This is a genomic window from Duganella phyllosphaerae, assembly GCF_001758785.1.
In the GTDB taxonomy this organism is placed as follows: Bacteria; Pseudomonadota; Gammaproteobacteria; order Burkholderiales; family Burkholderiaceae_D; genus Rugamonas; species Rugamonas phyllosphaerae.
The window spans coordinates 1-56,532 of record NZ_LROM01000090.1; the positions used below are offsets into that span (position 1 = coordinate 1).

A 56,532-nucleotide genomic window follows, 5' to 3' on the forward strand; every position below is an offset into this window, starting at 1 on the left:
GTCGTCGAGCGCGCCGCCGATGGCCGGCCCCTGCGCGCCATGGGCACCTTCGCCGACATTACCGAGCGGGCCAACGACGAAGAGGCGCGTCTGTGCGCCGTGATCGACGCCACGCCCGGCGCCATGCTGATCGCCGACCGGGACGGACGCGTGCGCTACGCCAACCCGGCCTGCGCGCGCAGCTTCGGCGCCGAGGACAACCTGGCCGGGCGCAGCATGGAGCAGCTGGCGCCCGACACCATGCGCAGCACCGGCCGCGCGCGCGAGCTGTTCGCCCGCCCCGGCCTGCCGGGCCGGGTGATGAACGCCCACCGCGCCGACGGCAGCACCTTCCCGGCCATGGTGCACCTGGCGCCGCTGGACCTGGGCGGCCAGCAGCTGGTAATGGTGACCCTGCGCGACATGACCCAGCGCCAGCGCGCCGAAGAAGCCATGCACGCCAGCTCCGAGCGCTACCGCCTGATCGTGCAGACCGCCGCCGAAGGCATCTGGATGACCGACGCCGACGACCGCACCACGTTCGTCAATCCCACCATGGCCGCCATGCTGGGCGTGGAAGTGGACCAGGTGATGGGCCGCAGCATGACCGAATTCATGGACGACGCCGGCCGCCTGCTGCTCAAACAGCACTTGCAGCGCCACCTGGCGGGCGAGGCGATCCAGGGCGACATCCACCTGCGCCGTCCCGACGGCGGAGAATTATGGTGCCTGCTCTCGACCACCGTGATCAGCTCCGACGCCGGCCACTACGCCGGCACGCTGGCCATGCTCACCGATATCACGGCCCGCCGCGCCGCCGAGGATGCGCTGCGCCTGACCGGTCAGCGGCTGGCGTCGATCTTTAACGCGGTGACCAACGGCCTGGTGATGGTCGATGGCCGTGGCGTGATCCTGGAGAGCAACGCTGCCGCCGCGCGCATGCTGGCGCACGCCATGGAACTGGACCAGCGCGGCGAGTGCGACGGCCTGTGGTGCGGCGTGCGCGAGGACGGCAGCACCTTCGATCGCGTCAGCCACCCGGTGCGACTGGCCACCGTCACCGGCCTGCCGGTGCGCGACGTGGTGATGGGCATCACGCAACCCGACGGCGCCATGCGCTGGCTGTCGATCAACGCCGAGCCGATTGCGGACGCCAGCGGCGCGGTGCCGCTGGTGGTAGTCAGCCTGACCGACATCAGCGACCGCAAGCGCGGCGCCGACGCGCTGCGCGAATGGAACGAGCACCTCGAGGAGCGCGTCTTGATGCGCACCCGCGAACTGGAACAGGCGCGCCACCAGGCCGAGGAAGCGAGCCAGTACAAGGGCCAGTTCCTGGCCCACATGAGCCACGAGATCCGCACCCCGATGAACGGCGTGATCGGCATGGCCTACCTGGCGCTCAAGACCGACCTCGATCCGCGCCAGCGCGACTACCTGGAAAAGATCCGCTTCGCCGGCGAACACCTGCTGGGCATCATCGACGACATACTCGACATCTCGAAGATCGAAGCCGGCAAGCTCGATATCGAGCAGGTCGATTTTGCGCTCGACCACGTGATCCAGACCCTCACCACGCTGGTGGCGCCCAGGGCCGCCAGCCGCGAACTGGAACTGGTGTTCGACCTCGACCCGCAACTGCCGCGCGTGCTGCGCGGCGACCCGCTGCGCCTGGGGCAGGTGCTGATCAACTACACCAACAACGCCATCAAGTTCAGCGCCAAGGGCCGCATCGACGTGCGGGTGCGCCAGGTGGTGGCGGACGCCAGCAGCTGCCTGCTGCGCTTCGAGGTGAGCGACTGCGGCATCGGCCTCTCGGAAGCGGAAATCGAGCGCCTGTTCCAGTCGTTCCAGCAGGCCGACACCTCCACCACGCGCGAGCATGGCGGCACCGGCCTCGGCCTGGCCATTTGCAAGCAGCTGGCGCAGCTGATGGGCGGCGAGGTGGGCGTGCGCAGCGAACCGGGCGTGGGCAGCACCTTCTGGTTCACCGCGCGCCTTGGCATTTCCGACGCCAGCGTGCCGCAGATGATCGAGCGGGTGCAGGACGCCGCCGCCGAACTGCAGGCCGCCACGCTGGGGGCGGCCGTGATGACCACGCTCAAGGGCGCGCGCATCCTGCTGGTGGAGGACAACACCTTCAACCAGCAGATCGCGCTGGAAATGCTGGAAGACGTGGGCGCGTCGGTCTGCCTGGCGGCCAACGGCCAGGAGGCGCTCGACCTGCTGCGGCAAGCCGCCTTCGACTGCGTGCTGATGGACGTGCAGATGCCGCTGATGGACGGCCTGGAAGCGACCCGTCACATCCGCGCCGACCCGCGCCTGGCCGGCCTGCGGGTGCTGGCCATGACCGCCACGGCGACCAGCGACGACCGCGCCCGCTGCAGCGCCGCCGGCATGGACGACTTCATCTCCAAGCCGATCCAGCCGGCCGTGATGTATCGCACCATCGCCAACTGGCTGCCGGCCGAGCGCACCGAACCGGCGCCAGAGCGCGAGCGGCCAGCCGTGCGTCCCGCCTTCAAGCCCACCCTGGCGGGCGACCCGGCCGTGATCGATTTGTCGATCCTGGCCAAGCTGCTCGGCTACCACCCGGAAAAGGTGCGCAAATTCGCCTTCAAGTTCCTGCACAACGCCCAGGAGGGGTTGTCGGCGATGGAAGTGGCGTTAAAACGCGGCGACCTGGCGCAGGTGCGCGAGCTGTGCCACCGGCTCAAGTCGCCGGCGCGCACGGTGGGCGCGCTGGGCATGGGCGACATGCTGGCCAGCCTGGAACTGCTGCCCGACGGCGCCAGCGACGCCGCCAACCTGGCCACCGCCCGCGCCGGCCTGGCCCGGCTGTGGCCGCTGCTGGAACAGATCACCGAGCAGATTATGAATAACACCACGTTTGCCGACGAAAATTGACGTCAAAACTCAATCTCCGCACATTTATAAAAAATGGGTTATGATTTGATCCATTCCCGCCTGCCGACCTTTGTTGCCTTCCCTATCCCAGACATTGAATTCGCGCATTTCGTCGCCAAGTATTCTCTGTAACTGGCTTAACGGCAACACTGGCATCATCCCCAGGCGTTATTGATCCCACACCTCGATTGAGGAAAATATGAGCGAAAATATCAAACACATCACCGATACTTCTTTTGATGCCGACGTGCTGAAATCCGACCGCCCCGTGCTGGTCGACTTCTGGGCCGAATGGTGCGGTCCTTGCAAGAGCATCGCCCCGATCCTGGAAGAAGTGGCCAAGGAATACGGCGGCAAGATCACCATCGCCAAGATGGACGTCGATTCGAACCAGGCAGTGCCTGCCAAGTTCGGCATCCGTGGTATCCCTACCCTGATCCTGTTCAAGAACGGTGTACCAGCAGCACAAAAAGTCGGCGCCATGGCCAAGGGCCAGTTGACTAGTTTCATCGACAGCAATATCTAAGTAAGATAGTATTGCGGACAGACGGCTGCTTCTGCGCCCGCAGAAGCAGCCGCCTCAGATCCGGAAAACAGCGTACGGCCCGACCGCAACGCGTTTTATATAAATAAACAGACAACACCACGCAGTTCCCTCCCCTACCTTTACTTTCCCGTCACGGGACACTCAACACATATGCATCTATCTGAATTAAAGGCCTTACACGTCTCGGCGTTGCTGGAGATGGCCATCGGTCTTGATATCGACAACGCGGCCCGCTTGCGCAAGCAAGAGCTGATGTTCGCGATCCTGAAAAAGCGCGCCAAGTCCGGCGAGCAGATTTTCGGCGACGGCGCCCTCGAAGTGCTGCCGGACGGCTTCGGCTTCCTGCGCTCGCCCGACGCCAGCTACATGGCGTCCACCGACGACATCTATATCTCGCCATCGCAAATCCGCCGCTTCAACCTGCACACCGGCGATTCGATCGAAGGCGAAGTGCGCACCCCGAAAGACGGCGAACGCTATTTCGCACTGGTCAAGGTAGACAAGGTCAACGGCGAATCGCCGGAAGCCTCGAAACACCGCATACTGTTTGAGAACCTGACGCCGCTGCACCCGAACGAGCCGCTGCGCCTCGAACGTGACATCAACGGCACCGAGAACATCACCGGCCGTATCGTCGACCTGATCGCACCGATCGGCAAGGGCCAGCGCGGCCTGCTCGTCGCCTCGCCAAAGTCCGGTAAATCGGTGCTGCTGCAGCATATCGCCCACGCGATTACCGCCAACCACCCCGACGTCACCCTGATCGTGCTGCTGATCGACGAACGTCCTGAGGAAGTGACCGAGATGCAACGCTCGGTGCGCGGCGAAGTGGTCGCCTCCACCTTCGACGAACCGGCCACCCGCCACGTGCAGGTTGCCGAGATGGTGCTGGAAAAAGCCAAGCGCCTGGTCGAAATGAAAAAAGACGTGGTGATTTTGCTCGACTCGATCACCCGCCTGGCGCGCGCCTACAACACCGTGATCCCGGCTTCGGGCAAGGTGCTGACCGGTGGTGTGGACGCCAACGCGCTGCAACGCCCGAAACGCTTCTTCGGCGCCGCCCGTAACATCGAAGAAGGCGGTTCGCTGACCATCATCGCCACCGCGCTGATTGAAACCGGCTCGCGCATGGACGACGTGATCTACGAAGAATTCAAGGGTACCGGCAACATGGAGGTGCACCTGGAGCGCCGCCTGGCCGAGAAACGCGTGTACCCGGCGATCAACCTGAACAAATCGGGCACCCGCCGCGAAGAACTGTTGATCAAGCCGGACCAGCTGCAAAAAATCTGGATCCTGCGCAAGCTGCTGTACTCGATGGACGAGATCGAAGCGATGGAGTTCATCATGGACAAGATGCGCGCCACCAAGACGAACACCGAGTTCTTCGACATGATGCGCCGGGGTGGTTAACCCCATCGGCTAAGCTTCACGGCTTGAGCTGACCCGACAGGCAACCCTTGTGGTTGCCTGTGTTGGTTTACCGCTGTATAATCGGCGGTTGCACTATTTTTAATCACTGGCAAGTGATCAGCAATCGGGTCGAGAAGCAGTACAGACCGACGAAGTGCTGTTTGGCTACCAAACTCACCGAGGCTTCAAAATGAAAGCAAATACCCATCCAGAATACCGCGACGTTGTTTTCCACGACCTGTCGTGCGATTTCAAATTCGTTACCCGTTCGACCATCAACACCCGCGAAACGATCAACCACGAAGGTAAAGACTACCCGTTGATCAAGATCGAGGTGTCGGCTGAATCGCACCCGTTCTACACCGGCAAGCACAAGATCGTCGACACCGCTGGCCGCGTCGAGAAGTTCCGTCAGAAATTCGGTACCGTCGGTTCGAAAACCGCCGTTGCAGCCGGTTAATTCCTGCCGCTTCAATGAAAAAAGCAGCCTCTGGCTGCTTTTTTTGTTTATGGCTCCCTGCCGGGGCCGCTGTTTTCCTTCATACTCCCGTCTACCTCAATTTGCACACTGATCGATGAAGCCAGTCCGTCTTCCTGCCGCCGCCACGCTGGCCCTGCCGCGCCTGGCCCTGTTTGCCCTGGGCCTGCTCTACATCCTGCCCGGACTGATCGGCCGCGAGCCGTGGAAGAACGACGACGCCGCCAGCTTCGGCATCATGTGGACCATGGCGCACGGCACCTGGCAAGACTGGCTGGTACCGAATATCGCCGGCCTGGCCATACCCGACGACGGCCCGCTGGCATTCTGGATCGGCGCGCTCGGCATCAAGCTGTTCGGCTGGCTGCTCGGCGACGTGCTCGCCGCCCGCGTGGGTACGGTCGCCATCTTCCTGTTCGGCGTGCTGTCGCTGTGGTTCGCCACCTTCAATCTCGGCCGACGCCAGGATGCGCAGCCGCTGCGCCTCGCCTTTGGCGGCCAGCCCGAGCCCGACGATTTCGGCCGCACCCTGGCCGACGCCGCCGTCCTGATCTACCTCGGCTGCCTCGGTTTGCTGGTGCACAGCCACGAAACCACGGCCGACGCGCTGCGCGTCTCGCTCACCGCCTTCATGTTGTACCGCACCGTGCGCTACGTGGAAGCGCCGTCGCTGCGCAACGCGGCCCTGAGCGGCCTGGCCATCGGCCTGCTCACGCTCACCCATGGCTGGGTGACGCCGGTGTGCTTCATGCTGGCCGTGTTTGCCTGTACGCGCCTGCTGGCCCAGCCCGTGGGCCGCGCGCTGCGCGACCTGGGCCTGGCCTTCCTGGTGGCCGCTGCCGTCACTGCGATCTGGGTCGTGCCGGCGCACGTGCTGCAACCATACAACCGGCACCCGGTGCAGGACTGGAGCGCGCTGCACCTGGCGCAATTCGGCCTGCCGACGGTGGTGGCCTATAAATTCTTCTTCCGCGTCGGCGTGTGGTTCTTCTGGCCGGCATGGCCGTTCGCCGGCTGGGCCATCTGGGCCTGGCGCCGCCAGCGCCTGGCGCTGCACATCGTGGTGCCGCTGGCATTCGTCACCATGGGCGCCATCATGGCGCTGTGCGCCAGCGTGCCCGAACAGGGACAGTTATTGATCCTGCTGCCGCCGCTGGCGGTGATGGCGGCGTTTGGCCTGCTGACCATGAAGCGCGGCGCCATCAATGCCATCGACTGGTTCTCGGTGATGGCGTTGACCCTGTGCGCGGCCGTGATCTGGATTTTCTGGTTCGCCAAGCTGACCGGCTGGCCGGCGCAGGCCGCCAAAAATGCCCTCAAGCTGGTGCCGGGCTTTACCCCGGAAGTGGGCGCGGTGGCGTTGCCGGTGGCGGCGCTGGCCACTGCCGGCTGGTTTGCGCTGGTGCACTGGCGCGTGGCGCGCCGCCCGGCCGTGCTGTGGCGCGCCGTGGTGCTGTCGTCCGGCGGCCTGATCCTGATCTGGATCCTGCTGATGACCTTGTTCCTGCCCGACCTCAATTACAGCAAGAGTTACGCCGGCGTGGCGCGCCAGATCGCCCAGAAGCTGCCGCCGAACGCGGGCTGCATCGAAACCAACGTGGGACCGGCGCAGCGCGCCTCGTTCGCGTTCTATGCGCAACTGCCGTTTACCGGCGTCGAGGGTGGCCGTTGCGACTTGCTGCTGCTACAGGAAAGCACGCGCGCGCGCGACAACCGCGACGTCGCGCCGCACCATCGTGGCAAGCAGTGGATTTTGCTGTGGGAAGGCCGGCGTCCAGCGGACAAGGATGAGCGCTTCCGCCTGTATCGGCGCGCTGACTGATTCAGTTCAGGATCGGCGCGACCGCCGATCCTGCGCACCGCATCAACGGCGTGCCACCACCATGGTGTTGGCCGGCAAAATCTGCGCCATCGGCAGTTTCTCGAAATTGCTGACACCGACTTCATCGCCGTACTGGCTGAACACGATGCGGGCGCCTTGTTCGCTGACGAATTCGTTATTGGCGACCGGCATGATCCGCACGCGGCGACTATTGTCGACCTGGGTGTAGAAGTGGTTGCCGCTCTGGGTGAAACGCAGCAGCTGGCCGTTGCTCAGCCGGTAAGCGTTGGCGTACTCGGCAAGCTGGCTGGGCGCGACATACAAGCCGCCACTCACTTTGATCTGCTGCATGGTTTCCTGCGCGTGGGCGGCAGGCAGGGCGGAAAAAGAGAGGGCGGCGGCGAGGGCGATCAGGGCGGTTTTCATGGTGTGGTCCTTGTGTGATGGTTGCAGTTTGGTTGCAGTAAGGTTGCAGCTAAGGTGCTCTGGCATCACCGCTGTGCTTCTGTTTTGCAGCGGCTGATGTAAGCACGATAGCAACTGCGCTGCCGAAAATCCGGCGTTTGCGACGAGCGGCAAATCGGCCGGTATCAACTGCGTCATCGCACGACGAATGGAATTTGCAGGCAATGTCGACAAGTTGATAACGCCTTGCGCGCACCACACCCCGAAATACTTGCAAGCCCTGCCACGAAAGGCGCCGTTGCTGTGGCGAATGTCAAATTTTTTCGCCGCAGTGCGATACAAACGCCGCCAAGCCAGCTATAGTGCTGAACAGGACGAGTTGCCGTAGGGCATATAACTTTCACAATATCCGTCCAGAAACACCAATCCGGCAGCGCCACATCGCGCGCCGGCCTTTGGCGGCCTCGGCTGCTGCGCCCTGCTCCCGCGCCCAGACCGACACCAGCTGCCCACACTGGATAGCGCCCACATGTTTACACTGCACAAACTTCAAACTGCCTTACGCAACAACTACGTCCGTGCCATCTTGCTGCTGATCGCGGTCGGCATCGCTGTCATCGTCGGCTGGCGCAAGGAAGTGCCGCAGGACACCAGCCCGTTGCTGCGCACCCAGGACATCTCGCTGATCACGGCGCTGGCCGGCCAGCGCGACAAGCTCGAGTACCTGCTGATTGCCGCGCCGCTGTCGGAAGCGCCGCGCTACATCTTCAAGCTCAAGGGCGACCCGTTGCTGCGCGTGGTCAAAGTACCGAGCACCTCGCACCTGAGCCTGGAGCGCGAAGTCCTGCTGCGCAATAACATTCCTTATGCCATCGCGCGCGAAGACTACCTGGCCTCGCACAAGGCGGTGCTGGTCGACGAGGACAACAGCGCCACGGCGCGCGCTGGCGCTTTCCTCAAGCGCCATGCCATCGACATCCTGCTGGTGTGCGTGGTGCTGTTCCTGCTGCGCCACGGCCTGCCCGGCAGCGGCATCAACGCCACCGTGCTCAACCCGGATCAACTGACCGGCAGCATGGACGACCTGATCGGCATGGAAGACATCAAGCAGGAAGTGCTGCACCTGGAAGACATGATCCGCAACCGCGCCGTGTACCGCGAGCACGACATCGACAAGCCGTTCAATGTCATGCTGACCGGCCCGGCCGGCACCGGCAAGACCAAGCTGGCCGGCTACCTGGCCAAGCGGCTCGACATCCCGCTGATCCAGGCCTCGGGCTCGGCGCTGGAATCGGGTTACATCGGCGGCGGCTCCAAGGCGCTGCACGCGCTGCACCGCAAGGCTTGCGCGCGCGGCAGCTGCATCATCTTCCTCGACGAAGCGCAGGGCCTGTTCATGCCGCGCGGCCGTGGTGAAAAGAAATGGGAAGACGACACCGCCAACACCCTGCTGGGCCTGCTCGACGGCGTGCGCAGCGACAAGGGCGCCGGCGTGATCTGGGTGGTGGCGTCCAACTTCGACGACGCCTCGACCAAGATGGACGAAGCGATGCTGCGCCGCTTCTCGGTCAAGATCAATTTCCGCCTGCCCAACAAGAACGAACGCAGCGAACTGCTGCGCTCGTTCCTGGCGCGCAAGGCCGACGGCTGCGTCGACTGGGACAATCTCAAGCTCGACCACGTGGCCGAGATCACCGCCAACCTCAGCCCTGCGCTGTTGCAGACGGTGGTGGAGCGCGCCAGCATGATCGCCATCCAGGAAAACAAGGTCATCAATACCGACCTGATGTTCCGCGCCTTCGAACGCGCCACCATCGGCCTCACCGACCGCGCCACCACGGCCGAGAAGACACGCCAGCGCGAGCGCGTGGCGCTGCACGAGCTCGGCCACTTCTTCATGCAGATCGACCCGTGGCTGCGCGAAGGCATGACCCTGGCCGAAGTGAAGGAGCGCTCGCCGTTCCTCAAGATCAGCACCGAGTCGGTCTCCAAGCTGGGCGCGCTCGGCTACGTGCTGTCGGCCTCGGACGACGTGGCGCTGCGCACGCTGGAAGAACTCGAGCGCGACGTGATCCAGTTGTACGGCGGCGTGGCGGCGGAAGAATTGTTCTACGGCGCGCGCGGTATCTCGGTGGGCAGCCAGAACGACATTCAAAAGGCCACGTCGATGCTCGACATGATGGTCAACCAGCTGTCGATGTACTCGCGGTCCAAGCTCGACTACACCCAGTTCAAGCACAAGGACACCGACCTCGACCAGGTCCAGGCCAAGTCCGACGAGCTGTACACGTACACCTTGCAGGCAATCGCCGACTACCGCGAGCAGATCCTGGAACTGAAGGACGTGCTGATGGACCAGTACGTGCTATCGAAGGACGCCATCTTCGGCCTGCTGGAAGAACAGCAGCAGCGCCAGGCGCGCCCCCCGGTCCTGGTGGCGCTTGCCTGAATACCAAATTTTCCGGCCGGGAGCCTTGCGGCTGGGGAGCAAATCAGTGATAATACGGGTCGCATTGCATGCAGACCTGCCTCGGTGGTGGAACTGGTAGACGCAGCGGACTCAAAATCCGCCGCCGAAAGGCGTGCCGGTTCGATTCCGGCCCGAGGCACCAAGTATTTGAAGTAGTGGTTATACACACATAGAAACCCGCTTGCCGTCAGGTATTGCGGGTTTTTTGTTGTGTGTGCATCCGCCAGAACCTTGCCAATTTGCAATGATGCAGTTGTTGACGCCCCCGTACCAACTGCCTAGCATGGATTGCAAGTGCGGCAACCCGCCCGCCTGTAACCGGACCCCTCCATGCGCCCCTTCCACCTCCTCCGCCCGCTCGCGCCGATCGCTGCGGCCTGCCTGCTGACGTTTGCCTCCGCAGTTGCACACAGCGCCACTGTTCCGACTGCCGCCGCTGCTACCACTGCAGCCGCAGAGGACACCGTCCCGCCCAACACGCCGCCAACGTCGCAGGCCGATGTCGATCGGCTCATTGCATACGGCAAAAAGCACGGCGTGCAAACGCCGGCTGGCTGGATGCCCCTGATTTTGCCAAGCATCAGGGGCCATATCCAGTCGCCCGAGACCGACGATGTGGTCCAGTTGATGTACAACGACGAGCAGAAGCTTGCCGGTGCGGTGATGGTGACCTTTACGCCTGGCGGCGGAGGCTATGCCAGCATCCTGAAAACCTTTGAATACGGCGATGCCGACGGCAACCCGGCGCGCCTGTCGATGATCGAACCCGGCGACTACCTGCCCGCCTGCCATCCAGGCAATGCTTGCCAGAAGGTCCATATCGCCAACCAGGCAGTGGGCCTGTGCTTCGGCGAGGCGTCGTGCCGGATTCTCTACTACGAAGGCAAGGAAATGCGCGATGTCGTCATGACCGACTGAGCGCCAGCAAGCGGGTGCTGCCATGGCAGGGCCATGGTGCGCCTGCGAACAGACCTCCTCCGTGCGCCCGGACTATGCTGCAATTTTTGCCTCCGGGAGCAGTCATGGGATTCGATCTGGGAAGTTTATTGCAACAACATGCTGGCCATGTCACCGCCGCCGATCCTGACGGCGTGGCGCAAGCCTTCAAGCATATCGTGGGGGAACAGCCGCAGTCGTCGGTCGCCCAGGGCATCGCCCGGGCCTTCCTGTCCGACCAGACACCACCCTTCGCGCAACTGGTGAGCCAGCTGTTTTTCCGCAGCGACTCCGGCCTGCGCACCGAACTGCTCAACCTGCTGCTGGACAATGTCAGTCCGACCATGCTGTCCGCCCTGGCCGGCAGCGTTGGGACACTGTTTACCGAGAACGGCCACCAACACCTTTCCACAGAGCAAATAGCCGACATTACCCCGCCGCAGGTAGCGGAGATTGCCGTGGTAGCGCAACAACATAATGCGGGGATCGTGGAGCGGGTGGCGACGCTGTTTGCACAACATGCGAACGTGTTCAACGGGCTCGACAGCGACACCCTTAAAGTTGCGCTCGGCACTATGGCCCAGCACCCCGAATCACGCCAGGCAACCTGATCAAGCTGGTCAATCGAGCTCCAGTGTAAGGTGCGCCAAGGTAGTTTGTTTCTGCAATATAATAATTCTGATACAAAAGTTGCTTTAACTTTCATCGTATTTCAAGCAGTATACGAACCTTGACTACTGGCATTTGCCGGGTGAAAAATTACATTGGATGGAGGTTTCAGATGGCTGTTTCTTTTAAATCCACAATGCTGCCAATGGCACTGGCCGTGGCCCTGTCGTTCAGTGCAGTGGGTACCGCGTCGGCCGATGCGCTGACCGAAAACTTCGACAACGGCGTACCGTTCGACTGGACTGTCGTCAACAACAGCGAGCCGGTCGGCGGCACCAGCTGGTTTACCGGCTCGCCGGTGTCGCTCAACGCCCACGAAGGCGCGGCCGACTCCTATGTCGCGGCCAACTACAACGCGGTCGCCAATGCGGGCCCCATCAGCGACTGGCTGATCTTGCCGACGTCCACCTATCGCAACGGCGATACGCTGTCGTTCTTTACCAGCACCGCCTCGCCGTCGTTCTACGCCGACAACCTGGAAGTGCGCTTCAGCAATGTTGGCGGCACCGATGTCGGCACCACCGCCAGCAGCGTGGGCACCTTCGGTACCCTGCTGCTGAGCATCAATCCGGCCGAAAACGTGGGCGCGTATCCGGAAAGCTGGACTCAGTACAGCGTGTCCCTGAGCGGCCTGACCGGGGACACCACCGGCGCGTTCGCCCTGCGTTACGTCCTGAGCAATGGCGGTCTCAACGGTAACGCCAGCAACTATGTCGGCGTGGACAGCCTCAGCATTACCCCGGCGGCGGTCACCGCGGTGCCGGAAATGGAAACCTACCTGATGATGGCTGCCGGCCTGGGCCTGGTCGGCTGGATGCGCAAGCGCAAGTCGCGCGCTGCGCAGGTGTCAAAAGCAGCTTAACAAGCAGCGTAAGTCACCGCTCCGGGTGCCAGTCGAGCACCCGTACCGGCTGGGCCGCCACTGCGGCCTGGCCTTCCCCATCGACCTGCCGTACGTCTTGCACGAACAGGCTCAGCACGCCGCTGCGGCGCCACAGCTCGGTATCGAAGCTCGGTTCCCACGAACCCACCGATGCCTTGGTCAAGTCGCTGACCTGCCACTTGCCGTCCGCGACATTCGAGGTGCGCGCCACCGAGACCTTGCTGCCGCGCTCCTCGTCGCGAAACACCAGTACTGCCCCGGGCCGCTCGGCCTCCAGGCTGACCATGATCTGCGGGCGGGCGATCGGTATGCGCTTGGTGCCCTGTCCGCTCAGGGAAAACGCCGTCTGGCGAAAGCCCAGGTTGCGCATCTGCCAGCCCTGGGCATCGCGGTACACCACGCGGTACTGCGGCACGCTCGAGCCGGCATCGCGCCAGTAGCTGGCGATGTAGGGACGGCCGTCGGCATCGGCCGCCATCGAGGTCTGGTTGATCAACTCGCTATTTTGCGGAATGCGCAGCGCATACTCGGCGCTGGCAGCGCTGATCGGCAAGGCGTATGGCTTGCCGGTCGAGGTTTCCCACGTCACGCCGCCATCGCGCGAACGCGCATAGGCCAGGTCGTGGTTGCTGGCCACGTCGGGCGACTCGCGCCACACCCACGACACGTGCAAGGTCCCCCGGTGGTCGAGGAAAGCCTGCCAGTAGGCGTTGCGCTTGCCTTCGCCCGTGATCAGGTTGGTGTGCAGCCGGGTCCAGGTTGCGCTGGCGGGGTCGTAGCGGTTGATCACCAGGTCGCCCCGACCGGAGCCGCCCAGGCGGTAGAAGAACAGCAGGCGACCGTCCGGCAGACGGTAGAACTCGGGGTACGACACGGACTCTTCATCCTTGCCCACCATGGCCTGCTGCGGCCCCAGTTCAAGCGCGCCGGGGGTCACGCTGCGGGCATAGCGCAAAGCGTTGTTGTGGTGGTCCCACGCCACGTGCAGGGTGCCGGCGCCGTCGAGCATGAGACTGATGGCGTTGTGGGCGTCAGCGGCATTGCCCTGGTATTGGGTGCGGTGCACGGTCCAGTGCGTTGAACCAAGTTTGCGCTTGCCCAGCACCAGGTAGCGCTCGGCATCGTAGTAGCCGACGTATTGCGTATCGCGGTCGGACACCAGAGAGTTCTTCCGAAACACCACCGCGTTGACGGAGTTATTGGCCCAGCCCGGGCCGACGACGGTCTCCACCGGCGCTGCCGTGGCATTGGCGACAACACTTGCCGCCAATATCGCCGCCATCAGAGTTTTCTCAATCAAATCAATGCCATACATGCAACGTATCCCCTTGTTCATGTTATTTCCTCACGGGAAATGTGCCATAATAATCAGGCTGTTTTTCCAACCACTTTTCCATGTTTTCCGCATCATGAGCACCGACACTTTCGAGCCCACATCGCACGCCGATCCCCTGCAGTTCTGGGAGCGGCGCGTCAAGGCCAGCCGCTGGATGATCACCAAGACCGTGATGCTCGGCGTGTTTGCCGGGGTACTGGCCGTGCTCGGACAGGGGTGGCTCGAACATGCCGCACCGCTATTGCCCATTATCAGCCAGAACTACAGCGTGTGGCAGTTGAGCTACCTGCTGGCATTAATACTCATTTTCGTGATCTGGGCGCTGGCCATGCGCCAGAAAATGGGGCTGCTGGAAAACAGCAAGCGCGGCATGCATACCCAGCAACGCATCGCCCAGCACAATGCGCGCCGCCAGCAGGCCGCCGCCGAAGCCCGCCAGCGCCGGGCAGAGCGGGAGAAAGCGCAAGCACTTGCGCAAGAGCTGGCGCTGGCCGCCAAGCGCGGCACCAAGAGCAAGAAGTTCGACTACTGATTGCGTAGTCACTACACAAGATTCAGATCCGCCGCGCAACACTCGAGAGGTCTCGCAGCGGTCCTTTTGTGATATGGTTTCTGCTCCAGATCGGCGCACAACCCACTATCCTATGACTACCGCCACTCTGCTTCAATTGTTCTCTCCGCCGAGCGATCCGTCGCTGCTCCAATACGGCATCTATACCCCCACGCTGGTTGTGCTCTCGATCCTGGTTGCCATCTTCTCATCATGGATGGGATTACAAGTTGTCGACCAGGCCAAGTCCACCACCACGCGCGGCCTGCGCGCCACCATGCTGGCCACCGGCAGCCTGGCGCTGGGCTGCGGCGTGTGGGCCATGCACTTCATCGGCATGCTGGCCTTCGACCTGTGCACCGTGGTCGAGTACGATCCCGGCGTGACCATGCTGTCGGTGCTGCCCAGCCTGGGCGCCTCGTGGGTGGCGCTCAACATCATCGGCCGGCGCGAACTCACCCCCGGCGCGCTGCTCACCGGGGGCGTGCTCACCGGCGCCGGCATCGGCGCCATGCACTACACCGGCATGGCCGCCATGCGCACCAATCTTTACCTGCAATACGACCCGGCCATGTTCGCGCTGTCGATCGTGGTGGCCGTGGCGCTGGCCACGCTGGCGATCTGGATCCGCTTCGGCGTGCGTACCTTGCGCCAGCATGTGCGTCCCAGCTTCCTCGGCGCGCTGGCGGCCGTGGTGATGGGCTGCGCCATCGCCGGCATGCACTACACCGGCATGGCGGCGGCCCGCTTTACCGGCGTGCCGACAGCCGTCGATGGCCCCGGCCAGAACACCGGTTTCCTGGCGCTGTCGATCACCGTGATCACGGTGGCGATCACGGTATTCGTACTGGCCGCCAATGGCCTGCTGCGCTACCGCGACCTCTACCGCCAGCTGAGCGAGAGCGAGCGCTGGATGCGCGCCCTGCTCACCACCACCATCGACGGCGTGGTGACGGTGGACCGCGACGGCGTGGTCCACGAATTCAATGCCTCGGCCGAGCGCATCTTCGGCTGGCGCCGCGACGAAATCGTCGGCCGCAATATCCGCCTCCTGATGACCGACGCCCAAGGTTCGGAGCACGACGGCCTGCTGCACTTCCTGGGCCAGCCGGCCGAGGGCGACGCCGCTGCAAACACCAACGCAGACACCGTCCACGAGGTAATCGCGCTGCGCAAGGACGGCGGCGTGGTGCCGATCCGCCGCGCCATCGGCCACGCGCGGGTGGAAGAGCGCGACCTGTTCGTGCTGTTCATTACCGACATCAGCGAGCGGCGCGCCATCATGCAGGCGCTGCGCGCCAATGAGCAGCAGTTCCGCTCCCTGATCCGCAACATCCCCGGCATCTCGTTCCGCAGCAGCATGGGCTACGACGCGCCGCCGGTGTTCGTCAGCGACGGCATGGAGCGCCTGGCCGGCTTCCCTGCCAGCGACTTCGTCGGGCCGCAGCGCACCCGCACCCTGGGCTCGCTGGTGCTTCCCGAGGACCGCGACTACGTGGAAGCGGAGATCAGCCGCAGCGTCGAGCGGCTGTCCGCCTACCAGGTCGAGTACCGCATCCGCCACGCCGACGGCAGCATCCGTTCGATGTGGGAACACGGCGCCGTCACCCGCGACGAAAGCAATCCGGACCTGGTCTGGATCGACGGCGTCATCCTCGACATCACCGAACGGCGCCAGATGGAAGAGGAGCTGCGCCAGGCCAAGGAAACCGCCGAGCAGGCCGCTGCCGCGCGCGCCAGTTTCCTGGCCAATATGAGCCACGAAATCCGCACGCCGATGAACGCCATCCTGGGCTTCACCGACGTGCTGCTCGATACCGAACTCGATCCGGCCCAGCGCCGCCACCTGGGCACCGTGCGCAAGGAAGGCCGGTCGCTATTGAGACTATTGAACGAGGTGCTCGACACCGCCAAGCTCGATAAAGGCGCGGTGGAGCTGGAACCGGACGACTACAGCTTGCTGGGGCTGATCGACGAACTGGCCTCCACCTTCGGCGGCAACGCCCGCGCCAAGGGTCTGACCATCGACATCGAGTACGATCCGTCGCTGCCGGCGTGGCTGCACGGCGACGAGCTGCGCATGCGCCAAATCCTCGGCAACCTGCTGGACAACGCGATCAAGTTCACCAGCGCCGGCAAGATCACGCTACGCGCCGGGGCGCGCCACGGCCAGTTGCAGATCGCGGTGCAGGACACCGGCATCGGCATCGCGCCCGAACGCCAGGCCGCCATCTTCGATCCGTTCACCCAAGCCGACGCCTCGATGACGCGGCGCTTCGGCGGCACCGGTCTCGGCACCACCATCAGCCGCCAGCTGGTCGCGCTGATGGGTGGCACCATCAGCGTGACCAGCGTGCCGGGCGAAGGCGCCACCTTTACCGTGCTGCTGCCGCTGGAACCTGCGCATGATCACAACGGCCCGTGCCAGAGTGCGGAGCGCAGCGACTATCCGCTGCCGCAGCTGCGATTCCTGGCAGTGGACGACGTGCCGCAGAACCTGGAATTGCTGTCGCTGATGCTGGCCAAGCGCGGCCACATTTTGCAGACCGCCAGCGACGGCGCCATCGCCGTGCAGCTCACCGGCGACAACCGCTACGACGTGGTACTGATGGACGTGCAGATGCCGCTGATGGACGGCCTGGCGGCCACCCGCGCCATCCGCACCCGCGAACGGGAGCGCGCGCGCCTGTCGGGCCAGCCGCTGGCCCGGGTGCCGATCGTGGCCATGACGGCCAGCGTGCTGGCCGCGCACCGGCAAGCTACCACCGACGCCGGCATGGACGGTTTTGCCTCCAAGCCGGTGGACTGGTTTGCGCTGTCGCACGAAATCGCGCAGGTGTTGCGCCTGCCGCCGATGGAACACGGCACGGCGGCCGACGCGCCGGCGCGCCAACGGGTGCTCAACCACAAGGCCGGCCTGCAGCGCTGGGCCGGCAAGGAAGCCGTGTACCAGCACGCGCTGGGCCGCTTTGTCGCCGACTACAACGACGGCGCCGCCACCCTGGCCACACTGCTGGCCGTGCCCACCGCTTCGCGCCTGGCGGACGCCCAGGCCTGGTGCCACCGGGTGCGCGGCGTAGCCGCCAACCTGGGACTCGAACAACTGGCGGCCACGCTGGCCCGCATCGAAAAACTGTGCGGCGCACCACCGCGCGACGCCGACGTGCCGCTCGACGCCGAACTGGCGCAGCAGCAGCGGCAATTGGCCAGCCAACTGGAGGCGGCACTGGGCGCCATCCACGCCATGCAGGCGATCGCCACCCGGCGCGACGCCGCCAACGCCCGCACCCGCGACGATGACGAGGTCACGGCCGCCGGCCAGGGGACGGACACCCCGCTCCCTGGCACCGCTGCGGCGGACGCCTTCGATGTCGCGGCCGCGCGCGCCCGCGCCCAGGCACTGCAACCATCGCTGCGGCGCGGTGCGCTCGACGACGCCGCGCTGGCGGCGCTGGTGGCCAGCCTGGCCAGCGCCCCGGCCACCCCACGCAAACACCTGGCGACGCTGCATGGCGCGCTCGACGATTTCGACTTTCCGCTGGCGGCATCCACGCTGGAAGTGTTAATGGACAGCCTGCCCGAGGAGAGTTGATGCCCTTGACCGCACCAAAATTGCCACTGATTTTGCTGGTGGACGACGAAGCAAGCAACCTGCAACTGCTGCGCCATATTTTGCAAGACCAATACCGGCTGCTGTTTGCCAAGGACGGCCAGCGCGCGCTGGAACTGGCAATCCAGGAGTCGCCGCAACTGATTTTGCTCGACGTGATGATGCCGGGGATGACCGGCTACGAAACCTGCCGCCTGCTCAAGCACGATCCCGCCACCCACGACATCCCGGTAATTTTCGTCACCGCCCTGGGCGACGCTACCGACGAGGTGGTGGGTTTCGAGGCCGGCGCCGTCGATTACATCACCAAGCCGGTCAGCCCGCCCATCGTACGCGCCCGCGTGCGCACCCATTTAACGCTGGTGCGCGCGGACGAACTCAAACGCACGCGCCTGGAAATCGTCCAGCGCCTGGGCCTGGCCGCCGAGTACAAGGACAACGAGACCGGCCTGCACGTGATCCGCATGAGCCACTACGCGCGCATCCTGGGCCTGGCGCTGGGCATGAGCGAGGAGGAAGCCGACGACCTGCTGCACGCGGCGCCGATGCACGACGTCGGCAAGATCGGCATCCCCGACAGCATCCTGCAAAAACCGGGCCCCTTGGACACCGAAGAACGGAAGGTGATGCAGTCGCACGCCTCGATCGGCGGCGACATCATCGGCCGCCACGAGGGCGGCATGCTGGCCATGGCGCACCTGCTGGCGGTCACCCATCACGAAAAATGGGACGGCAGCGGTTATCCGAACGGTCTGAAAGGGGAAGAGATTGCACTCGTGGGAAGAATCGTCGCAATCGCCGACGTGTTCGACGCACTGACGTCGGCGCGGCCCTACAAGCAGGCATGGCCGGTGGAGCAGGCGGTGGAATATCTGCAGCAGCAGCGCGGCAGGCACTTCGAGCCACGGCTGGTCGATCTGTTCATTGAACAGATGCCCGCGCTGCTTGAGATCAAGCAGCGCTGGGCAGAGCATTCTTAGGCAACCAGCCGCACCTGGCGCCCGGCCAGGCGCGCCATCACGGCCACCAGGTGGTCGATCTGGCGGCGGGTGTGGCCGGCGTTCATCATGAAGCGCAGGCGCGCCTGTCCGACCGGCGCGGCCGGGAACTGGATCGCATCGACGTGGATGCCTTCGCGGCGCAGTTCGATGGCGTAGCGCTGGCAGGTTTCGGCGTCGCCGATCAGCACCGGCAGGATCGGCGTGGCGGTCGAGATGATGGTGTAGCCCAGCGGCGCCATCTGCTCGATGAAGTAGCGCTGGTTGTCCCACAGGCGCTGGCGCCGCTCCGGTTCCTCTTCCAGCAAATCGAGCGCGGCCAGCAGTGCTGCAGCCTGGTCCGGCGGCGGCGGGCAGGTGAAACCGTAGGCGGAACTGGTCAGGCGGATCACGTCGGCGACGTCGCGCTCCACCGCCACGAAGCCGCCGATCGAACCGAGCGCCTTGCTCAAGGTCCCCATCTGCATGATATTGGCGCTGTAACAGCCGAAGTGCTCCGAGGTGCCGCCGCCGTTGGCGCCCAGGATGCCGGTGGCGTGGGCGTCGTCGATGTAGAGCAGCGCGCCGAAGCGCTCGGCCAGCGCGACCAGGTCGGGCAGCGGCGCAATCGTGCCTTCCATGCTGAACACGCCGTCGCTGACGATGATCGGCGTGGTGCCTTCCTGCGCGCCCGCCTGCAGCAGCGACTCGAGATGGTTCATGTCGCAGTGGCGGTAGTTATACCGCAGCGCGCCCGACATCTGGATGCCTTCGCGGATGCTGATGTGGTTGTACTCGTCCGAGTAGTACGCGTACTTGTGGCGCTTCTTGGCGCGGAAGCCGTGCAGCCGCGCCAGCGTGGCCGCCTTGACGATCGACGACAGCACGCCGATATTGGTCATGTAGCCGGTCACGAAAAGCACCGCGTCGCTCTTGTGCTTGAGCGCCCCCAAGCGCGCTTCGAGCTCTCGGTAAACTTCCAGGTCGCCGCCCAGCAGGCGCGACTCGCAGTTGCCCACGCCGTAGCGGTCCAGGCCCTGCTTGGCCGCCGCCACCAGCCGCGGGTGGTTGGCCAGCGCCAGGTAGTTATTGGTGCTGAAGGAGACCACTTCCTGGCCGCCGCTGATGAAGGTGGGATCGGGCAGCGTGGTGTGGACGGCGGAATCGTGGTGTACCGGGTGGTGCTGCAGCCAGTGGGCGATGTCGGTCAAATCATGCATGATGGAGAGAGGTTCAGTGAGCGTGAAACCATCATAGAACCGGGCGACTCTCCGCAAGCTTGCGGTCACATTACAGGCAGGATAGTTAGCTGCTAGCTTCCGGCCTGCGGCAACACCAGCCGCGCCACCAGTCCCGGCGCGTTGTCCTCCAGCGCCAGCCGGCCGCCGTGCGACGTGGCGGTGGCGGCGACGATCGACAGTCCCAGGCCGTTGCCCGGCAGGTGGCGGCTTTTATCGAGGCGGTAGAAGCGCTGCGTCACCTTGTCCAGTTCTTCTGGCGGGATGCCGGGACCGTTGTCGATCACCGCGATCGACGCCATGCCGTGGTGCAGGCCGGCGCGCACCCGCACCACCGATCCCGGTCCTGCGTACTTGAAGGCGTTTTCCAGCAGGCTGGCAATCGCGCTGGCCAGCAGGTTGCGATCGCCGTCCACGTACAGCGACGCCGGCGCGTCCACGGTCAGGGTAATGTTGTCGTCCTCCGCGCTGGCCTCGTACATCTCGCCGATGTCGGCCACCACCCGGCCCAGGTCAAGCCGCTCGAACATCCTTGTGCGCATGCCCGACTCCACCTCGGCAATTTGCAGCAGGCGTTCGAACAGCCGTATCAAATCGTCGATATCGTCGATCGCGTCGTGCGAGGCGCCCGAAAGACGCTCCACGCTGGGCGCATGGCGCAACGCGTCGTCGAGCCGGCTGCGGATGCGCGAGAGCGGCGTGCGCAGATCGTGGGCGATGGCGTTGGAGACGTGGCGGATACCTTCCATCAGCAGCTCGATGCGGTCGAGCATGCGGTTGATGTCGCGGTTCAGGCGTGCAAATTCGTCGTCGCCGCTGATGGCGATGCGATGGCTCAAATCGCCGGCTTCGATGCGGGCGGCGGTGCCGCGGATCTCACCGAGCTTGTTCTCGATGGTGCGGCGGAACAGCAAGGCGCCTGCCACCGTCAGCAGCAGCGACACGCCGGCGCCGGCCAGCAGCGCATCCCAGATCAAGGTGCGCACCGCTTCCTGCTCGCTCAGGTCGCGGCCCACGATCAGCATGCCGCCGCCGGCCAACGGACGCAGGTACAGGCGCGCAGGTTTCAGGTGACCGTCGCGCACGACGTCGGCGCTGAGCATTTGCGCGCGGGGGTTGGTTTCGGTTTCCCCGTCGGCCTGCGGCCACGAGCCGAGATTGCCGGCCAGGGTATTGCCTTCGCTGTCGAGCAACTGGAAGATTTCGCGGTCGCTGTCGATGCCGTCGGCCAGCTGGCGCCGCACTTCCTCGATCAGGTCAGCGTGACCGGTGACGCTGGCGCGCTTGAGCAGGCGCTGGGCCTGGGCGACGATTTTACCGTCCAGGTTCTGATCGAGCACGCCGATCGTCCCGGTGTAGAAAACCACCGACACCACCGCGATCGACACGGTGCCCAGCAGTCCATAGCCCAGTACCAGCTTGGCGGCGATCGATGCGCCCCAGAGCCGGTTGGGGCGACGCAGCCAGTCAGCCAAGCGCACGCTCCCCGCCGTCGTCTTCGCCGGGTGCGGTGGCGCCCATGCGGTATCCCACGCCGCGCAAGGTATGGATCAGCATCACCGGGAAGTCCTTGTCCACCTTGGCGCGCAGGCGGCTGATCTGGACATCGATCACATTGGTCTGCGGATCGAAGTGGTAGTCCCACACCGATTCGAGCAGCATGGTGCGGGTCACCACCTGGTTCTCGTTGCGCATCAGGTACTCGAGCAGGCGATACTCGCGCGGTTGCAGCGTGATGACCTTCGGGCCGCGCGTGACGCGCATGGTGCGCAGGTCGAGCTTGAGGTCCGCCACTTGCAGCTGGGTGCTGTCGGCGCCGGGCGCGCTGCGCCGCAACAGCGCTTCCACCCGCGCCAAAAGCTCGGAAAACGCAAACGGTTTCGGTAAATAGTCGTCGGCGCCGCCGCGCAGGCCCGTCACGCGGGCGTCGATGGTGGACAGCGCGCTGACGATGATGACCGGCGTGTGCTTGCCCAGCGCGCGCAGCTTGTCGACGATGGACAGGCCATCGATACGGCCCGGCAGCATGCGGTCGAGAACGATGATGTCCCAGTCTTCGCCGATGGCGTAATCGAGTCCGTCCGGGCCGGTGGCGCAAGCGGTGACCAGGTAGCCCGCTTCGCGCAGGCCCTTGCAGATGTAGTTCGAGGTTTCGGCTTCATCTTCGATGACCAGGCAGCGCACGCGTTTCTCCATCAGGGGGTGATGGCGTATTTTAACCGTATTAACCGCGCAGCCCGGGGTGAACTCCCGCCGGAACGCCGTCGTTGCGTCGCACAGCAGGTGGCGCCATCTTGGTGGCGTCAATGATGAGGACCGTCGTCAGGGCGTAGAGTTCGGTTGCAATGATAGATTCTTGCTGCAAAAAAAGAATTGAGGCAGATCAAACGGCAGCCAAGTCGCTGTAGAGCCCGTGGTAGTTCAGCGCCATCCGTTCGGCTGTAAACAATTCCTGGTAGCGCGCCCCGGCGCGCCGGCCCATGTCGGCAGCCCGCACCGGGTCATCCCACAGCGCGCGCATGGCCGCGCCGAAAGCCGGCGGGTTGTCGGGCGGCACCACCAGCCCGGTCTCATTGTCGATATTGATGTAGGTGGTGCCGGTGCCGATCTCGCTCGAGATCATCGGTTTGCCGAACATGGCCCCTTCCAGCAGCGAGATGCCGAACGCCTCCGAGCGCAAGTGCGACGGGAACACCATCGCATAGCACGCCTGCAGCAGGGCGATCTTGTCGTCCTCGTCCACCGCACCGACGAAATGCACGTGCTGCAGTCCCAGGCGCGCGGCGTGCTGCCTGAGTTCTTGCTCGATCGGGCCGGCGCCGACGATCACCACCGGGTACTGCGCGTGCTCCGGGTGGGCCAGCGCCTCGAGCAGAATGTGCAGGCCCTTGTAGTAGCGCAGCACGCCCACGAACAGGAAGAAGCGCCCGTTGACGTGCCCACCAAAGCGCGCGCGCCATTTGTCGGTCACCGCCGCCGGCGGCTGGTGGTAGCCGGCCTTGTCGAGGCCAAAGGTGATCACGCGCGTCTTGTCGGCAAACTGCTGCAGCACCGGCGACGAGGCCAGGTAGTTGGGCGACGTGGCGACGATGGCGTCCACGCTGCGCAGGAAACGGCGCTTGAGCGGCGCGTACAGGCGCAGCAGGTTTTTCTGGCGGACGATGTCGGAGTGGTACGTGACCACGCTGGGCTTGTCCACCCGCGCCATGAAGTGCGCCAGGTCCATGAACGGCCACGGAAAGTGATAGTGCACCACGTCGGCCTGGCGCGCCAGGTGCGCCAGCTTGTCGATGGCGCCGAGCGAAAAGCCGGTGGAGGCGATCTCGAAGTTCTGCTGGGCGCGGTGCACCACGTGGCCTTCGAAATCGATGCGCGCCGGACCATCGCGGCGCAGCGTGAGCACGGTGTTGTCCACGCCCAGGCGGCCGGTGCCCACGCACATCTGGCGGATGGCCTGCTCCACCCCGCCCCACGAATCGGGATAATAGGTTTTGTAGAAATGCAGGACACGCAAACCGGACTTCTTCATGCTGCCAGCACCTGTCGATAGACGTCAACGGTGCGGCGCGCCGCTTGGTCCCAGGTCAGCTCGAGCGCGCGCACGCGGCCGGCGGCGATGAGCCGCGCGCGGGCGCCGTCGTCGCGCGCCAGCGTGGTCATCGCGGCGGCGATGTCGCCCACCGACAGCGGATCGAATTCCAGCGCCGCGCCTTGCGCCACTTCGGGCAGCGACGTGGCGTGGGCGCAGGCCACCGGCACGCCGCTGGCGAACGCTTCGAGCAGCGGCAGGCCGAAGCCCTCGTGCAGTGACGGGAACATGAACGCGCCGGCGCCAGCGTACAGGTGACGCAGTTGCTCGTCGTCGGTCATGCGGTCGAGCCAAATGACGTTTTCGCCGCGCTCGCGCGCAGCTTTCAGGCGCTGCACCAGCTCCGCGCTGCGCCAGCCCGGCGCGCCGACAATCACCAGTTGCCGCGCCGCCCGCAACACCGGCGGCAGCGACAGGTAGGCGTCGAGCAGGCGCTCGAGGTTCTTGCGCGGCTGCAGGGTGCCGACGAACAGGTAGTAGCCAGCCTGCAGGCCATGTTGCGCCAGCGTGGCGTCGCGGGCGGCCGGTGCGGGCGCATCGAACCATTCGGCGCGCACGCCGTGATAGAGCACGCTGATCTTGCGCTCGTCGACGCCGAAAAATTCCACCAGTTCGCGCACCGAATAATGCGACGACGCGATCACGTGCTGGGCCTTGCGCGCGGCGCGGATCTGCAGCCAGTTTTTCAGGCGGCGCCACTTGGGATTGCACCATTGCGGGTGCGAGATTGGCAGCGCGTCGTGCAAGGTCGCCACCACCGGGCAGTCCATGCGCACGATGCGGTAGTCGGTGGAATGGAACAGGTCGAGCCGGGTTTTGCCGCCATTGGCGCCGGCAGGTAGAGCGCGGCTCACATCGAGATAGGCGCCGGACGGCAGCAGCATGTCGCCGAGCGTGGCGACCGGGAACGACAGCGGCAGTGCGCGGCCCGCGCTGAGCTTTTGCGTGCCGCCAGGCGGGGCAAAGCTGAGCGGCACCACGTCCACGCCGGCGCCGGGCAAATGATCGAGCAAGGCCCGTGTAAAAACGCCGATGCCGTCGAAGCGGCCGCCCGTCAGCGCCGGTTCGATGGTGGTGGTGGACAGGCCCACCTTCAATGGCGTCGCCGCGCCGCTCACGCCTCGGTCATCCAGCGCAGGGTGTCGCCCAGCGGCACCGGATCGATGGGGCCGATCACGCCGGCCAGGCGGCGGTTGTCGCCGACCAGCCGTATCACTTCATTGGCGCGCACGAAGGCCGGGTTGACGTGAACATCGATGCGGTAGCCGGCGATATCGGCCATCAGGTCCAGTACTTCGCCCAGCGAATACGCGTTGCCCGAGCAGATGTTGAAAGCGCGGCCGGCGGTGGCGGCAACGGGCGCGGCCAGCAATTGCCGGTAGCTGCGCGCCACCATGCGCACGTCGGAAAAATCGCGCCACACGTGCAGGTTGCCCAGCTCGATACGCGGTTCGCGGCGGCGGAAGTGTGCGACGATTTTCGGCAGCAGGAAGTTCTCGTGCTGGCCCACGCCGGTGTAGTTGAACGGCCGCGCGATGATCAGCGGCAGGCGGTCACCCCACAGGCGCGCCATGTACTCCATGGCCAGCTTGCTGACCGCGTAGTCGTTGGCGGGCGCGGCCGATACATCTTCGTCGATCACGCCCACGTCGGTGTTGCCGTAGATATTGGCGCTCGAGGCCAGCAGCACGGCCGATGGCGGCTGCGCCAGTCCGGCCAACGCTTCGAGCAAGTTGCGGGTGCCAGCCACGTTGACGCGGTACATCTGCTCGGCGTCGCCATGGGCCACGAAGGCAATCGCCGCCAGGTGCACCACCACGTCGGGACGCACCTGCTGCACCACGGCGGCCAGGCCGGCGCGGTCGTTCAGATCGGCGCTGAATTCCCCCTCGCCCACCGGGCTGCCCGGGGCGACGATGCCGTGCACCTGGTAGCCGGCCGCGCGCAGCTCCTGCACCACGTAGCGGCCCGTAAAACCGGCGCTGCCGGTAATCAGGGCGCGCTTGCCGGCGCCTTCCAGGATGGCGTTCATCGGCAGCGTCCTAGAACGATACGCCGGCGCGGTTGCGGCGCAGGTCCGCTTCCACCATCATCTGGCACAGCTGTTCGAGCGTGGTCTGCGGCTTCCAGCCCAATTCGCGCAAGGCCTTGCCGGCGTCGCCGATCAACAGTTCCACTTCCGCCGGACGATAGAATTTCGGATTGACGCGCACCAGTGCGCGTCCGGTCTTCTGGCAGGTACCGATTTCGTTCTCGGCGGCGCCGCTCCAGGCCAGGTCGATATCGACGGCTTTAAATGCCATGGTCACGAAGTCGCGCACGGTCTCGGTGCGGTTGGTGGCCAGCACATAGGTGTCGGGCGTATCGGCCTGCAGGATGCGCCACATGCCTTCGACGTACTCCTTGGCGTAACCCCAGTCGCGCTTGGCGTCCATATTGCCCAGCTCGAGCACGTCCTGCAGGCCGAGGTGGATCTTGGCCACCGAGTCGGTAATCTTGCGGGTAACGAACTCGCGGCCGCGCAGCGGCGACTCGTGGTTGAACAGGATGCCCGAGGCGCCGAAGATGCCGTACGACTCGCGGTAGTTGACCGTCATCCAGTGCGCATACAGCTTGGCCACGCCATACGGGCTGCGCGGATAGAACGGCGTATCCTCTTTTTGCGGCACGGCCTGCACCTTGCCGAACATCTCCGACGTGGACGCCTGGTAGAAGCGGATGTTCGGGTTGACGATGCGGATCGCCTCGAGCAGGTTGACCGCGCCCAGGCCGGTGATTTCGCCGGTGGTGAGCGGCTGGTCGAACGACACGCCCACGAAGCTTTGCGCGGCCAGGTTGTAAATTTCGTCCGGCTGCACGCGCTGGATCAAGCGCGTCATCGACGACAGGTCGGTCAGGTCGAACTCCACCAGCTCAAGCTGCGGATGCGTGGCGATGCCCAGCTCTTCGATGCGCCAGAAGTTGACCGAGCTGGTGCGGCGATACGTGCCGGTGACCTGGTAGCCCTTGTCGAGCAGCAGTTGCGCCAGGTAGGCGCCGTCCTGGCCGGTAATGCCGGTGATGAGGGCTTTCTTCGAGTTCGTCATGATATGAGCGTGGCAACAATAAGATCGACGATTGTAACCGAGTCAATGTACAGGCCCCGCGAGGTAGCTCATACGCTTACACTCGTTACATCCGGTAACATTCTGGCTGTTACCGGCGAAAAAAAACCGCTTCCCGAGAAAGCGGTTTTTTGCGCAAGCAGGCAGGGTGTTACGACTTGCCAGCCACCGCATCGACCACGCACAGCGCGGTCATGTTGACGATGCGGCGCACGGTGGCCGATGGCGTCAGGATGTGCACGGCCTCCGAGCAGCCCAGCAGGATCGGGCCGACCGCGATGCCGTTGCCGGCGGCCGTTTTCACCAGGTTGTAGGCGATGTTGGCCGAGTCGATGTTCGGCGCCACCAGCAGGTTGGCGTCGCCGGTCAGGGTCGAATCGGGCATGATGGCGTGGCGCAGCTTGGAGTCGAGCGCCGTGTCGCCGTGCATTTCGCCGTCGATTTCCAGGGTCGGATCGAGCTGCTTCACCAGCTCCAGCGTAGCGCGCATTTTTTGCGCCGATTCGCTGTTGGACGAGCCGAAGTTCGAGTGCGACAGCAGCGCTGCGCGTGGCGACAGGCCGAAGCGGCGCATCTCGTCGGCAGCCATCACCGTGATCGCGGCCAGCTCTTTCGCGTTCGGGTTTTCGTTGACGTGTGTATCGACCATCACCAGCTGGCGCTCCGGCATGATCAACACGTTCATGCCCGCATACACGCAGGCGCCCTCGCGCTTGCCCAGCACCTGGTCGATGTATTTCAGGTGCAGCTCGGTGGTGCCGAAGGTGCCGCAAATCATGCCGTCGGCGTCGCCCTTCTTGATCATCATGGCGCCGATCAGCGTGTGGCGGCGGCGCATTTCCAGCTTGGCGTACTCCTGGGTCACACCGGCGCGCGAGGTCAGCGCGTAGTACGACTGCCAGTAGTCGCGGTAGCGGTCGTCGTGGTCCGGGTTGATGACGTCGAAGTCCACGCCGTGTTTCAGGCGCAGGCCGAACTTGGCAATGCGCGCCTCCAGCACGGCCGGACGGCCCACCAGGATCGGACGCGCCAGCTTTTCATCGACGATCACCTGCACCGCGCGCAGCACGCGCTCTTCTTCGCCTTCGGCATAGACGATGCGTTTGCGTTCGTTGGCGGTCTTCTTGGCGACCTGGAACAGCGGCTTCATGAAGGTGCCGCTGCGGTACACGAACTGCTGCAGGCTGTCGGCGTACGCTTGCAGATCCTGGATCGGACGCGTTGCCACGCCCGAGTCTTCCGCAGCCTTGGCCACGGCCGGTGCGATCTTGATCAACAGGCGCGGATCGAACGGCATCGGGATCAGGTACTCGGGACCGAACGACAGGTTGGTGAAACCGTAGGTGGTGGCGACGATGTCCGACTGCTCGGCGTGGGCCAGTTCGGCGATCGCGTGCACCACGGCGATTTCCATTTCGCGCGTGATCGTGGTGGCGCCGCAATCGAGCGCGCCACGGAAGATGTACGGGAAGCACAGCACGTTGTTGACCTGGTTCGGGTAGTCCGAGCGGCCGGTGCAGATGATCGCGTCGCCGCGCACGGCCTTGACGTCGTCAGGCAGGATTTCCGGGTTCGGATTGGCCAGCGCCAGGATCAGCGGATTGGAGGCCATGGCCTTGACCATGTCCTGTTTCAGTACACCGCCGGCGGACAGACCGAGGAAGATGTCGGCGCCAGGGATCACTTCGGCCAAAGTGCGGGCATCGGTCTCGCGGGCGAAGCGTTCCTTGTCCGGGTCCATCAGCTCGGTACGACCTTTATAGACCACGCCGGCCAGGTCGGTGACAAAGATGTTCTCGAGCGGGAAGCCAAGGTCGACGATCAGGTCCAGGCAGGCCAACGCCGCAGCGCCGGCGCCGGAGACGACCAGCTTGCAGTTCTTGATGTCTTTACCGACCAGCTGGATGCCGTTCAGGATGGCGGCGCCCACGATGATGGCGGTGCCGTGCTGGTCGTCGTGGAAGACCGGGATCTTCATGCGTTCGCGCAGCTGGCGCTCGATGTAGAAGCACTCGGGCGCCTTGATGTCTTCTAGGTTGACGCCGCCGAAGGTCGGTTCCAGCGCGGCGATGATGTCCACCAGCTTGTCCGGATCGAGTTCGTTGATTTCGATGTCGAAGACGTCGATGCCGGCGAACTTCTTGAACAGCACGCCCTTGCCTTCCATCACCGGCTTGGCGGCCAGCGGACCGATGTTACCGAGGCCCAGCACCGCGGTGCCGTTGGTGATCACAGCCACCAGGTTGCCGCGCGCCGTATATTTGTACGCTGCGGCCGGGTCGATGACGATTTCTTCGCAAGGCGCAGCCACGCCCGGGGAGTAGGCCAGCGCCAGGTCGCGCTGGTTGGTCAGTTGCTTGGTCGGCGTAACGCTGATTTTGCCGGGAGTCGGGAACTCGTGGTATTCGAGTGCCGCGAGGCGGAGTTGTTGACGAATTTCTTCTTTTTTCTCTGCTGACGAATCCATGCTTTACTGCCTTCCTATTTGTGCGGTCGGAAAGCTTACGATTTTATCAGACACAACTTTGAGCAGAAGTAGGTATTTTCACGCAGAGTGATAATGGATATCAGCATTTCTTATGATGATATAGATCAAATCGCCGAATTTTTGCCGCTTTTAGGTGCTTTAGCCGCATACATGGGACCATATAATCCATTTTTGGCAATTATGGGATTTACCTATCTGAATATAGAGTTCCATTGAAAATAGCAATCAAGGCGCTGTGATGCGCGCATCGGCCGCCGTTTACAATGGCGTATGCTCTCCGAATTCGACCTCATCCAAGAATATTTCCAGCGCCCCCATCACGCCTCGCGCGCGATCCTGGGCATTGGCGACGACTGCGCGCTGCTCTCTCCCACGCCCGGCATGCAGACGGCAATCTCGTCCGACATGCTGGTCGAAGGCCGCCACTTCTTTGCCGGCGAAGACGCGCTGCGGCTCGGCCACAAAAGCCTGGCGGTCAACCTGTCCGACCTGGCGGCCATGGGCGCGCGCCCGGTCGGCTTTACGCTGGCGTTGGCCTTACCGAGCGCCGAACGCGACTGGCTGGCCGGCTTCTCGCAAGGGCTGTTTGCGCTGGCCGACGCCCATAATATCGAGCTGATCGGCGGCGACACCACCAAGGGCCCGCTCACCATCTGCATCACCGTGTTCGGCGAACTGGCGCCGGGCCGCGCGCTGCGCCGCGGCGCCGCCCTGCCCGGCGACGACATCTGGATTTCCGGCACCCTGGGCGACGCCCGCCTGGCGCTGGCGGCCTATCGCGGCGAACTGGCCGTGCCGCTCACCGAAACCGAACATGCCTTGGCGGCGGTCCGCATGCACACGCCCATCCCGCGCGTGGCGCTGGGCGTGGCACTGGCAGAAGCAGGCATTGCCCATGCGGCAATCGATATCTCGGACGGACTGGTGGGCGACCTTGGGCACATCCTCAAGCGTTCGGGCGTGGGCGCCACGCTCGATGTCGATGCGCTGCCGCCCGGACCGGTGCTGGCCACGCGCGACCTGGCGCTACGGCGTGCGTACTGCGCCGCCGGCGGCGACGATTACGAACTGTGCTTCACGGCGCCAGCGGGCGCCCGTGCGGCGATCCTGGCGGCGGGCGGCAGCACCGTCACGCCGGTCACGCGCGTGGGCACCATCGAGTCCCGGCCCGGCCTGCGGCTGGTCGACGCGCACGGCGCCGCACTCGACCTGGGGCTGGCGAGCTTCGATCACTTCAAGTCCTGAACCACTGCCGTGGCAGCCACGGCAGTTTCGTCCTCCTCCGGCAGCCCCACCTTGCGCCCGCTGCCTTGCATCAGCCAGTAATGGTGGAAGGCCAGGCGGATGTTGTCGCGCAATTGCACGTCGTCCCACGGCTTGGTGTAGAAGCGGTAGATGGCGCCGCGGTTGATCGATTCGAGCACGGCGTCCACGCCCAGGTAGCCGGACAGGATGATGCGTATCGTCTCGGGATACAGGTCCTTGACCTGGCTGAGGAACTCGGTGCCGCTCATGCCGGGCAGGCGCTGGTCGCACAGGATCACCTGCACGTCGTGCAGCGCCAGCTGCTCGAACGCTTCTTCTGCCGTGCCGGCCATCAGCACGTTGTAGCGGTCTGGCTCGAACAGGTGGCCCAGCGCCCACAGCACGTCCGGGTTGTCGTCCACCAGCAGCAGGGTTTGCGCCGGTTGCAGCGGCATGTCCGGGTCCACCGGCAGGCAGCGGCCCGATTCGACCAGCACGCCCATGTCGCGCGGCGCCACCGGGCGGCTGAAAAAATAGCCCTGGATTTCATCGCAGCGGCCACGGCGCAGGTATTCGAGCTGGGCGCGGGTTTCCACGCCTTCGGCGATCACCCGCATTTTCAGGCTGTGCGCCATGCTGATGATGGCCGTGGCAATCGCCGCATCGTTGGGATTGGTGGTGATGTCGCGCACGAAGGCGATATCGATTTTCAGCTTGTCGATAGGGAAGCGTTGCAGGTACGCCAGCGACGAGTAGCCGGTGCCGAAATCGTCGATCGCCACCTTGATGCCCAGCGCTTTCAACCGCGTGAGCACGTCGATGGTGCGCTCGGTGTTGGACATCAGCGCGGTTTCCGTCAGTTCCAGTTCCAGCAATTCCGCTGGCACGTTGTGGCGCGCCAGCGCGCCGCGCACCACCTGCTCCAGGTCGCCCTCGGAGAACTGGCGGCTGGCGACATTGACCGCCACCCGCACCGGCCCGACCGAGCCGCGCAACCAGGCGCCGATCTGGCGGCAGGCAGCATCGATGATCCAGTCGCCCACCTGCACGATCAGGCCCGTGTCTTCCATCACCGCCACGAAATCAGCCGGGTGCACCAGGCCATAGCCGGGCCGCTGCCAGCGCAGCAGCGCCTCGGCGCCGGCAATCGCGCCGGTATGCAGGTTGACCTTGGGCTGGTAGTACAGCAGCAGTTCCTCGTTTTCGATGGCGCGGCGCAGCGCCAGTTCCAGGTCCAGGCGCGCCAGTACCTGCACATTCATGCCGGGCGTGAAGAAACGGTAGCCGTCGCGGCCGGCCTGCTTGGCGCGGTCCATGGCGGTGTCGGCATACTTGATCAGAGTCTCGGGGTCGCCGGCGTCGTCCGGGTACATGGCGATGCCGATGCTGGCGCTCAGTACCGCCTGGTGGCCATCGAGCTCGAACGGCGTGCGCAGGGTTTCGCGCACTTCGTTGGCCATGTGGACCGCTTCCTGCTGGTCGCGCGGCATGGTCATGATCAGCGCGAATTCGTCGCCGCCGATGCGGCCCACGGTGTCGCGCAGGCGCGCCGTCTGCATCAGGCGATTGGAAAACTGGCGCAGCAGCTCGTCGCCCTGGGCGGACCCCAAGGTGTCGTTGATGCCCTTGAAGCGGTCGAGCGCGATCATCATCACCACCACCCGGCAGCCCTTCTTCTGCGCCGCATCGAGCGAGTCGGCCAGCGTCTGGAAGAACAGCGTGCGGTTGGGCAGGCCGGTGAGGCTGTCGTAGTGCGCCATGTGCTGCAACATCTCTTCGGAGTGGCGCCGTTCGCTCACGTCGCGCGCCACGCCCAGCAGGACCGCTTGCTCGCCGGGGCGCTTGAGCAGCTGCCAGTAGATTTCCACCGGCACCGAGACCAGGTCGCGGCGCATCAATTCGCCTTCGGCCAGTTCCGGCGCGCGAGGCTGGCCGACGGCGGCCGCATAGTCTTCGAGCCGCAGCGCTTGCGCGCGCAGCGACGCCAGGGTGCCGAGGCCCAGGCGGCTGGCGGTCTGACCGAGCATGTCCGCGCGCGAGTAGGCCAGCATGCGGCAGGCGCCGTCGTTCACATCGAGCAGTTCGGCGGTCACCGCATCGAGCAGGAAGATGGCGTCGGCGGTGGCGTCCATGGCGCTGCGAAAGCGCTGCAGTTCGGCAGTCCGCTCGCGCACCGTGGTTTCCAGGCGGGTGTTGTAGTCGCGCGCTTCGCGGTGCAGCAGGCGCACTTCGAGCATGTTGCGGATGCGCGTGAGCACCTCCAGCGGGTCGATCGGCTTGCTCAGAAAATCGCGCGCGCCAGCTGCCAGCGCCTGCACCTTGTGATCGGGTTCGGCAGTGACCACCAGCACCGGCAGCCATGCGCCCTTTTCGAGCGGGCGCAGTTGCTCCATCACTTCGAAGCCGTTCAGGCCGGGCATCTGCACGTCGAGGATGATCAGGTCGTAGTGGTGCTGCGCGTGCAGCGCGGCCACTTTATGCGGATCGGTGGTGGAACTGACAGCCTGATAGCCGGTGGAAGTGAGCAGGTATTCGAGCAGTTCCACATTGACCGGCTGGTCGTCGACGATCAGTATGCGGGCATTGAAAATGTCGGTCTCGCTGATCATAAGGCGGCTCCTGGTTGGCCTCCTGGTTGGCCTGCACGACCGGCTGCGTTGGTCGGCATAGTCCGTCTGAGTGTACGCATGTTCGACATGAGGGTCTAATGAATTCAAAGAATTTCGGTGCGCCAAGAAATTCGTAGTGCACCGCTGGCAACGATTGCGATCTGCATGGTACAGTGGGGCCACCCTTGACCGCCACACCAAAGGAGACTTTCATGAGCAGCGACACCATCCTCGCACTGGCCGCGCAAGTCGGCAAAGCATTGCAAGACAAGGGCCTGATCCTCACCACCGCCGAGTCGTGTACCGGCGGCGGCGTGGCCCAGGCCATCACTGAAATCGCCGGTTCCAGCGACTGGTTCGACTGCGGTTTCGTCACCTATTCCAACGCGTCCAAGACCGAGATGCTCGACGTCTCGGCCGCGCTGATGGCGCAGATGGGCAGCGTCTCCGAAGAAGTGGCCGGCGCCATGGCCACCGGCGCGCTGGGCGCGAGCAACGCCCACATCGCCCTGTCCACCACCGGCATCGCCGGCCCCACCGGCGCGGTGCCGGGCAAACCGGTGGGCACCGTCTGCTTCGGCTGGGCCAACGCCGACAGCGTGCATACCGAACGCCTGGTGTTTGCCGGCGACCGCAAGGCCGTGCGCGAGCAGAGCGTGATTCACGTGTTGCAGGGATTACTCCGCTTTATCAACTAAAGCGCAACCAAAGCAGTGGGAATCCAAGGAAATATTGCCTTCTAACCATAAAACAATTACTCTCGTCCGGGCGGCGATTTTTCCGACGATTCAGGAGTGATGTAGATGCAAAACACGGTACATTTTATTCTTCAGGGCAAAGGTGGCATCGGCAAGACACTGGTGTCCACCATCCTTGCGCAGTGGATCGCCAGCAAGGACGTGGCCGAGGGCGCGCAGCCGCTGCGTTGCTACGACACCGACCAGGAGAACGCCACCTTCAGCCGCTACAAGGCGATGCAGGTCAAGCATGTGCCGGTAATGACCGACAGCCGCAACATCGACCCCAAGCGTTTTGATGCCCTGATGATCGACATCCTCGAGCAGGATGGCAACTGCGTGATCGACAACGGCGCCAACACCTTCTCGCCGCTGATGGGCTACCTGATCGAGAACGATTGCTTCGCGCTGCTCGAAGAATCGGGCCGCAAGGTGTATATCCATACCATCGTCGGCGGCGGCGATACCTTGCACGACACCGCCATGGGATTTGTTTCCACCGCCAAGGCCACCAAGGTACCGCTGGTGTTGTGGGAAAACGAGCACTTCGGCCTGCTGCAATCGGCAGCCGGCAAGCAGTTCACCGAATCGCAAACCTACGCGGACAATTCGTCGCGCGTGCGCGGCCGCGTGGTGCTCTCGGCGCGCAATGCCGACACCTTTGGCGCCGACCTCAAGAAGATGAACACGGCGCGCCTGACCGCAGCCGAAGTGCGCGAGAGCGACAAGTTCAACCTGATGGAAAAGCAGCGCATCAAGGTCGTGTTCCGCGACCTGTTCGAGCAACTCGACAAGGTGGAGTGGTAAGCGCCCATGGCCATGGATCAGCACAAGCTGCGCACCCTGGTATTTGAAAAAACCGGCGTCAAGATCGACATCGACGATCCTGTATTTGCGCTGGTCGCCCTGAACGAAGCGGTGCTGGAAGACGCGGTGGAACGCCACATCGCCGCCATCGACAGCGCCACCCGCGAACTGGTGCGCCGCGCCCGCGACGTCGGCGGCCTGCCGCCGGAGCGCAGCGTGGAGCATGATGCCTCCAATGAGCTGGACCCGGGGGCCGGTGCAGCCACGCGGTCGGCCGCCGATGCTGCGCTCTCCCAACCTCACGCACCGGCCACGAAAATCACCCGCCACGAATGGCGCCTGCTGGCCGCAGCGGCCGGCGTGGCCGTGTTGTCGGCGCTGCTGGTACTGGCCGGCCAGGCCGCCTTCACCAAGCCCGGCTTGACCTCCGCCCAAACCCGGTCGCTGCAAGAAGCCGAACGCTTACGAACCGCCATCAACCAGCTCGACCCCAAGCTGCGGGCCGAAATTCAGGCGCAACTCTCCAAATAACTTCCGCTGAACTTGCTGGCGGTTTCGTGGTCGAACGACAGTATCAAGGTCACCGTCTCGAAAACAGACAGGGAGAAGAAATGATGGAGCATGAATTCACGTTGAAGTTTCAGGTGGATGCCAAGGACTGCGAAGCTCAGGACGTGATCGAAAATCTCGCGGTAGCCGGATGCGATGATGCGTTAATCGGTATGGGTCAACCTGGGCAATTGGGTTTCAGATTTACGCGTGAGGCGATGTCCGCCAAAAACGCAGTGAATAGCGCGATTGCGGACGTACTGAAGGTGCTACCAAATGCGATACTCACGCACTGCACACTCCATTGATCCATTCAAATAGTCGTTGCATCGCTCACAGGCCACCACCACCGAAGACTAATCCCTGTCCGCTCCGTGGTTACTTCTCAAATTTTTCGTGCTAACATATGAACACCTATTCATATGACGAATCATGAGCTGCCAACACGACTACTCCGGCTGCGATCCTGCCATCGCCCAACTTGCCGACCTGTTTCACCTGCTGGGCGACCCGACCCGGCTGCGCATTGTGCTTGCCTGCGTGGCGGCGCCGATTGCGGTCAGCGATATCGCCACCTCGCTTGACCTGAGCAGTTCGCTGGTCAGCCACCACCTGCGCCTGCTGCGCGCCGCGCGCATCGTCAAGTCCGAGCGCCAGGGCAAGCAGGTGTTCTATTCCGCCGCCGACGCCCATATCAGCGACGTCCTCAACGATATGCTCGAGCATATCGCCGAACCATCGAACGGGAACGACGCATGAGCAAGCATCACGACCACGGCAGCCACGGCAGCCACGCCGGGCACGACCATCACGACCATGACCACGGCCACGATCACCAGGATCACGGCGCGCACGACGATCATGGACACGATCACAGCCACGCCCATGGCATCGGCGGCCACCACCATCATGGTGACCCCAACACCATGGGACGCGCGTTTGCGATTGCCATCGTGCTCAATCTCGGCTTCGTGGTGGTGGAATTCTTCTACGGCTACCTGGCCAACTCCACCGCGCTGATGGCCGATGCCGGCCACAACCTGTCGGACGTGATGGGCCTGATGCTGGCGTGGGGCGCGGCCATCCTGGCCAGGCGTGCGCCCAGCGCGCGCTATACCTACGGCCTGCGCGGCACGTCGATGCTGGCGGCGCTGTTCAATGGCATGTTGCTGATGGCCGCTTGCGGCGTGATCGCCTTCGAGGCGGTGCAAAAACTGGTGACACCCGATCCGGTAGCGGGCCTGACGGTTTCCGTCGTGGCCGGCATCGGCATCCTGATCAACGGTTTTTCGGCGTGGTTGTTCATGTCGGGCAGCAAGGACGACATCAATATTCGTGGCGCCTACCTGCACCTGGCGGCAGACGCAGCGATTTCACTGGGGGTGTTGCTGGCGGGCCTGGCGGTGCGCTACAGCGGCTGGAACTGGATCGATCCGGTGATCAGCATGGTGATCGTTGGTATCATCGTCTGGAGCACCTGGGGCTTGCTCACGCAATCGCTACGGATGGTGCTGGCAGCAGTGCCCGACAACGTCGACCGCGCCCGCATCGAGCAATTCCTGCGCGACCATCCGGGCGTGACCGACGTGCACGACCTGCATATCTGGGCCATGAGTACCACCGAGAATGCGCTGACCGCGCAACTGGTGACGCCAAGCGGCTATCCGGGCGATGCAACGGTCGATACCATCAGCCAGACGCTCAAGGACAAGTATGCGATTCATCACAGCACCTTGCAGGTGCGGCTGGGCGCGATGCCGCAGGAATGCTGCCTGAAAGTTCCAGCAAACGGGAGCGCCTGACTAGCCCTCCATAGCGGCGTTGCAGCTTCTCGCCGTACTGGCGTACTGTCTTCGTCGCTGCGCCTTGCTCTGGAGGGTAGTCAGGCGCTCCGGCTTACTTGACGTCGATGAGTTCGACGTCGAAGATCAGCGCCGAGTTCGGTGGAATGCCGCCGCCCGGTGCGGCGCGCGAACCGTAGGCCAGTTCCGATGGAATGATCAGGGTACGTTTGCCGCCCACTTTCATGCCGACGATGCCCTGGTCCCAGCCCTTGATCACGCGGCCGGTGCCGAGCACGAAGTCCAGCGGCTCACCGCGTGGAATCGACGAGTCGAACTGGCGGCCACGCATATTCTTGGCCAGCGGACGGTACAGCCAGCCCGTGTAATGCATGTAGACGGTGGAACCGCTGGTCGCTTCGCGACCGGTGCCCACCTTGGTGTCGTTGACGATCAGCGATTCGGCGGCCGGGCCCGGCGTGGCGGAACCGACCACCACGGGCGCAGCTGGCGCCGGGGCGGCAGCAGTGGCCGCAGCGGCTGGCGTGGCGGAAGTCGCTTGCGCAGCGGCAGCGGCTGGTTGAGCAGGAGTCTGCGCCTGGGCCGCAATGGCTGCCAGCGCCAGCAGCGTTGCTGCAAAAACGGAACTACGCTTCATAGATTGATTCTCTCTCTGGGTGACTGGGGACGGCACGCGCACGTACCGGCGCCCGCCATGATAGCAAACCTGTCCCGGACGCCGGATTAATTCCCGATGGTACCGTCTGCCGCTACCAAGGCTACCACCGCTGCCGGCGCAGCAACTGGCTCAACGGCCGCTTGCACCGCAGGCGCCGCCAACTGGCACAGCACGTGACCGGCCGCCACCATGCCAAAGGTGGCGGTGACCACCATGGCAGAGCCAAAACCGGCGCAATTGAGACCGGTGATGCCGCCGGCATCCACTTCGCAGGCATCGGCCTGTTCCGGGTACTTGAGCGGCTCCATCGAAAACACCGCATCGACGTGGAACTTGGTTTTTTCGCCACGCGGAAAACCATACTCGCTGCGCAGCAGGCGCCGCACTTTCTTGAGCAGCGGTTCCTGCTCGGTGCGGGCCAGGTCGCGCACGGCGATCTGGGTGGGATCGGTCTGGCCGCCCGCACTGCCGATGATCACCAGCGGAATGGCGTGGCGGCGGCAGTGCGCGATCATCGCGGCCTTGGCCTTCACACTGTCGATGGCATCGACCACGTAGTCGAACTTGTTGGTGCCGAGCATGGCGTCCAGATTGTCGGGCGTGACGAAGTCTTCCACTTGGTGCACCACGCAGAATGGGTTGATCTGGGCGATGCGCTCGGCCAGCGCGTGGATCTTGGCCTGGCCGACAGTGCTGCTCAGCGCCTGGATCTGGCGGTTGATATTCGATTCGGCCACGTTGTCGAGGTCGATCAGGGTCAGCTGACCGATGGCGCTGCGCGCCAGCGCCTCCACGATCCACGAGCCGACGCCGCCCACGCCCACCACGCACACGTGGGCGCCGCGAAAGCGCTCGAGCGCCGGTGCGCCATACAGGCGCGCAATGCCGCCGAATCGTCGCTCGAAGTCGACTTCGTCCAGATTAAAGGTTGAATTGGTGTTCATCCCGCCATTTTAGCGGACACTGCAAGAAAAATTATTCTAGAATGATTTTCCCGCCCAGCCAGAGTACCGATTCCATGAGCAACACACTGTTCGACACCGCCCCCGATTTCAACCAGCCGATCGCCGTATTGAAACATTGCCACGACCGCATCCGCAAGCAGCTGGCCACGCTCGACAAGCTGCCGGCCCATCTCGCCGCACATGGCGCCGACCTCGAGGCGCAAAAAGCCGCCCAGGCCGTCCTCAAGTATTTCAACAACGCCGCCCACCTGCACCACGACGACGAAGAGCAAAACCTGATGCCGATGTTGCAGGCGACCGCGCGCGACGCCGACCTCGCTTTGCTGGAAGACCTGGTGCCCGGCATCCTGGCCGACCACGCCGCCATGGACCAGGACTGGTTGCAGCTGCAAGCGCAGCTGGACGCCATCGCCACCGGCGCCAGCGCCGAACTCTCGAGCGACAATGTGCGGCGCTTTTGCGACGCCTACACCGCCCACATGGCCAGGGAAGAAGCCAATATCGCGCCCATGGCCAAGCGCCTGTTCAGCCCCGAGCAGATGGCCCAGCTGGGCAGCGCCATGCAGGTGCGGCGCGGCATCGCCCCGGCCCTGCCCGCCAGCCAGGTACCCGAGCAGCAGCAGGTGCCGGTCCACAACACGGTAGCCGACGGCGTGGTGCTGGCCGACCTGCGCCTCGATTACGGCCGCGCCAGCCTGACGGAAAACGATGTGGCGGACGATCCGATCGCGCAATTCGGCAAATGGTTCGACGAAGCCATGCATGCCAAGGTGAACGAACCGAACGCGATGAGCGTGGCCACCGTCGATGCCGAGGGCCGGCCCAGCTCGCGCATTGTGCTGATCAAGCAATTCGATGCGCGCGGCTTTACCTGGTACACCAACTACGCCAGCCAGAAGGGCCGCCAGCTGGGCGCCAATCCGCACGCGGCGCTGCTGTTCTTCTGGAGCGAGCTCGAACGCCAGGTACGCATCGAAGGCACGGTAGTGAAAACCTCGCCCGAGGAAAGCGACAAGTATTTCTACAGCCGTCCGGTCAAAAGCCAGATCAGCGCGATTGCCTCGCAACAAAGCGCGCCCATCGAAAACCGCGAGCAGATGGAAGTCAATTACGATGCGGTGGCAGTGGCCAGCGGCGAACACCCGGTGCGCCCCGAACACTGGGGCGGCTACCGCCTCGAGCCGGTGCGCATCGAATTCTGGCAGGGTCGCCGCTCACGCTTCCACGACCGCATCGTCTATGTCAGACAAGCCGACGGCAGCTGGGCGAAAGAGCGCCTGCAGCCTTAGCGCCTGTGGCGGCCGGTCCCGCATCACTTCACCCGGCTGGCGTGCATGGCGCGCAACTTGGCCAGCTTCGGCGCCACCACGAAAGCGCAATAGCTCTGCAACGGGTGGTGGCTGAAGTAATCCTGGTGATACGCCTCGGCCGGGTAAAACACCGGCGCCGGCGCCAGTTCGGTGACGATCGGCGCATCCCACACCACGGCCATCTCGGCCATCACCTTGCGCGCCACCGCTTGCTGCTGCGGCGACAGGTGGTAGACCACCGACCGGTATTGCGTGCCGCTGTCGTTGCCTTGGCGGTTGAGCGTGGTCGGATCGTGGATGGTGAAAAAGATCTCGAGCAGGTCATGATAATCGATCACGGCCGGGTCGAACTCGATTTGCACCACCTCGGCATGGCCGGTCGCGCCGGCGCACACCTGTTCGTAAGTCGGATCGGGCTCCGCGCCGCCCGCATAGCCGGATACCACCTTCGCGACACCTTTGACGTCCAGAAAAACCGCCTCGGTGCACCAGAAGCATCCGCCGCCCAGTATGGCTGTTTCCATGAAAGCCTCCTGCCGTATTTGAATTTAGCAATAATGCCCAAGAACGCCAAAACGCGCCGCGCGATGCACTAGAATTGCCTGCGCTCATATCCCGCGCTGTTCTCTTGAGGAAATCCCTGCATGGTCTGGACCCTGATGTCATCGCTGGTGCCGATTGCCCTGCTCATTGCGCTGGGTACGGCCTTGCGCCGGCGCGCCTTCGTCGAAGCGGGGTTCTGGCCGCAGGCCGAGCGCATCGGCTACTACGTGCTGCTGCCGTCGCTCTTCCTGCACAGCCTGGCGACGGCCAAGCTGGCGGGCTTGCCGGTACTGGAAATGGCGTCGGCACTGGTGGTCTCGACCGTGGCAGTGGCCGCGTTGCTGGTACTGGCGCGGCGGAGCATGGCGGTGGACGACGCCGCGTTCACCTCGATCTTCCAGGGTGGCGTGCGGTTCAACAACTACGTCGGCGTGTCGATTGCCACCGGCCTGTTCGGCGTGACGGGGGTGGCCCTGGCAGCCGTCGCCAATGCGGCCATCGTGCCGACCGTCAACGTGCTGTGCGTGCTGGTATTTGCGCGCTACGGCCGTGGCAACAGGTTTTCCGTGCGTGCGCTGGTGCGCGGACTGGCGCTCAATCCGCTGATCGTCGCCTGCGCGATTGGTATCGTGCTGCAGTGGACCGGCTGGGGACTGCCGGCCGGCATCGAGCCGATGTTCAAGGCGCTGGGTCAGGCGTCGCTGCCGCTGGGCTTGTTGTGCGTGGGAGCGGCGCTCGATTTTTCACAGGCGCGGCAATGGGTGCAGCCGATCGCGCTGGCGTCGTTCGCCAAGTTCGCGCTGATGCCGGTGGCCGCGCTGATCGCCTGCCGCGCCTTCGGCCTGCATGGCGCGGCTGCCATGGCCACGCTGATGTTCCAGGCGTTGCCGACGGCCTCATCGTCGTACATCATGTCGCGCCAGCTGGGCGGCGATGCACCGCTGATGGCAGGCATCATCGCCAGCCAGACCCTGCTGGCCGGCGCCGCCCTGCCCCTGATGGTGCTGGGACTGGCGCATTGGCTCTGACCGCGCCTGGCGACCGGATCAGCGGTTGGTGTACAAGCTCTTCATTTTCATGCCGCCGCGCATTTTCTTCACGCCCGGCGCCATATCGGCCGGGCAAGCACCCTGGAAGCTGCCATTCAAGACATTGTGCTGCACCTCGGTCTTGCCGTTCAGGTCGAAAGTAGTGTCGGCCGTCAGCGTGTACGCCTTGGCCAGGTCGCCCTTGAAAGAGCCGGCCAGCTTGGCGTCCGGGCAGCTGGACTTGAAGGTATAGCCGTCGCCCTTGCCGCTTTGCGACTCGATTTTGCATTCCTGCTCGAAATTGGTCCACATGTCGTCGTCGATCAGGCGATCCTTGGCCTGATCGACGCAAATTTCCCAAGAAAACGGCGACGTCGCGGGGGTGACTTTCCACAAACCGGACGCGCGCTGCAGGCGCTGGGCCGGCTCGGCGGCCGCTGCGGGTGCAGCCATAGCAAAGGGCAAGACGGTCATCAACAACACGGTAGCGGTACGCCTGATCATGGATTCTCCCGTGCAAAAGATGAAATGTAGCAAATGACAAGCTGTGCAGTCGTTCTGTTGCCGTGGGTCTATTGCGCAGCAGCCACCCAATCTTTGGCATAATGGCTAAAATACTCAGGCTGACCATGCACACCATTTCCCCCCGCGCCGCAGAACGATCATTCGACACCGCCCATTTCCGCCAGGCTCTGGGCCAGTTCGCCACTGGCGTCACCGTGATCACCACGCGCCTGGCCGACGGCACTTTTCGCGGTCTGACCGCCAGTTCCTTCAATTCGGTCTCGCTCGATCCGCCGCTGGTGCTGTGGAGCTTGTCCAATAACGCCAACAGCATGCCCATCTTTACCGGCAATTCGCATTACGTGATCAACGTGCTCAGCGCCAGCCAGGCCCACCTGGCCAAGCTGTTCGCCACGCGCGGCGCCGATCCGTGGGCCACCGCCGAATACGAGCTGTCGCGCACCGGCCACCCGATTTTAAAAGGTGCGTCGGCCTGGTTCGAGTGCCACAACCGCAGCCGCTATCCCGAGGGCGACCACGTGATTTTCGTCGGCGAAGTGGAGCTGTGCGAGTTCTCGCCGAGCCCGCCGCTGATCTTCCACGGCGGCCAGTTCGGCAGCCTGGGCTAAAAACGGAAATTGGTGTCGCCATTAGAAAAGCCGTTCCAAGTGCGGCGGCTTAGAATGCAGCAGCATTCACCATAATGAGAGACCACCATGAGCCAAGCCCGCGCCCAGTTCCACTGGGATGATCCCCTGCTGCTGGACCAGCAGTTGACCGACGAAGAGCGCATGGTGCGCGACGCCGCTGCCGCCTACTGCGGCGACAAGCTGGCCCCGCGCATCCTCGACGCCTTCCGCCACGAAAAGATGGACACGTCCATCTTCCGCGAAATGGGCGAACTGGGCCTGCTCGGCCCCACCATCCCCGAACAATACGGCGGCCCGGAACTCAATTACGTGGCCTATGGCCTGATCGCGCGCGAAGTCGAGCGTATCGACTCCGGCTACCGCTCGATGATGAGCGTGCAGTCGTCGCTGGTGATGGTGCCGATCTATGAATTCGGCACCGAAGCGCAGCGCCAGAAATACCTGCCCAAGCTGGCCACCGGCGAGTGGATCGGCTGCTTCGGCCTGACCGAACCCAATCACGGCTCCGACCCCGGCTCGATGATCACCCGCGCCAAAAAAGTGCCGGGCGGCTACTCGCTGTCGGGCGCCAAAATGTGGATCACCAATTCCCCGGTAGCCGACGTATTCGTGGTATGGGCCAAGGACGACGAAGGCGCGATCCGCGGCTTTATCCTCGACAAGGGCATGGCAGGCTTGAGTGCCCCGGCGATCCATGGCAAGTTCGGCCTGCGCGCCTCGGTTACCGGCGAGATCGTGATGGACAATGTATTCTGCCCGGAAGAGAATGCCTTCCCCGACGTGCGCGGCCTCAAAGGCCCGTTCACCTGCCTCAATTCGGCCCGCTACGGCATCGCCTGGGGTGCGCTGGGCGCGGCCGAAGCCTGCTGGCACACCGCGCGCCAGTACGTGCTCGACCGCCAGCAATTCGGCCGTCCGCTCGCTGCCAACCAGCTGGTGCAAAAGAAGCTGGCCGACATGCAGACCGAAATCACGCTGGGCCTGCAAGGGTGCTTGCAACTGGGCCGCATGAAGGACGCCGGCACGGCAGCCGTGGAAATCACTTCGATGATGAAGCGCAACTCGTGCGGCAAGTCGCTCGACATCGCCCGCGTGGCGCGCGACATGCTCGGCGGTAACGGTATCTCGGACGAATTCGGCATCATCCGCCACATGGTCAACCTCGAGGTGGTCAACACTTACGAAGGCACGCACGACATCCATGCGCTGATTCTGGGCCGGGCGCAAACGGGGATCCAGGCGTTCCAGTAACTGTTCGCCTGGGTTAAAAAAAACCGCGCAGTCTACGCGGTTTTTTGTTTTTAGAAGCTCAACCCCTTGAAGTTGTAGCCGATGCTGATACTCGCCGCGACTGGGTCCAGGCGCACGTCCTGGGTCTGGCCGGTGGAGAAGTGCACCTTGGTTTTCAACTTGGTCTTGATCACGGTGGCGTCGAGGAACCAGTTGTCGTCGATGCGCCAGGTGGCGCCGATCTGGGCGCTGACGCCAGCCTTGTCGTCGAGCTTGTAGGTCGCGCCGGGACCGCCGGTGTTCAGGATCGAGGTCAGCTGTCCCGAACCCCGTTCCTTGATGAACATCGCGTACGTCAGGCCCACACCCACGTATGGGCGCAAGGTGGCGTTGGCTGGCATGAAGCGGTACTGGATGAAGGCGGTCGGTGGCAATACTTTCGAGTCGCCAAGCTTGCCGGTGCCCTTGATCGCGCCGTCACCGATCAGGTCGTGCTTGTACGGCAGGCCCAGGTCCAGTTCGGCCGACCAGTTATCGGTGAGCATGTAGGCGATGGCGAAGCGCGGCTTGGTGTCGGGTTCCACATCGGCCTTGGTGCCTGGCAGTGCCGGCGCCGAGACGTCGCCCGAGTCGACCTTCGGGGTGATCTTGTTCATGCCCAGGGTGCCCAGCCAGGTGCCGGCCGTTTGTTGCGCCGAGGCGGCCGCAGCCACCGACATTGCGGCCGCCAGCACCAGCAGTTTGAGCGAGGTTTTATTCATTTCGTCTCCAGATTCTTGTTCGTATTGTTGGTTGCCAGCGGCGGCTTCGGTGCAGCCACCGCCGGCTATCCCGCCTTACATCCAGCCCTTGGTCACCAGGCTGCGCGACACGTAACGCGCCAGCAGCAAGTTGTTGAACGGCGTCGGATGGACCTCGTCGGCAAACGAGTAGTGGCTGATGTCGCCGGCCACCAGGTTGCTGCCGTTACAGGCGATCGAGGAGCCGATCGGATTTTTCGCCGCGCTCAGGTCACAGGCGGGCTCGGAGACATTGGTCAGGCCGTATGGTCCCGGATTCATGGACTGGTCATGGCTGACCGCGTACACGTCGACAATCACCACTTTAGGCTCGGCGCCGAGGCTGGTGGTCAGCGAGGTATTGTAGGCCTTGACCATGGTGTCGATCAGGGCGCGGATCTCGGCCGAGCGGCCACGACCGCTAGGCGTGGTGGCAACGTCCGGCAGGTTGTTGACGGTAACGTAGTTGGCGCCGTTGGCGATGATCTGGTTTTTCACCAGCGTGGCCAGCTCGGTGCCGGCCTTGGCCATTTCGGCCACCAGGCTCGGGCCATTGGCGGTGGCAAAGTCGGCGCCGGCTTTGGCGCCAGCGGCGGTGGCGTCAGCCGTCGCCTTGGCGATGATTGCGGTTGCGTTGGCAACCACGGCCGAATTGCCCGGCTGCATAGCTGCCGTACCGATGGCAGCCTGGGTCACGGTAGTCTGGGTGGCGCCCGGCGCTTGTCGTGCCGCGCCCACTGCTGCCGTGATGGCGGCAGCAGCCGTTTGCGGGTTGGTCGCGCCGGCGGCCAGTTGCGGGATCAGGCTCGGGAAGAACGCTGCGGCGCCGGCGGCGTTGCCGGCAGCGGTGGCATCGGCGCTCAGCTTGGACAGCAGGAACAGCACATCGTTACCGCCAGCCATGACCAGCACCAGTTCGTCGCCCTTGAACTTGCCGCCGACGGCAGCCAGGTGGTTGGCGACCTGGGTAACGACCGGAACGGTCATGAAGCCGGTGGCAGCGCCGGTGGCAATGTTGCCGGGGCCGACAGGATTGGTGACGCGGGCGCCACCCTGGGCGTAGCCGAAGCAGCCGGCGTTGGCTTTGCGCGGCACGTTGAAGCCCGGCGCGGTGCCATCGAGTCCGGTGAGTGCCGCGCACGGCGCGGCCAGGCCCAGTTGGGCGGCCACCAGCTCGGTCCAGTTACGGCCGGTCAGGGTAGGATTGATCGCGGTGTTGTCGCCATTGATGGTGAACTTGCCACCCTTGAGCGCGGCGATGGCGCCGACGTTGTAGGAGCCAACATCCGACAGGCTGTCACCGAACGATACTTGCGAATTGAATTTGACACGAAGGGTTTGATCGCCCGCTTCCGGGCTGGAGCCACCGCAACCGGCAAGGATGGCGAGAGCCATTGCGGCGATGGCAAGTTTGGTGTGACGCATATTGTCTCCTGAGGATTTTGTGGCCCAATAAGAACGGGCGTGCTATTCATGCACAACTAGTCTGCCAGCGTTGCGCTGGAATGTATAGCGGCGCACTGTCAATTCTCAGGGGTTGTGTTCAAAAAAGAACAGTTGCTCGTAAAGGAACTCCAGCGTTGCTTTTCATCAAAAAAGTTGAACGCTGGAATACATAAAATCAGGAAACTATTCGCTCAAAAAACGCGCCAGGATGCCGGTCGAACCGAACACCGACCGTCGCAGGCGATCGTTCACGCCGAGCCAGTCGCTGCTTTGCGGCGGGGTCTCCACCAGGATCACATCGGCCTTGACCAGGTCCATCTCGCGCAGGGCGGCATAGATGCCGTAGGCATAGCCGACCGGCTCGGCCGGCAGCAGGCGCCGGCTGTCGCCCAGGTCAACCATAGCGTCACAGGCGTGACCAATCACCGCCACGCGAGCGCCCCTGGCCTGCAGTTGCGCCACCGTGTCGGCCAGCGCGGCGTGGGCCACCATGGTCACCGGCGTGCGCGGCGCGTAGTGCGATTCCAATGTGCCGGAGGCGCGCGGTGCGGCCTGGTCGGGCGCGGCCGGCAACAGGCCAATCACGTCGGCGATCTGCCGCGCGGTGATGTGGCCGGGACGCAGCAGCACCGGGCCGTGGGTGGCCAGGCGCGACAAATCGACGATGGTCGATTCGATGCCGACCTGGCTGGCGCCCCCTTCCAGCACCGTGACGTGCAAGCCGGCTGAACACGCCGGCTCGCCGCTGATCGAACCTTCCTCGACATCATCGAGATGGAATTCGTCGCGCACGTGTTGCGCGGTGGTGGGACTGACGTTGCCGAACTTGTTGGCCGAGGGCGCCGCCAGCCCTCCCCTGCCACCCTTGAAGGCGCTGAGCAAGGCGATCGCCACCGGGTGCGCCGGGCAGCGGATGCCCACCGTGTCCTGGCCGCCGGAGACGGCGTCCGGGATATGGCTGGCGCGCTTGAGGATCAACGTCAAGGGACCAGGCCAGAACGCAGCGACCAGCTGGCGCGCGGCGTCGGGAATGTCGGTGACCCAGTAATCGAGGTCGGCGCCGGGCGCCACGTGGACGATCACCGGGTGGTCGTTGGGGCGGCCTTTCGCTTGGTAGATGCGCGCCACCGCTGCCGGATTTTCGGCATCGGCGCCAAGGCCATAGACGGTCTCGGTGGGAAACGCCACCAGGCCGCCGGCCTCGAGTACGCGCGCAGCTGCCGCAATATCGGCATCCATCGCAGCGTCGTCGGCCACGGCAGCAGAGGCAGCGTTTACCGCAGTCACGGCGCGATACCCAGGATGTCGCAGGCAGCCAGCAATTGCTGCTGCGCCTGGTCCAGGGTGGCAGCCACGAAGGTCAGGTGGCCCATCTTGCGCGCGCGGCGCGGGTCGTCCTTGCCGTACAAATGCAGGCAGGCGCCCGGCAGCGCCAGCACCTGGTCCCAGGCCGGCTCACGCACATCGTCACTATCACCGTCGAACCAGAGGTCACCGAGTATGTTGAGCATGACCGCCGGCGAATGCTGGCGCACGTCGCCGAGCGGCAGACGCGCCATGGCCCGCACTTGCTGCGCGAACTGGCTGGTGATGCAGGCGTCCATCGTGTAATGGCCGCTGTTGTGCGGACGCGGCGCCATTTCGTTGACCACCAGCGAGCCGTCGGTCAGCACGAAGAACTCGATGCACAGCACGCCCACGTAGCCAAGCTCGGCCACAATGGCTTGCGCCGCCTGCTGGGCCTTGACAGCACTCTCGGCCGACACGTTCGGGCCCGGCACGGTGGTGGTCAACAGGATGCCGTCGCGGTGGACGTTTTCAGCGATCGGGTAGACCACCGATGCGCCGTCGTGACCGCGCGCAGTCAGCACCGACACCTCGTACGCCAGCGGCAGCATTTTTTCCAGCAGGCAGGTCACCTGCCCCATCTCGGCAAACGCGGCGCGCACGTCATCGCGCGACTTCACCCGCACCTGGCCCTTGCCGTCGTAACCCATGCGCACGGTTTTCAGGATGCCGGGCAGCAGGTCGTCGGCAATCGCGGCGATGTCGTCTTCACTGGCGATCACCTTGTGCGGCGCCGGCAGCACGCCGGACTTGTCCGCGCAATCGACAAAGAAACGCTTCTCGGCAATGCGGTCCTGCGCCACCGATACGCCGTGGGCGTTCGGCGCAACAAACACGGTCTGCGCCAGGCGCGACAGGCTGTCGGCCGGGACGTTTTCGAACTCGGTGGTCACGGCCAGGCATTGCGCGGCCAGTGCGTCGAGGCCGACGGCATCGCTGTAGCCGGCGTTGACCAGGCGCTGGGCCACTTGTCCGGCCGGGCAGGACTCGGACGGTTCGAGCACGGCCACCTGGTAGCCCATGCTCTGAGCGGCGTGGGCGAACATGCGGCCAAGCTGGCCGCCGCCCATCACCCCCAGCCAGGCTGGCGGGTTGGCGGCGGGCAGCAGGGGAAGATCTTTAGAGTGACTCATTATTTCCTACAGCGGCAATGTCATGGCCTTGGCGGCGTCGGTTTGCGAAACGCGGAACGCTTCGAGCTGGTCGGCCAGCGCGTCGTCGGTGGCGGCGATCATGGCCACGGCTGTGAGCGCCGCATTGGCAGCGCCGGCTTCGCCGATGGCAAAGGTGGACACCGGCACGCCTTTCGGCATCTGCACGATCGACAGCAGCGAATCCTCGCCCCGCAGGTACTTCGACGGCACCGGCACGCCCAGCACCGGCACGATGGTCATGGCAGCCACCATGCCCGGCAAGTGGGCGGCGCCACCGGCGCCGGCGATGATCGCGCGCAGCCCGCGCGCACGCGCGCTCCTGGCGTACGCAACCATCTCGTCGGGCATGCGGTGGGCGGAAATGACCTGCGCCTCGAACGGCACGCCAAACTGCTTGAGGATGGCAACCGCGTTCTGCATCACGTCCCAGTCCGAAGACGAGCCCATGATGACGCCGACCAGTGGCTTAACTTGATCGGTCATCTTATGCCTTCAGCTTTGCGCCGGTCAGGCGCTCGATGGCCTCGAAATACTTGGCCTGGGTTTTTTCGATGACGTCGGCCGGCAGTGCCGGCGCTGGCGCGGTCTTGCCCCAGTCGGTCAGGGTTTCCAGGTAGTCGCGCACGAACTGCTTGTCGAACGACGGTGGCGAGATGCCCACCGCGTACGAGTCCGCTGGCCAAAAGCGCGAGGAGTCGGCCGTCAGCACTTCGTCCATCAAGTGCATCACACCATCGTCGTCGAGACCGAACTCGAACTTGGTGTCGGCAATGATGATGCCGCGCGTGGCGGCGTACTCGGCAGCGGCCGTGTACAGCTTGATGCTGACATCGCGCATCCTGGCAGCCAGGTCGGCGCCAATGCGGCTTTCCATGTCGGCAAAGCTGATGTTTTCGTCGTGCTCGCCCAGGTCGGCCTTGGCCGCCGGGGTAAACAACGGCTCGGGCAGCTTCTCGGCCTGTTGCAGACCCTCGGGCAAGGTGATGCCGCAGATGGCGCCCGTGGCCTGGTAATCTTTCCAGCCCGAACCGATGATGTAGCCGCGCACCACGGCTTCGACCATGATCGGTTTCAAGCGCTTGGCCACGACTGCGCGGCCCTTCACTTGGTCCACTTCGTCGGCGGAGACCACGGACTCGGGCGCTACGCCGGTCAGGTGGTTCGGCACGATGTGGCCCAGCTTCTCGAACCAGAAATCGCTCATCTGGTTCAGTACCATGCCCTTGCCGGGTATCGGTTCATTCATCACGACATCGAAGGCGGACAGGCGGTCGGTGGTGACGATCAGGATCTTGTCGTCGCCAACGGCGTAGTTGTCGCGGACTTTGCCGTGACCGAGCAGTGGCAGGGAGGTAATGGAAGACTGGTAGAGGGCGTTCATAGCTTGGAGTGTGTTGTTAAAAGCAAAACTGTAAAAGCGAAACCGTAAAAGCGAAACCGGCGGAAAGCAATGCTCTCCGCCGGTCGAGAACTCACGGGTCAGTGTCCCGTTGCAGACAGGATTTTACTTCACAATTTGCGACAGCTCGCCGGCCTTGTAACGCTCGGCCATTTTTTCCAGCGATACTTGCTTGATTTTCGACGCTTGGCCGGCGCAGCCGAACGCTTCGAAACGGGCGCGCACAACTTGCTCGGCAGCCAGACGGGCAGGCTTCAGGTAGTCGCGTGGATCGAATTTCGACGGGTTCTGGAACATGAACTGGCGGATCGCCGCAGTCATGGCCAGGCGGATGTCGGTGTCGATATTGATCTTGCGAACGCCGTGACGGATGCCTTCCTGGATTTCTTCGACCGGCACGCCGTAGGTCTCTTTCATGTCACCGCCGAATTCGCGGATGATGGCCAGCAGCTCTTGCGGCACCGACGACGAACCGTGCATCACCAGGTGGGTGTTGGGGATACGCGCGTGGATTTCCTTGATGCGGTCGATCGCCAGGATGTCGCCGGTTGGCTTGCGGGTGAACTTGTAGGCGCCGTGCGAGGTGCCGATGGCGATTGCCAGCGCGTCGCACTGGGTTTGCTTGACGAAGTCGGCCGCTTGGTCGACGTCGGTCAGCAGCTGTTCGCGGGTCATGGTGCCGTCGGCGCCGTGGCCGTCTTCCTTGTCGCCCTTCATGGTTTCCAGCGAACCCAGCACACCGAGTTCGGCTTCGACGGTCACGCCGATCGAGTGCGAGAATTTCACCACTTCGCGCGAGACAGCAACGTTGTATTCATACGACGCGACCGACTTGCCGTCCGCTTCGAGCGAACCGTCCATCATCACCGACGAGAAGCCGGAGCGGATCGCGGCCATGCAGATCGCCGGCGACTGGCCGTGATCCTGGTGCATCACGACCGGGATGTGCGGATACGCCTCGATGGCGGCGTCGATCAGGTGGCGCAGGAACGCTTCGCCGGCGTATTTGCGGGCGCCAGCCGAGGCTTGCATGATGACCGGGCTGTCGAGCGCGTCGGCAGCAGCCATGATGGCTTGCACTTGTTCCAGATTGTTGACGTTGAAGGCAGGAATGCCGTAACCATTTTCAGCAGCATGGTCCAGCAGTTGACGCATCGATACGAGGGACATGGTATGTACTCCAAACAATTAAAAAAAAGAACCTTGCCGGAGCATCACCACGCCCGCTCGCGCGGGCATGGCCTCCGGACTTACTTATTAACGACCTGACCGACCTTGACGATCCGCAGCGCATTGGTGCCGCCGGCATAACCCATGCGCGAACCCCAGGTCACCACGATGATGTCGTCTTTCTTGACGATGCCGCGCGCCACCAGCAGCTCTTCGGCCTGGCGCATCACGGTAGCGCTGTCGCCGGCCTGGGCCAGGTTGAACGCCTTGACGTTGCGGTACAGCGACGCCTTGCGCTCGGTGAGCACGCTCGGCGTCAATGCATAGATCGGCGTGTCGATATTGTGACGGCTCATCCACAGCGCGGTGGAACCGGACTCGGTCAGCGCCACAATGGCTTTGACTTCCAGGTGGTGCGCGGTAAACAGCGCCGCGTACGCGATCGACTGGTCGATGCGGGTAAAGGTGGCGTTGAGGAAGTCGGCGTCGAGCTTGTTGTACTCGGACTGCTCGGCTTCCACGCAAATGGCTGCCATCATTTCCACGGTTTCGATCGGGTAACGGCCCGAGGCGGTTTCCGCCGAGGTCATCACCGCATCGGTGCCGTCGAGCACCGCGTTGGCCACGTCCGATACTTCGGCACGGGTGGGCACGGCGTTGAAAATCATCGATTCCATCATCTGCGTGGCGGTGATGGCCAGCTTGTTCGATTCGCGCGCCATGCGGATCATGCGCTTTTGCAGCGCCGGCACCGCCGCGTTGCCCACCTCGACCGCCAGGTCGCCACGGGCAACCATGATGCCGTCGGAGGCGTCGAGAATTTCTTGCAGTACTGGAATGGCTTCGGCACGCTCGATCTTGGCGATCATCATCGGCTTGTGGCCGTAAGGCTCACCGGCGATATTGGCCAGCGTGCGCGCCATTTCCATGTCGGTCGAGCTTTTCGGGAACGAGATCGCCAGGTAATCGCACTGGAAGCTCATCGCAGTCTTGATGTCTTCCATGTCCTTGGCGGTCAGCGCCGGTGCGGTCAGGCCGCCACCCTGGCGGTTGATGCCCTTGTTGTTCGACAGCTCGCCGCCGATCTTGACGGTGGTGTAGATCTCGCTGCCGATCACTTTATCGACCACCAGCACGATCAGGCCATCGTTGAGCAGCAGCTTGTCATCGGGACGCACGTCCTGGGGCAAGGCCTTGTAGTCGAGGCCCACGCGGTCCTGGTTGCCCAGTTCGCCGTTCTCGCCCCACTTGGCGTCCAGGATGAACTTGTCGCCGTTGACCAGTTCGATCTTGCTGTTCTCAAATTTGCCGACACGAATCTTCGGTCCCTGCATGTCCGCCATGATCGCCACTTCGCGGCCGCATTCGGCAGCCGCTTCACGCACCAGCCGTGCGCGGTCGATATGGTCCTGCGCCTTGCCGTGCGAGAAGTTCAGGCGAACGACATCGACGCCGGCGCGGATCATCTTGACCAGGACGTCGAAATCAGTCGATGCTGGGCCGATGGTGGCGACAATTTTGGTGCTACGGGACATAGTATTCCTTGAGCGAGAAGGTCATGCGGACAGCTTCCGCGCAGCGCGGAAGCCAGGAAAATGCTGCGTCATCGACAACAAATGTAGCCAGACTACAAAACTTTGTAGCATTTTTACAAAAATCATCGTTAAACACTGACATGACAGCGATTTTACTGGTAAATCACTACACGCACGACCGTGCTATTTACTAATCTTTGAGCCAAAAACATTATTGCGCTGCAGCGCGCTGGGTCAGAATTTCGACCGCAGGCAGGGTCTTGCCTTCCAGGAATTCCAGGAACGCGCCACCACCGGTGGAGATGTAACCGATCTTGTCGGTGATGTCGTACTTGGCGATTGCGGCCAGCGTGTCGCCACCGCCGGCAATCGAAAACGCCTTCGAGGCAGCGATCGCCAGCGCCAGCGTCTTGGTGCCTTCGCCAAACTGGTCAAACTCGAATACGCCGACCGGGCCGTTCCAGACGATGGTGCCGGCAGCGGCAATTTGATCGGCCAGCATGGCCGAGGTTTTCGGGCCGATGTCGAGGATCATGTCGTCGTCGGCTACGTCGGCCACGTCCTTGACGGTGGCCGCTGCGGTTGGCGAGAATTCCTTGGCGCAGACCACGTCCACCGGAATCGGCACGGTGGCGCCGCGCTTGGCCATGATCTCGATGATGGCCTTGGCTTCTTCCACCAGCTCGTTTTCCACCAGCGACTTGCCGATGTTCAGGCCGGTAGCCTTCATGAACGTGTTGGCGATGCCGCCACCGACGATCAGGTTGTCCACCTTGTCGGCCAGCGCTTTCAAAATCGACAGCTTGGACGACACCTTGGAGCCGGCCACAATGGCCAGCAGCGGACGGGCCGGGGCGCCCAGCGCCTTGCCCAGTGCGTCGAGTTCGGCGGCCAGCAGCGGACCGGCGGCAGCCACCGGCGCGAACTTGGCGATGCCGTGGGTGGAGGCTTCCGCGCGGTGGGCGGTGCCGAACGCGTCGTTGACGTAGATGTCGCACAGCTGGGCCATTTTCTGGGCCAGTTCGTCGGCATTCTTCTTTTCACCCTTGTTGACGCGGACGTTTTCCAGCAGCACCACCTGGCCGGCCTGCAAGCCTTCGAGGCCGGCGCCGTCCACCCAGTTCTGCTTCAGTTCAACCGGCTGGCCCAGCAGCTCGGACAGGCGCGCGGCGACCGGCGCCAGGCTGTCTTCCGCTTTGAATTCGCCTTCGGTCGGACGACCGAGGTGGGATGTGACCATCACTTTGGCGCCAGCGGCAGCGGCGGCGCGAATGGCCGGCACGGAAGCGCGGATGCGCGTATCTTCGGTGATATTGCCCGCATCATCCTGCGGCACGTTCAAGTCGGCGCGGATGAACACGCGCTTGCCCTGCAGGGCATTTTGGTCGATAAGATCTTGCAGACGGATGAAGTTCAAAACAGCGGACATGGCGACCCATTGGTTGAGTGATAAGAAGGCGCTATTCTACCGCAAGGCCGGCGTGATTTAATTGTTATTGAAATACAGGAACAGGCCCTGCTTCAAGCAACAAATGAAGATCCTGCGAGCCGTAACGCCGTGAAACAAACCATGCCGAAAACAATGGTTTCCAGCATATTGCGACGCAGCAAATAATAGATTGTCGCCGCGATACCGGAGAGCAATTTGATATTGCTCAAGTCAAAAACGATATGGCCGGCAGGCGACAGCAGCAGGTCGGGGCCGATGATGGCCGCCAGTGCGCACGCGGGCGCGTAGCGCAACATATCCTGCACCCGTTTCGGAATATTGATGTGGTGACCGATCAGCCACAGCGAGCTGCGCGCGGTGGCGGTGGCCAGCACCAGCGCGCCGATCACGATCCAGATCTCGAGACCGGTCATGGCGCCCTCCGCAGCCTGGCCATGACGCTCTCGACCAGCATGGCAGCCGCCATGCCCGCCACCACCGCCACGAGCAAGCCGAGCTTGTACGGCAGAGCAAACGCCGCCACCGCCACCGCGCCGGCCACCAGCACGCCGCACAGCGCCGGCACGCCAACGATCAGCGGGATCATCACGCACACGATGGCCAGCGTGCCGGCAAAGCCCAGGCCCCATTCGGGCGGCACGGCGCTACCCAAAAAGATGCCGATGATGGACCCGACCTGCCAGGCCGACCAGTTTGGATAAATCAGGCCTTTTAAATAGGACAGCTTGCCGTCCTGCGGGTCGGTCGTCGGATACTTCTGCAGGAACAGGGCCACGGCCAGGTCGCCCGAGACGTAGCCGAGCATCAGGCGCTGGCGCCACGGCAGGTGGGCAAAGTGCGGCGCCAGCAAGGCGGAGAAGATCACGAAACGCAGGTTGACCACCACGGCGGTGAGAAAGATCACCGAGATCGGCGCGCCGGTGGCGATCAGCGGCAATGCCGCCAGTTGCGCCGAACCGGCAAACACCAGCAGCGTCATGGCCAGCGCCTGCGGCACCGTCAGGCCCGACTTGACCATGGCAATGCCCACCACCAGGCCCCAGGCGGCGATGCCGAACAGGGTGGGCATGCCGGTGCGCACGGCTTCGCGCCAGGCCTGCGGGTGGTGGCGGTCCATGGCGTTCAAGGTAGGCGAACTGCGAGGGTCGGTCATGAAGAAGATTGTGGCATTCCTGCCACATGGCAGGGCTCGCCGGGAATGGAGAGGCGCTATTTTACCGATGATTTTTGCTGGTTGCGCGAATCCGTTAAAATCGTGGTTTTCCTTTGCCTTCGGAGCCCGCATAACATGACCGCCAACACCACCAACGCAGCCGCCGCAGTTGAACTCGACGGCAAAGACCTGCCGGCGCACTGCCCCAACCCGGCCATGCCGCTGTGGTCGTCGCACCCGCGCGTGTTCCTCGAATTTGACCACCACGGCACCGCCAAGTGCCCGTACTGCGGCACCGCCTATCGCCTGAAGCCCGGCACCGTCGTCGGCCACCACTAATCTCCGGACGCAGCCGCATGCCAACCAAACGTGTCAAACAGATGAACGGCAGCGCTGCCGAAACCGAGACCGCGTTCTACGACGCCCTCAACCGGGCCGACGTCGACGCCCTGATGGCCCTGTGGGCCGATGACGACGAGATCGTCTGCATCCACCCGGGCGGCCAGCGCCTGATCGGCCACGCCGCGATCCGCACCGCGTGGGAAGCGATCCTGGCCCAGGGGGGCCTGCAGATCATGCCGTCGCAATTGCACGAAACCCATACCTTGATGAGTTCGGTGCACACGGTGGTGGAAGGCACCACCGCCGCCAGCGGCGAGCCGGCCCACCTGCTCGCCACCAACGTCTACAGCAAAACCCCGCGCGGCTGGCGCATCGTGCTGCACCACGTCTCGATCGCGCCGGGCGCGGCGCCGGTCGATCCGCAGGCGCAAATCCTGCACTGACTCTGCAATAATAGACAGTGGAATATTCGTCGCCGTTCTGGCTGCCCAGCGGCCACCTGCAAACCATCTATCCCGCCAAGTGCATCGCCAAGCCGGCGGTGCGGTACCGGCGCGAGCGCTGGGATGCGCCGGACGGCGACTTCATCGATATCGATTTCGTCGATGGCCGGCCGGGCCAGCCGATGGTCGTGCTATTCCACGGCCTGGAAGGCTCGTCTGACAGCCACTACGCGCGGTCGCTGATGGCTGCCGTGGCCGCGCGCGGCTGGTCGGGCGCCG

The 56,532-nt window shown here is 64.0% G+C and carries 53 protein-coding genes and 1 tRNA gene (1 of these 54 only partly in view); 28 read left to right on the forward strand and 26 right to left on the reverse strand.

The window, feature by feature from the left end; translation table 11 throughout:
- The 5 genes from DUPY_RS13930 to DUPY_RS13950 all read left to right on the forward strand — a co-directional run.
- The coding region (locus tag DUPY_RS13930; protein ID WP_070248990.1) for a PAS domain S-box protein at positions 1–2,883 on the forward strand (2,883 nt) is incomplete at its 5' end.
- Between the two features lie 199 nt (positions 2,884–3,082).
- Complete coding sequence (gene trxA, locus DUPY_RS13935) at positions 3,083–3,409, forward strand: thioredoxin TrxA (RefSeq protein ID WP_056150583.1); 327 nt, start codon at positions 3,083–3,085, stop codon at positions 3,407–3,409.
- A 171-nt stretch (positions 3,410–3,580) separates the two neighbouring features.
- Positions 3,581–4,843, forward strand: a complete 1,263-nt coding sequence (gene rho, locus DUPY_RS13940; protein ID WP_070248992.1) for a transcription termination factor Rho — start codon at positions 3,581–3,583, stop codon at positions 4,841–4,843.
- Positions 4,844–5,033: 190 nt separating this feature from the next.
- Positions 5,034–5,303, forward strand: a complete 270-nt coding sequence (locus DUPY_RS13945) for a type B 50S ribosomal protein L31 (protein WP_070248994.1) — start codon at positions 5,034–5,036, stop codon at positions 5,301–5,303.
- A 115-nt stretch (positions 5,304–5,418) separates the two neighbouring features.
- On the forward strand, positions 5,419–7,143 hold the full coding sequence (locus DUPY_RS13950; RefSeq protein ID WP_070248996.1) for an ArnT family glycosyltransferase: 1,725 nt from the start codon (positions 5,419–5,421) through the stop codon (positions 7,141–7,143).
- A 42-nt stretch (positions 7,144–7,185) separates the two neighbouring features.
- Here the strand turns inward: DUPY_RS13950 and DUPY_RS13955 are convergent, their stop codons facing one another.
- Positions 7,186–7,569 carry a hypothetical protein gene (locus DUPY_RS13955; RefSeq protein WP_070248998.1) on the reverse strand — a complete coding sequence of 128 codons (384 nt, stop codon included), beginning with the start codon at positions 7,567–7,569 and terminating at the stop codon, positions 7,186–7,188.
- A 508-nt stretch (positions 7,570–8,077) separates the two neighbouring features.
- Between DUPY_RS13955 and DUPY_RS13960 the strand changes: the two genes are divergently transcribed.
- The 5 genes from DUPY_RS13960 (at position 8,078) to DUPY_RS13980 (ending at position 12,485) form a co-directional block, all read left to right on the forward strand.
- A complete protein-coding gene (locus DUPY_RS13960; RefSeq protein WP_070249000.1) occupies positions 8,078–9,997 on the forward strand; it encodes an AAA family ATPase in 1,920 nt (639 codons plus the stop codon).
- Positions 9,998–10,075: 78 nt separating this feature from the next.
- Positions 10,076–10,160: transfer RNA gene (locus tag DUPY_RS13965), tRNA-Leu, on the forward strand.
- Between the two features lie 188 nt (positions 10,161–10,348).
- On the forward strand, positions 10,349–10,936 hold the full coding sequence (locus tag DUPY_RS13970; protein ID WP_070249002.1) for a hypothetical protein: 588 nt from the start codon (positions 10,349–10,351) through the stop codon (positions 10,934–10,936).
- 104 nt (positions 10,937–11,040) lie between these two features.
- Entirely contained in the window at positions 11,041–11,565 is a 525-nt protein-coding gene (locus DUPY_RS13975) for a hypothetical protein (protein ID WP_141749545.1), read from the forward strand.
- A gap of 194 nt (positions 11,566–11,759) precedes the next feature.
- Positions 11,760–12,485, forward strand: a complete 726-nt coding sequence (locus DUPY_RS13980; RefSeq protein WP_229255368.1) for a choice-of-anchor J domain-containing protein — start codon at positions 11,760–11,762, stop codon at positions 12,483–12,485.
- A 13-nt stretch (positions 12,486–12,498) separates the two neighbouring features.
- Here the strand turns inward: DUPY_RS13980 and DUPY_RS13985 are convergent, their stop codons facing one another.
- Positions 12,499–13,788, reverse strand: coding sequence for a BNR repeat-containing protein (locus DUPY_RS13985; RefSeq protein WP_229255369.1), 1,290 nt, complete (start codon positions 13,786–13,788; stop codon positions 12,499–12,501).
- A 127-nt stretch (positions 13,789–13,915) separates the two neighbouring features.
- Here DUPY_RS13985 and DUPY_RS13990 point away from each other — a divergent pair, with 127 nt between their 5' ends.
- The 3 genes from DUPY_RS13990 (at position 13,916) to DUPY_RS14000 (ending at position 18,982) form a co-directional block, all read left to right on the forward strand.
- On the forward strand, positions 13,916–14,374 hold the full coding sequence (locus tag DUPY_RS13990; protein ID WP_070249007.1) for a hypothetical protein: 459 nt from the start codon (positions 13,916–13,918) through the stop codon (positions 14,372–14,374).
- 112 nt (positions 14,375–14,486) lie between these two features.
- Positions 14,487–17,984: an MHYT domain-containing protein gene (locus DUPY_RS13995; RefSeq protein WP_070249009.1), complete on the forward strand. Its 3,498-nt coding sequence runs from the start codon at positions 14,487–14,489 to the stop codon at positions 17,982–17,984.
- On the forward strand, positions 17,984–18,982 hold the full coding sequence (locus DUPY_RS14000; RefSeq protein WP_070249011.1) for a response regulator: 999 nt from the start codon (positions 17,984–17,986) through the stop codon (positions 18,980–18,982). Before DUPY_RS13995 ends, DUPY_RS14000 begins: the two co-directional genes overlap by 1 nt.
- On the opposite strand, the gene DUPY_RS14005 is transcribed toward DUPY_RS14000, so the two are convergent.
- From DUPY_RS14005 to DUPY_RS14040, 8 genes are all read right to left on the reverse strand, one after another.
- A complete protein-coding gene (locus tag DUPY_RS14005) occupies positions 18,979–20,199 on the reverse strand; it encodes an aminotransferase class I/II-fold pyridoxal phosphate-dependent enzyme (RefSeq protein WP_070249014.1) in 1,221 nt (406 codons plus the stop codon). The two genes, DUPY_RS14000 and DUPY_RS14005, sit on opposite strands and share 4 nt — an antisense overlap.
- Before the next feature lie 92 nt (positions 20,200–20,291).
- On the reverse strand, positions 20,292–21,698 hold the full coding sequence (locus DUPY_RS14010; protein ID WP_229255370.1) for a sensor histidine kinase: 1,407 nt from the start codon (positions 21,696–21,698) through the stop codon (positions 20,292–20,294).
- Entirely contained in the window at positions 21,685–22,401 is a 717-nt protein-coding gene (locus DUPY_RS14015) for a response regulator transcription factor (protein WP_070249265.1), read from the reverse strand. Before DUPY_RS14015 ends, DUPY_RS14010 begins: the two co-directional genes overlap by 14 nt.
- Positions 22,402–22,600: 199 nt before the next feature.
- Entirely contained in the window at positions 22,601–23,731 is a 1,131-nt protein-coding gene (locus tag DUPY_RS14020) for a glycosyltransferase family 4 protein (RefSeq protein ID WP_070249266.1), read from the reverse strand.
- Positions 23,732–23,742: 11 nt separating this feature from the next.
- A complete protein-coding gene (locus tag DUPY_RS14025) occupies positions 23,743–24,924 on the reverse strand; it encodes a glycosyltransferase family 4 protein (RefSeq protein WP_070249018.1) in 1,182 nt (393 codons plus the stop codon).
- Complete coding sequence (locus DUPY_RS14030; protein ID WP_070249020.1) at positions 24,921–25,838, reverse strand: NAD-dependent epimerase/dehydratase family protein; 918 nt, start codon at positions 25,836–25,838, stop codon at positions 24,921–24,923. The genes DUPY_RS14025 and DUPY_RS14030 overlap by 4 nt, the downstream gene beginning before the upstream one ends.
- 10 nt (positions 25,839–25,848) lie before the next feature.
- Positions 25,849–26,892 carry a GDP-mannose 4,6-dehydratase gene (gene gmd / locus DUPY_RS14035; RefSeq protein WP_070249021.1) on the reverse strand — a complete coding sequence of 348 codons (1,044 nt, stop codon included), beginning with the start codon at positions 26,890–26,892 and terminating at the stop codon, positions 25,849–25,851.
- 169 nt (positions 26,893–27,061) lie between these two features.
- A complete protein-coding gene (locus DUPY_RS14040) occupies positions 27,062–29,377 on the reverse strand; it encodes an NADP-dependent malic enzyme (RefSeq protein ID WP_070249022.1) in 2,316 nt (771 codons plus the stop codon).
- A 93-nt stretch (positions 29,378–29,470) separates the two neighbouring features.
- Here DUPY_RS14040 and DUPY_RS28400 point away from each other — a divergent pair, with 93 nt between their 5' ends.
- Entirely contained in the window at positions 29,471–29,614 is a 144-nt protein-coding gene (locus tag DUPY_RS28400; RefSeq protein WP_167359066.1) for a hypothetical protein, read from the forward strand.
- 54 nt (positions 29,615–29,668) lie between these two features.
- Positions 29,669–30,643, forward strand: coding sequence for a thiamine-phosphate kinase (gene thiL / locus DUPY_RS14045; protein ID WP_070249023.1), 975 nt, complete (start codon positions 29,669–29,671; stop codon positions 30,641–30,643).
- On the opposite strand, the gene DUPY_RS14050 is transcribed toward thiL, so the two are convergent.
- Positions 30,628–33,252, reverse strand: coding sequence for an EAL domain-containing protein (locus tag DUPY_RS14050; RefSeq protein ID WP_070249024.1), 2,625 nt, complete (start codon positions 33,250–33,252; stop codon positions 30,628–30,630). The two genes, thiL and DUPY_RS14050, sit on opposite strands and share 16 nt — an antisense overlap.
- 212 nt (positions 33,253–33,464) lie before the next feature.
- Between DUPY_RS14050 and DUPY_RS14055 the strand changes: the two genes are divergently transcribed.
- The 6 genes from DUPY_RS14055 to DUPY_RS14080 all read left to right on the forward strand — a co-directional run bounded on the left by DUPY_RS14055 (position 33,465) and on the right by DUPY_RS14080 (position 37,147).
- Positions 33,465–33,950 (forward strand): CinA family protein, encoded by a 486-nt coding sequence (locus DUPY_RS14055; RefSeq protein ID WP_070249025.1) that lies wholly within the window; start codon positions 33,465–33,467, stop codon positions 33,948–33,950.
- 105 nt (positions 33,951–34,055) lie between these two features.
- Complete coding sequence (locus DUPY_RS14060; protein WP_070249026.1) at positions 34,056–34,796, forward strand: P-loop NTPase family protein; 741 nt, start codon at positions 34,056–34,058, stop codon at positions 34,794–34,796.
- Positions 34,797–34,802: 6 nt separating this feature from the next.
- Complete coding sequence (locus DUPY_RS14065; RefSeq protein ID WP_084640715.1) at positions 34,803–35,327, forward strand: hypothetical protein; 525 nt, start codon at positions 34,803–34,805, stop codon at positions 35,325–35,327.
- 80 nt (positions 35,328–35,407) lie between these two features.
- Positions 35,408–35,653 carry a hypothetical protein gene (locus DUPY_RS14070; protein WP_070249027.1) on the forward strand — a complete coding sequence of 82 codons (246 nt, stop codon included), beginning with the start codon at positions 35,408–35,410 and terminating at the stop codon, positions 35,651–35,653.
- Positions 35,654–35,777: 124 nt separating this feature from the next.
- A complete protein-coding gene (locus DUPY_RS14075) occupies positions 35,778–36,104 on the forward strand; it encodes an ArsR/SmtB family transcription factor (protein WP_070249028.1) in 327 nt (108 codons plus the stop codon).
- Complete coding sequence (locus DUPY_RS14080) at positions 36,101–37,147, forward strand: cation diffusion facilitator family transporter (protein WP_070249029.1); 1,047 nt, start codon at positions 36,101–36,103, stop codon at positions 37,145–37,147. Before DUPY_RS14075 ends, DUPY_RS14080 begins: the two co-directional genes overlap by 4 nt.
- Positions 37,148–37,241: 94 nt before the next feature.
- Here DUPY_RS14080 and DUPY_RS14085 read toward each other — a convergent pair whose 3' ends face one another.
- Together DUPY_RS14085 and tcdA are read right to left on the reverse strand one after the other, a co-directional pair.
- A complete protein-coding gene (locus DUPY_RS14085) occupies positions 37,242–37,784 on the reverse strand; it encodes an FKBP-type peptidyl-prolyl cis-trans isomerase (protein WP_070249030.1) in 543 nt (180 codons plus the stop codon).
- Positions 37,785–37,870: 86 nt separating this feature from the next.
- Complete coding sequence (gene tcdA, locus DUPY_RS14090) at positions 37,871–38,749, reverse strand: tRNA cyclic N6-threonylcarbamoyladenosine(37) synthase TcdA (RefSeq protein WP_070249031.1); 879 nt, start codon at positions 38,747–38,749, stop codon at positions 37,871–37,873.
- Positions 38,750–38,823: 74 nt separating this feature from the next.
- Between tcdA and pdxH the strand changes: the two genes are divergently transcribed.
- Positions 38,824–40,059 carry a pyridoxamine 5'-phosphate oxidase gene (pdxH, locus tag DUPY_RS27230; RefSeq protein ID WP_071651651.1) on the forward strand — a complete coding sequence of 412 codons (1,236 nt, stop codon included), beginning with the start codon at positions 38,824–38,826 and terminating at the stop codon, positions 40,057–40,059.
- Between the two features lie 23 nt (positions 40,060–40,082).
- On the opposite strand, the gene msrA is transcribed toward pdxH, so the two are convergent.
- Positions 40,083–40,604, reverse strand: a complete 522-nt coding sequence (msrA, locus tag DUPY_RS14100; protein ID WP_070249032.1) for a peptide-methionine (S)-S-oxide reductase MsrA — start codon at positions 40,602–40,604, stop codon at positions 40,083–40,085.
- Positions 40,605–40,724: 120 nt separating this feature from the next.
- Here msrA and DUPY_RS14105 point away from each other — a divergent pair, with 120 nt between their 5' ends.
- Positions 40,725–41,651: an AEC family transporter gene (locus tag DUPY_RS14105; RefSeq protein ID WP_070249033.1), complete on the forward strand. Its 927-nt coding sequence runs from the start codon at positions 40,725–40,727 to the stop codon at positions 41,649–41,651.
- An 18-nt stretch (positions 41,652–41,669) separates the two neighbouring features.
- On the opposite strand, the gene DUPY_RS14110 is transcribed toward DUPY_RS14105, so the two are convergent.
- Complete coding sequence (locus DUPY_RS14110; protein WP_208600046.1) at positions 41,670–42,155, reverse strand: DUF3617 domain-containing protein; 486 nt, start codon at positions 42,153–42,155, stop codon at positions 41,670–41,672.
- Positions 42,156–42,280: 125 nt separating this feature from the next.
- Here DUPY_RS14110 and DUPY_RS14115 point away from each other — a divergent pair, with 125 nt between their 5' ends.
- Together DUPY_RS14115 and DUPY_RS14120 are read left to right on the forward strand one after the other, a co-directional pair.
- Complete coding sequence (locus DUPY_RS14115; RefSeq protein ID WP_070249034.1) at positions 42,281–42,784, forward strand: flavin reductase family protein; 504 nt, start codon at positions 42,281–42,283, stop codon at positions 42,782–42,784.
- Positions 42,785–42,871: 87 nt separating this feature from the next.
- Positions 42,872–44,056 carry an acyl-CoA dehydrogenase gene (locus DUPY_RS14120; RefSeq protein WP_070249035.1) on the forward strand — a complete coding sequence of 395 codons (1,185 nt, stop codon included), beginning with the start codon at positions 42,872–42,874 and terminating at the stop codon, positions 44,054–44,056.
- A 50-nt stretch (positions 44,057–44,106) separates the two neighbouring features.
- On the opposite strand, the gene DUPY_RS14125 is transcribed toward DUPY_RS14120, so the two are convergent.
- The 11 genes from DUPY_RS14125 to DUPY_RS14175 all read right to left on the reverse strand — a co-directional run bounded on the left by DUPY_RS14125 (position 44,107) and on the right by DUPY_RS14175 (position 55,468).
- Positions 44,107–44,796, reverse strand: a complete 690-nt coding sequence (locus tag DUPY_RS14125) for an OmpW/AlkL family protein (protein ID WP_070249036.1) — start codon at positions 44,794–44,796, stop codon at positions 44,107–44,109.
- Between the two features lie 75 nt (positions 44,797–44,871).
- Positions 44,872–46,239 (reverse strand): SGNH/GDSL hydrolase family protein, encoded by a 1,368-nt coding sequence (locus DUPY_RS14130; protein WP_070249037.1) that lies wholly within the window; start codon positions 46,237–46,239, stop codon positions 44,872–44,874.
- 204 nt (positions 46,240–46,443) lie between these two features.
- On the reverse strand, positions 46,444–47,499 hold the full coding sequence (locus DUPY_RS14135) for an L-threonylcarbamoyladenylate synthase (protein ID WP_070249270.1): 1,056 nt from the start codon (positions 47,497–47,499) through the stop codon (positions 46,444–46,446).
- A 44-nt stretch (positions 47,500–47,543) separates the two neighbouring features.
- Complete coding sequence (locus tag DUPY_RS14140; protein ID WP_070249038.1) at positions 47,544–48,740, reverse strand: 5-(carboxyamino)imidazole ribonucleotide synthase; 1,197 nt, start codon at positions 48,738–48,740, stop codon at positions 47,544–47,546.
- Between the two features lie 6 nt (positions 48,741–48,746).
- Positions 48,747–49,244: a 5-(carboxyamino)imidazole ribonucleotide mutase gene (gene purE / locus DUPY_RS14145; protein ID WP_070249039.1), complete on the reverse strand. Its 498-nt coding sequence runs from the start codon at positions 49,242–49,244 to the stop codon at positions 48,747–48,749.
- A 1-nt stretch (position 49,245) separates the two neighbouring features.
- Positions 49,246–50,142, reverse strand: coding sequence for a phosphoribosylaminoimidazolesuccinocarboxamide synthase (locus tag DUPY_RS14150; protein ID WP_070249040.1), 897 nt, complete (start codon positions 50,140–50,142; stop codon positions 49,246–49,248).
- Positions 50,143–50,265: 123 nt separating this feature from the next.
- A complete protein-coding gene (gene fba, locus DUPY_RS14155; protein WP_056137991.1) occupies positions 50,266–51,330 on the reverse strand; it encodes a class II fructose-bisphosphate aldolase in 1,065 nt (354 codons plus the stop codon).
- An 80-nt stretch (positions 51,331–51,410) separates the two neighbouring features.
- Positions 51,411–52,865 carry a pyruvate kinase gene (gene pyk / locus DUPY_RS14160; protein WP_070249041.1) on the reverse strand — a complete coding sequence of 485 codons (1,455 nt, stop codon included), beginning with the start codon at positions 52,863–52,865 and terminating at the stop codon, positions 51,411–51,413.
- Positions 52,866–53,076: 211 nt separating this feature from the next.
- On the reverse strand, positions 53,077–54,294 hold the full coding sequence (locus tag DUPY_RS14165) for a phosphoglycerate kinase (RefSeq protein WP_084640716.1): 1,218 nt from the start codon (positions 54,292–54,294) through the stop codon (positions 53,077–53,079).
- 92 nt (positions 54,295–54,386) lie between these two features.
- Positions 54,387–54,728, reverse strand: coding sequence for an AzlD domain-containing protein (locus DUPY_RS14170; RefSeq protein WP_070249043.1), 342 nt, complete (start codon positions 54,726–54,728; stop codon positions 54,387–54,389).
- Positions 54,725–55,468: an AzlC family ABC transporter permease gene (locus DUPY_RS14175; protein WP_070249044.1), complete on the reverse strand. Its 744-nt coding sequence runs from the start codon at positions 55,466–55,468 to the stop codon at positions 54,725–54,727. The genes DUPY_RS14170 and DUPY_RS14175 overlap by 4 nt, the downstream gene beginning before the upstream one ends.
- Before the next feature lie 135 nt (positions 55,469–55,603).
- Here DUPY_RS14175 and DUPY_RS14180 point away from each other — a divergent pair, with 135 nt between their 5' ends.
- The 3 genes in view from DUPY_RS14180 to DUPY_RS14190 are tightly spaced (at most 17 nt apart) and all read left to right on the forward strand, a layout consistent with a single transcriptional unit that may run on beyond the window.
- Positions 55,604–55,807: a zinc-finger domain-containing protein gene (locus DUPY_RS14180; protein WP_019923798.1), complete on the forward strand. Its 204-nt coding sequence runs from the start codon at positions 55,604–55,606 to the stop codon at positions 55,805–55,807.
- 17 nt (positions 55,808–55,824) lie between these two features.
- Positions 55,825–56,253 (forward strand): YybH family protein, encoded by a 429-nt coding sequence (locus DUPY_RS14185; RefSeq protein ID WP_070249045.1) that lies wholly within the window; start codon positions 55,825–55,827, stop codon positions 56,251–56,253.
- Positions 56,254–56,270: 17 nt separating this feature from the next.
- Positions 56,271–56,532 carry the beginning of a YheT family hydrolase gene (locus DUPY_RS14190; protein ID WP_070249046.1) on the forward strand. 722 nt of this gene lie beyond the right edge of the window, so the window shows 262 of its 984 coding nt (coding positions 1–262); it begins with the start codon at positions 56,271–56,273; the stop codon falls past the right edge of the window.

Excerpts from the sequence above, each read along its gene's own strand:
- trxA (WP_056150583.1), top strand. The coding sequence starts at position 3,083 with ATGAGCGAAAATATCAAACACATCACCGATACTTCTTTTGATGCCGAC.
- rho (WP_070248992.1), top strand. The coding sequence starts at position 3,581 with ATGCATCTATCTGAATTAAAGGCCTTACACGTCTCGGCGTTGCTGGAG.
- DUPY_RS13945 (WP_070248994.1), top strand. The coding sequence starts at position 5,034 with ATGAAAGCAAATACCCATCCAGAATACCGCGACGTTGTTTTCCACGAC.
- DUPY_RS13950 (WP_070248996.1), top strand. The coding sequence starts at position 5,419 with ATGAAGCCAGTCCGTCTTCCTGCCGCCGCCACGCTGGCCCTGCCGCGC.
- DUPY_RS13955 (WP_070248998.1), bottom strand. The coding sequence starts at position 7,569 with ATGAAAACCGCCCTGATCGCCCTCGCCGCCGCCCTCTCTTTTTCCGCC.
- DUPY_RS13960 (WP_070249000.1), top strand. The coding sequence starts at position 8,078 with ATGTTTACACTGCACAAACTTCAAACTGCCTTACGCAACAACTACGTC.
- DUPY_RS13970 (WP_070249002.1), top strand. The coding sequence starts at position 10,349 with ATGCGCCCCTTCCACCTCCTCCGCCCGCTCGCGCCGATCGCTGCGGCC.
- DUPY_RS13975 (WP_141749545.1), top strand. The coding sequence starts at position 11,041 with ATGGGATTCGATCTGGGAAGTTTATTGCAACAACATGCTGGCCATGTC.
- DUPY_RS13980 (WP_229255368.1), top strand. The coding sequence starts at position 11,760 with ATGCTGCCAATGGCACTGGCCGTGGCCCTGTCGTTCAGTGCAGTGGGT.
- DUPY_RS13985 (WP_229255369.1), bottom strand. The coding sequence starts at position 13,788 with ATGGCGGCGATATTGGCGGCAAGTGTTGTCGCCAATGCCACGGCAGCG.
- DUPY_RS13990 (WP_070249007.1), top strand. The coding sequence starts at position 13,916 with ATGAGCACCGACACTTTCGAGCCCACATCGCACGCCGATCCCCTGCAG.
- DUPY_RS13995 (WP_070249009.1), top strand. The coding sequence starts at position 14,487 with ATGACTACCGCCACTCTGCTTCAATTGTTCTCTCCGCCGAGCGATCCG.
- DUPY_RS14000 (WP_070249011.1), top strand. The coding sequence starts at position 17,984 with ATGCCCTTGACCGCACCAAAATTGCCACTGATTTTGCTGGTGGACGAC.
- DUPY_RS14005 (WP_070249014.1), bottom strand. The coding sequence starts at position 20,199 with ATGCATGATTTGACCGACATCGCCCACTGGCTGCAGCACCACCCGGTA.
- DUPY_RS14030 (WP_070249020.1), bottom strand. The coding sequence starts at position 25,838 with ATGAACGCCATCCTGGAAGGCGCCGGCAAGCGCGCCCTGATTACCGGC.
- gmd (WP_070249021.1), bottom strand. The coding sequence starts at position 26,892 with ATGACGAACTCGAAGAAAGCCCTCATCACCGGCATTACCGGCCAGGAC.
- DUPY_RS14040 (WP_070249022.1), bottom strand. The coding sequence starts at position 29,377 with ATGGATTCGTCAGCAGAGAAAAAAGAAGAAATTCGTCAACAACTCCGC.
- DUPY_RS28400 (WP_167359066.1), top strand. The coding sequence starts at position 29,471 with ATGGATATCAGCATTTCTTATGATGATATAGATCAAATCGCCGAATTT.
- thiL (WP_070249023.1), top strand. The coding sequence starts at position 29,669 with ATGCTCTCCGAATTCGACCTCATCCAAGAATATTTCCAGCGCCCCCAT.
- DUPY_RS14050 (WP_070249024.1), bottom strand. The coding sequence starts at position 33,252 with ATGATCAGCGAGACCGACATTTTCAATGCCCGCATACTGATCGTCGAC.
- DUPY_RS14055 (WP_070249025.1), top strand. The coding sequence starts at position 33,465 with ATGAGCAGCGACACCATCCTCGCACTGGCCGCGCAAGTCGGCAAAGCA.
- DUPY_RS14060 (WP_070249026.1), top strand. The coding sequence starts at position 34,056 with ATGCAAAACACGGTACATTTTATTCTTCAGGGCAAAGGTGGCATCGGC.
- DUPY_RS14065 (WP_084640715.1), top strand. The coding sequence starts at position 34,803 with ATGGCCATGGATCAGCACAAGCTGCGCACCCTGGTATTTGAAAAAACC.
- DUPY_RS14070 (WP_070249027.1), top strand. The coding sequence starts at position 35,408 with ATGATGGAGCATGAATTCACGTTGAAGTTTCAGGTGGATGCCAAGGAC.
- DUPY_RS14075 (WP_070249028.1), top strand. The coding sequence starts at position 35,778 with ATGAGCTGCCAACACGACTACTCCGGCTGCGATCCTGCCATCGCCCAA.
- DUPY_RS14080 (WP_070249029.1), top strand. The coding sequence starts at position 36,101 with ATGAGCAAGCATCACGACCACGGCAGCCACGGCAGCCACGCCGGGCAC.
- DUPY_RS14085 (WP_070249030.1), bottom strand. The coding sequence starts at position 37,784 with ATGAAGCGTAGTTCCGTTTTTGCAGCAACGCTGCTGGCGCTGGCAGCC.
- tcdA (WP_070249031.1), bottom strand. The coding sequence starts at position 38,749 with ATGAACACCAATTCAACCTTTAATCTGGACGAAGTCGACTTCGAGCGA.
- pdxH (WP_071651651.1), top strand. The coding sequence starts at position 38,824 with ATGAGCAACACACTGTTCGACACCGCCCCCGATTTCAACCAGCCGATC.
- msrA (WP_070249032.1), bottom strand. The coding sequence starts at position 40,604 with ATGGAAACAGCCATACTGGGCGGCGGATGCTTCTGGTGCACCGAGGCG.
- DUPY_RS14105 (WP_070249033.1), top strand. The coding sequence starts at position 40,725 with ATGGTCTGGACCCTGATGTCATCGCTGGTGCCGATTGCCCTGCTCATT.
- DUPY_RS14110 (WP_208600046.1), bottom strand. The coding sequence starts at position 42,155 with ATGATCAGGCGTACCGCTACCGTGTTGTTGATGACCGTCTTGCCCTTT.
- DUPY_RS14115 (WP_070249034.1), top strand. The coding sequence starts at position 42,281 with ATGCACACCATTTCCCCCCGCGCCGCAGAACGATCATTCGACACCGCC.
- DUPY_RS14120 (WP_070249035.1), top strand. The coding sequence starts at position 42,872 with ATGAGCCAAGCCCGCGCCCAGTTCCACTGGGATGATCCCCTGCTGCTG.
- DUPY_RS14125 (WP_070249036.1), bottom strand. The coding sequence starts at position 44,796 with ATGAATAAAACCTCGCTCAAACTGCTGGTGCTGGCGGCCGCAATGTCG.
- DUPY_RS14130 (WP_070249037.1), bottom strand. The coding sequence starts at position 46,239 with ATGCGTCACACCAAACTTGCCATCGCCGCAATGGCTCTCGCCATCCTT.
- DUPY_RS14135 (WP_070249270.1), bottom strand. The coding sequence starts at position 47,499 with ATGGATGCCGATATTGCGGCAGCTGCGCGCGTACTCGAGGCCGGCGGC.
- DUPY_RS14140 (WP_070249038.1), bottom strand. The coding sequence starts at position 48,740 with ATGAGTCACTCTAAAGATCTTCCCCTGCTGCCCGCCGCCAACCCGCCA.
- purE (WP_070249039.1), bottom strand. The coding sequence starts at position 49,244 with ATGACCGATCAAGTTAAGCCACTGGTCGGCGTCATCATGGGCTCGTCT.
- DUPY_RS14150 (WP_070249040.1), bottom strand. The coding sequence starts at position 50,142 with ATGAACGCCCTCTACCAGTCTTCCATTACCTCCCTGCCACTGCTCGGT.
- fba (WP_056137991.1), bottom strand. The coding sequence starts at position 51,330 with ATGTCCCTCGTATCGATGCGTCAACTGCTGGACCATGCTGCTGAAAAT.
- pyk (WP_070249041.1), bottom strand. The coding sequence starts at position 52,865 with ATGTCCCGTAGCACCAAAATTGTCGCCACCATCGGCCCAGCATCGACT.
- DUPY_RS14165 (WP_084640716.1), bottom strand. The coding sequence starts at position 54,294 with ATGTCCGCTGTTTTGAACTTCATCCGTCTGCAAGATCTTATCGACCAA.
- DUPY_RS14170 (WP_070249043.1), bottom strand. The coding sequence starts at position 54,728 with ATGACCGGTCTCGAGATCTGGATCGTGATCGGCGCGCTGGTGCTGGCC.
- DUPY_RS14175 (WP_070249044.1), bottom strand. The coding sequence starts at position 55,468 with ATGACCGACCCTCGCAGTTCGCCTACCTTGAACGCCATGGACCGCCAC.
- DUPY_RS14180 (WP_019923798.1), top strand. The coding sequence starts at position 55,604 with ATGACCGCCAACACCACCAACGCAGCCGCCGCAGTTGAACTCGACGGC.
- DUPY_RS14185 (WP_070249045.1), top strand. The coding sequence starts at position 55,825 with ATGCCAACCAAACGTGTCAAACAGATGAACGGCAGCGCTGCCGAAACC.